Source organism: Acinetobacter sp. FB (genome assembly GCF_056033405.1).
The window spans coordinates 1,613,948-1,671,618 of sequence record NZ_CM148502.1; the positions used below are offsets into that span (position 1 = coordinate 1,613,948).

At 37.1% G+C, this 57,671-nt stretch carries 52 protein-coding genes and 2 pseudogenes (2 of these 54 running past the window's edge); 38 read left to right on the forward strand and 16 right to left on the reverse strand.

The window, feature by feature from the left end; translation table 11 throughout:
• The 5 genes from AC0JIQ_RS07485 to AC0JIQ_RS07505 all read right to left on the reverse strand — a co-directional run.
• Positions 1 to 1,000, reverse strand: partial view of a cytochrome ubiquinol oxidase subunit I gene (locus AC0JIQ_RS07485; protein ID WP_004662309.1) — the 5' portion only. 578 nt of this gene lie to the left of the window's left edge; only the first 1,000 of its 1,578 coding nucleotides appear in the window; its start codon is at positions 998 to 1,000; its stop codon lies beyond the left edge, outside the window.
• Positions 1,000 to 1,191 carry a cytochrome oxidase putative small subunit CydP gene (gene cydP, locus AC0JIQ_RS07490; protein ID WP_004662308.1) on the reverse strand — a complete coding sequence of 64 codons (192 nt, stop codon included), beginning with the start codon at positions 1,189 to 1,191 and terminating at the stop codon, positions 1,000 to 1,002. Before cydP ends, AC0JIQ_RS07485 begins: the two co-directional genes overlap by 1 nt.
• A gap of 547 nt (positions 1,192 to 1,738) precedes the next feature.
• The gene (locus AC0JIQ_RS07495; protein ID WP_161793994.1) at positions 1,739 to 2,350 is read right to left on the reverse strand and encodes an OB-fold-containig protein; all 612 of its coding nucleotides are present in this window, start codon (positions 2,348 to 2,350) and stop codon (positions 1,739 to 1,741) included.
• Positions 2,351 to 2,372: 22 nt separating this feature from the next.
• Positions 2,373 to 2,678 (reverse strand): Rieske (2Fe-2S) protein, encoded by a 306-nt coding sequence (locus AC0JIQ_RS07500; RefSeq protein WP_087545480.1) that lies wholly within the window; start codon positions 2,676 to 2,678, stop codon positions 2,373 to 2,375.
• Positions 2,679 to 2,694: 16 nt separating this feature from the next.
• Positions 2,695 to 3,708 carry an adenosine kinase gene (locus AC0JIQ_RS07505; protein ID WP_046738441.1) on the reverse strand — a complete coding sequence of 338 codons (1,014 nt, stop codon included), beginning with the start codon at positions 3,706 to 3,708 and terminating at the stop codon, positions 2,695 to 2,697.
• Between the two features lie 181 nt (positions 3,709 to 3,889).
• On the opposite strand from AC0JIQ_RS07505, the gene AC0JIQ_RS07510 reads away from it, so the two are divergent.
• The 4 genes from AC0JIQ_RS07510 to AC0JIQ_RS07525 all read left to right on the forward strand — a co-directional run bounded on the left by AC0JIQ_RS07510 (position 3,890) and on the right by AC0JIQ_RS07525 (position 9,490).
• Positions 3,890 to 4,669, forward strand: coding sequence for a COG4705 family protein (locus tag AC0JIQ_RS07510; protein WP_474203139.1), 780 nt, complete (start codon positions 3,890 to 3,892; stop codon positions 4,667 to 4,669).
• A gap of 162 nt (positions 4,670 to 4,831) precedes the next feature.
• Positions 4,832 to 7,771: an insulinase family protein gene (locus AC0JIQ_RS07515; RefSeq protein ID WP_474203140.1), complete on the forward strand. Its 2,940-nt coding sequence runs from the start codon at positions 4,832 to 4,834 to the stop codon at positions 7,769 to 7,771.
• Between the two features lie 21 nt (positions 7,772 to 7,792).
• Positions 7,793 to 8,962 (forward strand): phospholipase A, encoded by a 1,170-nt coding sequence (locus AC0JIQ_RS07520; RefSeq protein WP_474203141.1) that lies wholly within the window; start codon positions 7,793 to 7,795, stop codon positions 8,960 to 8,962.
• Positions 8,963 to 9,490, forward strand: a complete 528-nt coding sequence (locus tag AC0JIQ_RS07525; RefSeq protein WP_474203142.1) for a cysteine peptidase family C39 domain-containing protein — start codon at positions 8,963 to 8,965, stop codon at positions 9,488 to 9,490.
• On the opposite strand, the gene AC0JIQ_RS07530 is transcribed toward AC0JIQ_RS07525, so the two are convergent.
• Both AC0JIQ_RS07530 and AC0JIQ_RS07535 read right to left on the reverse strand, forming a co-directional pair.
• Positions 9,478 to 10,815 carry a TrkH family potassium uptake protein gene (locus AC0JIQ_RS07530; RefSeq protein WP_241306893.1) on the reverse strand — a complete coding sequence of 446 codons (1,338 nt, stop codon included), beginning with the start codon at positions 10,813 to 10,815 and terminating at the stop codon, positions 9,478 to 9,480. The genes AC0JIQ_RS07525 and AC0JIQ_RS07530 overlap by 13 nt on opposite strands.
• 1 nt (position 10,816) lies before the next feature.
• Positions 10,817 to 11,467 carry a potassium channel family protein gene (locus tag AC0JIQ_RS07535; protein WP_004662292.1) on the reverse strand — a complete coding sequence of 217 codons (651 nt, stop codon included), beginning with the start codon at positions 11,465 to 11,467 and terminating at the stop codon, positions 10,817 to 10,819.
• A gap of 381 nt (positions 11,468 to 11,848) precedes the next feature.
• On the opposite strand from AC0JIQ_RS07535, the gene AC0JIQ_RS07540 reads away from it, so the two are divergent.
• Entirely contained in the window at positions 11,849 to 12,721 is an 873-nt protein-coding gene (locus tag AC0JIQ_RS07540) for an Imm49 family immunity protein (RefSeq protein WP_474203143.1), read from the forward strand.
• A gap of 93 nt (positions 12,722 to 12,814) precedes the next feature.
• On the opposite strand, the gene ilvA is transcribed toward AC0JIQ_RS07540, so the two are convergent.
• Positions 12,815 to 14,359: a threonine ammonia-lyase, biosynthetic gene (gene ilvA, locus AC0JIQ_RS07545; protein WP_474203144.1), complete on the reverse strand. Its 1,545-nt coding sequence runs from the start codon at positions 14,357 to 14,359 to the stop codon at positions 12,815 to 12,817.
• A gap of 98 nt (positions 14,360 to 14,457) precedes the next feature.
• Between ilvA and rpiA the strand changes: the two genes are divergently transcribed.
• Together rpiA and AC0JIQ_RS07555 are read left to right on the forward strand one after the other, a co-directional pair.
• The gene (gene rpiA / locus AC0JIQ_RS07550; protein WP_005160051.1) at positions 14,458 to 15,129 is read left to right on the forward strand and encodes a ribose-5-phosphate isomerase RpiA; all 672 of its coding nucleotides are present in this window, start codon (positions 14,458 to 14,460) and stop codon (positions 15,127 to 15,129) included.
• The gene (locus tag AC0JIQ_RS07555) at positions 15,129 to 15,815 is read left to right on the forward strand and encodes a M48 family metallopeptidase (protein WP_474203145.1); all 687 of its coding nucleotides are present in this window, start codon (positions 15,129 to 15,131) and stop codon (positions 15,813 to 15,815) included. Before rpiA ends, AC0JIQ_RS07555 begins: the two co-directional genes overlap by 1 nt.
• A gap of 1 nt (position 15,816) precedes the next feature.
• Here the strand turns inward: AC0JIQ_RS07555 and AC0JIQ_RS07560 are convergent, their stop codons facing one another.
• Positions 15,817 to 17,343 carry a hypothetical protein gene (locus tag AC0JIQ_RS07560; protein WP_474203236.1) on the reverse strand — a complete coding sequence of 509 codons (1,527 nt, stop codon included), beginning with the start codon at positions 17,341 to 17,343 and terminating at the stop codon, positions 15,817 to 15,819.
• 363 nt (positions 17,344 to 17,706) lie between these two features.
• On the opposite strand from AC0JIQ_RS07560, the gene argC reads away from it, so the two are divergent.
• The 6 genes and pseudogenes from argC to AC0JIQ_RS07590 all read left to right on the forward strand — a co-directional run bounded on the left by argC (position 17,707) and on the right by AC0JIQ_RS07590 (position 23,271).
• Complete coding sequence (argC, locus tag AC0JIQ_RS07565; RefSeq protein ID WP_474203146.1) at positions 17,707 to 18,756, forward strand: N-acetyl-gamma-glutamyl-phosphate reductase; 1,050 nt, start codon at positions 17,707 to 17,709, stop codon at positions 18,754 to 18,756.
• An 81-nt stretch (positions 18,757 to 18,837) separates the two neighbouring features.
• On the forward strand, positions 18,838 to 19,587 hold the full coding sequence (locus tag AC0JIQ_RS07570; RefSeq protein WP_474203237.1) for a DUF6776 family protein: 750 nt from the start codon (positions 18,838 to 18,840) through the stop codon (positions 19,585 to 19,587).
• Between the two features lie 19 nt (positions 19,588 to 19,606).
• Positions 19,607 to 20,020, forward strand: a complete 414-nt coding sequence (gene clpS / locus AC0JIQ_RS07575) for an ATP-dependent Clp protease adapter ClpS (RefSeq protein ID WP_004662278.1) — start codon at positions 19,607 to 19,609, stop codon at positions 20,018 to 20,020.
• A 402-nt stretch (positions 20,021 to 20,422) separates the two neighbouring features.
• Positions 20,423 to 20,596 (forward strand): annotated as a pseudogene (locus AC0JIQ_RS07580) (ATP-dependent Clp protease adaptor ClpS); the annotation flags it as partial.
• A gap of 27 nt (positions 20,597 to 20,623) precedes the next feature.
• Entirely contained in the window at positions 20,624 to 22,909 is a 2,286-nt protein-coding gene (gene clpA, locus AC0JIQ_RS07585) for an ATP-dependent Clp protease ATP-binding subunit ClpA (protein WP_005216382.1), read from the forward strand.
• Positions 22,909 to 23,271: a YnfA family protein gene (locus tag AC0JIQ_RS07590; protein WP_005294514.1), complete on the forward strand. Its 363-nt coding sequence runs from the start codon at positions 22,909 to 22,911 to the stop codon at positions 23,269 to 23,271. The genes clpA and AC0JIQ_RS07590 overlap by 1 nt, the downstream gene beginning before the upstream one ends.
• 52 nt (positions 23,272 to 23,323) lie before the next feature.
• Here the strand turns inward: AC0JIQ_RS07590 and AC0JIQ_RS07595 are convergent, their stop codons facing one another.
• Positions 23,324 to 24,898 carry an ATP-binding cassette domain-containing protein gene (locus AC0JIQ_RS07595; protein ID WP_474203147.1) on the reverse strand — a complete coding sequence of 525 codons (1,575 nt, stop codon included), beginning with the start codon at positions 24,896 to 24,898 and terminating at the stop codon, positions 23,324 to 23,326.
• A 618-nt stretch (positions 24,899 to 25,516) separates the two neighbouring features.
• On the opposite strand from AC0JIQ_RS07595, the gene AC0JIQ_RS07600 reads away from it, so the two are divergent.
• Positions 25,517 to 26,551 (forward strand): 3-deoxy-7-phosphoheptulonate synthase, encoded by a 1,035-nt coding sequence (locus tag AC0JIQ_RS07600; protein WP_474203148.1) that lies wholly within the window; start codon positions 25,517 to 25,519, stop codon positions 26,549 to 26,551.
• A gap of 67 nt (positions 26,552 to 26,618) precedes the next feature.
• On the opposite strand, the gene AC0JIQ_RS07605 is transcribed toward AC0JIQ_RS07600, so the two are convergent.
• Both AC0JIQ_RS07605 and AC0JIQ_RS07610 read right to left on the reverse strand, forming a co-directional pair.
• Positions 26,619 to 27,521: an alpha/beta fold hydrolase gene (locus AC0JIQ_RS07605; protein WP_004662267.1), complete on the reverse strand. Its 903-nt coding sequence runs from the start codon at positions 27,519 to 27,521 to the stop codon at positions 26,619 to 26,621.
• Entirely contained in the window at positions 27,521 to 28,081 is a 561-nt protein-coding gene (locus tag AC0JIQ_RS07610; protein ID WP_004662266.1) for a PadR family transcriptional regulator, read from the reverse strand. Before AC0JIQ_RS07610 ends, AC0JIQ_RS07605 begins: the two co-directional genes overlap by 1 nt.
• Before the next feature lie 125 nt (positions 28,082 to 28,206).
• Here AC0JIQ_RS07610 and AC0JIQ_RS07615 point away from each other — a divergent pair, with 125 nt between their 5' ends.
• The 4 genes from AC0JIQ_RS07615 (at position 28,207) to AC0JIQ_RS07630 (ending at position 32,577) form a co-directional block, all read left to right on the forward strand.
• A complete protein-coding gene (locus tag AC0JIQ_RS07615; RefSeq protein WP_474203149.1) occupies positions 28,207 to 30,231 on the forward strand; it encodes a 2,4-dienoyl-CoA reductase FMN-binding domain-containing protein in 2,025 nt (674 codons plus the stop codon).
• A gap of 72 nt (positions 30,232 to 30,303) precedes the next feature.
• A complete protein-coding gene (locus AC0JIQ_RS07620) occupies positions 30,304 to 30,720 on the forward strand; it encodes a nuclear transport factor 2 family protein (RefSeq protein WP_474203150.1) in 417 nt (138 codons plus the stop codon).
• A gap of 29 nt (positions 30,721 to 30,749) precedes the next feature.
• Positions 30,750 to 31,469 carry an SGNH/GDSL hydrolase family protein gene (locus AC0JIQ_RS07625; protein ID WP_474203151.1) on the forward strand — a complete coding sequence of 240 codons (720 nt, stop codon included), beginning with the start codon at positions 30,750 to 30,752 and terminating at the stop codon, positions 31,467 to 31,469.
• Between the two features lie 19 nt (positions 31,470 to 31,488).
• Positions 31,489 to 32,577 carry a YheT family hydrolase gene (locus AC0JIQ_RS07630; RefSeq protein ID WP_474203152.1) on the forward strand — a complete coding sequence of 363 codons (1,089 nt, stop codon included), beginning with the start codon at positions 31,489 to 31,491 and terminating at the stop codon, positions 32,575 to 32,577.
• Positions 32,578 to 32,643: 66 nt separating this feature from the next.
• On the opposite strand, the gene AC0JIQ_RS07635 is transcribed toward AC0JIQ_RS07630, so the two are convergent.
• Positions 32,644 to 33,090, reverse strand: a complete 447-nt coding sequence (locus AC0JIQ_RS07635; protein WP_474203153.1) for an internalin — start codon at positions 33,088 to 33,090, stop codon at positions 32,644 to 32,646.
• 371 nt (positions 33,091 to 33,461) lie between these two features.
• On the opposite strand from AC0JIQ_RS07635, the gene AC0JIQ_RS07640 reads away from it, so the two are divergent.
• The 12 genes and pseudogenes from AC0JIQ_RS07640 to AC0JIQ_RS07695 all read left to right on the forward strand — a co-directional run bounded on the left by AC0JIQ_RS07640 (position 33,462) and on the right by AC0JIQ_RS07695 (position 43,217).
• Positions 33,462 to 35,093: a CTP synthase gene (locus AC0JIQ_RS07640; protein ID WP_005216362.1), complete on the forward strand. Its 1,632-nt coding sequence runs from the start codon at positions 33,462 to 33,464 to the stop codon at positions 35,091 to 35,093.
• 33 nt (positions 35,094 to 35,126) lie between these two features.
• Positions 35,127 to 35,984: a 3-deoxy-8-phosphooctulonate synthase gene (gene kdsA / locus AC0JIQ_RS07645; protein WP_004653722.1), complete on the forward strand. Its 858-nt coding sequence runs from the start codon at positions 35,127 to 35,129 to the stop codon at positions 35,982 to 35,984.
• A 44-nt stretch (positions 35,985 to 36,028) separates the two neighbouring features.
• Positions 36,029 to 37,318 carry a phosphopyruvate hydratase gene (eno, locus tag AC0JIQ_RS07650; RefSeq protein WP_288402006.1) on the forward strand — a complete coding sequence of 430 codons (1,290 nt, stop codon included), beginning with the start codon at positions 36,029 to 36,031 and terminating at the stop codon, positions 37,316 to 37,318.
• A 123-nt stretch (positions 37,319 to 37,441) separates the two neighbouring features.
• Entirely contained in the window at positions 37,442 to 37,813 is a 372-nt protein-coding gene (ftsB, locus tag AC0JIQ_RS07655; RefSeq protein WP_004662248.1) for a cell division protein FtsB, read from the forward strand.
• Positions 37,797 to 38,501, forward strand: coding sequence for a 2-C-methyl-D-erythritol 4-phosphate cytidylyltransferase (gene ispD, locus AC0JIQ_RS07660; RefSeq protein WP_474203154.1), 705 nt, complete (start codon positions 37,797 to 37,799; stop codon positions 38,499 to 38,501). The genes ftsB and ispD overlap by 17 nt, the downstream gene beginning before the upstream one ends.
• A gap of 114 nt (positions 38,502 to 38,615) precedes the next feature.
• Positions 38,616 to 39,092, forward strand: a complete 477-nt coding sequence (locus AC0JIQ_RS07665; protein ID WP_474203238.1) for a DUF6438 domain-containing protein — start codon at positions 38,616 to 38,618, stop codon at positions 39,090 to 39,092.
• 69 nt (positions 39,093 to 39,161) lie between these two features.
• A pseudogene (locus AC0JIQ_RS07670) lies at positions 39,162 to 39,399 on the forward strand (hypothetical protein).
• A gap of 303 nt (positions 39,400 to 39,702) precedes the next feature.
• Positions 39,703 to 40,122 (forward strand): YeeE/YedE family protein, encoded by a 420-nt coding sequence (locus AC0JIQ_RS07675; protein ID WP_050039889.1) that lies wholly within the window; start codon positions 39,703 to 39,705, stop codon positions 40,120 to 40,122.
• Positions 40,119 to 40,529 (forward strand): DUF6691 family protein, encoded by a 411-nt coding sequence (locus tag AC0JIQ_RS07680; protein ID WP_474203155.1) that lies wholly within the window; start codon positions 40,119 to 40,121, stop codon positions 40,527 to 40,529. Before AC0JIQ_RS07675 ends, AC0JIQ_RS07680 begins: the two co-directional genes overlap by 4 nt.
• A 224-nt stretch (positions 40,530 to 40,753) precedes the next feature.
• Complete coding sequence (locus AC0JIQ_RS07685; RefSeq protein ID WP_474203156.1) at positions 40,754 to 41,956, forward strand: alkane 1-monooxygenase; 1,203 nt, start codon at positions 40,754 to 40,756, stop codon at positions 41,954 to 41,956.
• A gap of 3 nt (positions 41,957 to 41,959) precedes the next feature.
• Positions 41,960 to 42,124 (forward strand): rubredoxin, encoded by a 165-nt coding sequence (locus tag AC0JIQ_RS07690; RefSeq protein ID WP_004662235.1) that lies wholly within the window; start codon positions 41,960 to 41,962, stop codon positions 42,122 to 42,124.
• Between the two features lie 58 nt (positions 42,125 to 42,182).
• Entirely contained in the window at positions 42,183 to 43,217 is a 1,035-nt protein-coding gene (locus AC0JIQ_RS07695; protein WP_474203157.1) for an AraC family transcriptional regulator, read from the forward strand.
• A gap of 95 nt (positions 43,218 to 43,312) precedes the next feature.
• Here the strand turns inward: AC0JIQ_RS07695 and AC0JIQ_RS07700 are convergent, their stop codons facing one another.
• On the reverse strand, positions 43,313 to 44,917 hold the full coding sequence (locus AC0JIQ_RS07700; RefSeq protein WP_474203158.1) for a GMC oxidoreductase: 1,605 nt from the start codon (positions 44,915 to 44,917) through the stop codon (positions 43,313 to 43,315).
• 500 nt (positions 44,918 to 45,417) lie between these two features.
• On the opposite strand from AC0JIQ_RS07700, the gene AC0JIQ_RS07705 reads away from it, so the two are divergent.
• From AC0JIQ_RS07705 to AC0JIQ_RS07720, 4 genes are all read left to right on the forward strand, one after another.
• A complete protein-coding gene (locus AC0JIQ_RS07705) occupies positions 45,418 to 46,179 on the forward strand; it encodes a hypothetical protein (protein ID WP_474203159.1) in 762 nt (253 codons plus the stop codon).
• A 335-nt stretch (positions 46,180 to 46,514) separates the two neighbouring features.
• Positions 46,515 to 47,066, forward strand: coding sequence for a cysteine hydrolase family protein (locus AC0JIQ_RS07710; protein WP_474203160.1), 552 nt, complete (start codon positions 46,515 to 46,517; stop codon positions 47,064 to 47,066).
• Positions 47,067 to 47,397: 331 nt separating this feature from the next.
• Positions 47,398 to 47,988 (forward strand): uracil-DNA glycosylase family protein, encoded by a 591-nt coding sequence (locus AC0JIQ_RS07715; RefSeq protein ID WP_474203161.1) that lies wholly within the window; start codon positions 47,398 to 47,400, stop codon positions 47,986 to 47,988.
• Between the two features lie 24 nt (positions 47,989 to 48,012).
• The gene (locus tag AC0JIQ_RS07720) at positions 48,013 to 48,636 is read left to right on the forward strand and encodes a class I SAM-dependent methyltransferase (protein ID WP_474203162.1); all 624 of its coding nucleotides are present in this window, start codon (positions 48,013 to 48,015) and stop codon (positions 48,634 to 48,636) included.
• Positions 48,637 to 48,648: 12 nt separating this feature from the next.
• Here the strand turns inward: AC0JIQ_RS07720 and AC0JIQ_RS07725 are convergent, their stop codons facing one another.
• On the reverse strand, positions 48,649 to 49,137 hold the full coding sequence (locus AC0JIQ_RS07725) for a pyridoxamine 5'-phosphate oxidase family protein (protein ID WP_474203163.1): 489 nt from the start codon (positions 49,135 to 49,137) through the stop codon (positions 48,649 to 48,651).
• A 119-nt stretch (positions 49,138 to 49,256) separates the two neighbouring features.
• Complete coding sequence (locus AC0JIQ_RS07730; protein ID WP_474203164.1) at positions 49,257 to 50,768, reverse strand: phospholipase D family protein; 1,512 nt, start codon at positions 50,766 to 50,768, stop codon at positions 49,257 to 49,259.
• A gap of 166 nt (positions 50,769 to 50,934) precedes the next feature.
• Between AC0JIQ_RS07730 and AC0JIQ_RS07735 the strand changes: the two genes are divergently transcribed.
• The 4 genes from AC0JIQ_RS07735 to uca all read left to right on the forward strand — a co-directional run.
• Positions 50,935 to 52,044, forward strand: a complete 1,110-nt coding sequence (locus tag AC0JIQ_RS07735; RefSeq protein ID WP_474203165.1) for an S-(hydroxymethyl)glutathione dehydrogenase/class III alcohol dehydrogenase — start codon at positions 50,935 to 50,937, stop codon at positions 52,042 to 52,044.
• Between the two features lie 59 nt (positions 52,045 to 52,103).
• Positions 52,104 to 52,460, forward strand: coding sequence for a winged helix-turn-helix domain-containing protein (locus AC0JIQ_RS07740; RefSeq protein ID WP_474203166.1), 357 nt, complete (start codon positions 52,104 to 52,106; stop codon positions 52,458 to 52,460).
• A 236-nt stretch (positions 52,461 to 52,696) separates the two neighbouring features.
• Entirely contained in the window at positions 52,697 to 54,523 is a 1,827-nt protein-coding gene (gene atzF, locus AC0JIQ_RS07745) for an allophanate hydrolase (RefSeq protein ID WP_474203167.1), read from the forward strand.
• A gap of 15 nt (positions 54,524 to 54,538) precedes the next feature.
• A protein-coding gene (uca, locus tag AC0JIQ_RS07750) for an urea carboxylase (protein ID WP_474203168.1) crosses the window boundary here: on the forward strand, positions 54,539 to 57,671 show its 5' portion. The gene runs 473 nt beyond the window's last position; 3,133 of the gene's 3,606 nt are visible here — the first part of the coding sequence; the start codon lies at positions 54,539 to 54,541; its stop codon lies beyond the right edge, outside the window.

Consider the following 57,671-nt stretch of genomic DNA (forward strand, 5'->3'; position numbering starts at 1 on the left):
GAAGCTTTTCTAGCTCACTATAAGCCACCATACCGTTACGTATACGTACTTCGTGTTCTTTCATCAGATCATGTAAGCCAGTGACTTGTTTGTCTGTAGAACGTGTTGCAATGATACCCATAACATATGGAATCTTAATTGCATAATCTGTACGCATCTCATGTTGGTTAGGAATACCAAATAATGTAAATGCAGCAGGTGCAGGTTCAGTGTGCCATTCAGCTTCGATTGCAGCGAGTTTAGTTTTTTGAACATCGCCTAGCTCATAACCTGATTCGTCACCGAGTAAGATTACAGATAAGCTTGATGCTAAACCAAAGATTGCAGCAATCGCAAAAGAACGACGCGCAAACGGCAAGTCACGTTTTTTTAGTAAATAGTAACTTGAGATTGCAAGAACAAAAATCGCGCCTGTTACATAACCAGCAGAAACGGTATGAACGAATTTAACTTGAGCAACAGGGTTGAAAATCAACGCTCCGAAGTCTACAAGTTCCATACGCATGGTTTCATAGTTAAATGCGGCGCCAACAGGGTTTTGCATCCAACCATTTGCGATGAGAATCCACAAGGCTGACATATTAGAGCCAATCGCAACTAGCCAAGTTACACCTAAGTGTTGAACTTTAGAAAGACGATCCCAGCCAAAGAAGAATAGACCAATAAAAGTCGATTCTAGGAAGAAAGCCATTAAGCCTTCAATTGCAAGCGGTGCACCAAAGATGTCGCCTACATAGTGAGAATAATAAGCCCAATTGGTACCGAACTGGAATTCCATCGTTAAACCAGTAGTTACACCTAAGGCAAAGTTAATCCCGAAGAGTTTCCCCCAAAATTTGGTCATGTCTTTGTAAATTTCTTTACCAGAAATCACATAAGTGGTTTCCATGATGGCAAGAATAAAAGCTAGACCTAAAGTTAGAGGGACGAAAAGAAAGTGATACATTGCGGTCATTGCAAATTGGAACCGCGAAAGATCGACCACGCTTTCAGAAATCATCAACGTGTCTCCTGAGTTTTGGACATATCGCCAGCAATACGCTCGGCAACTTCATTGTTAAAATCTTTTGGAATCGTTGGGGCATCAAACCAGATATGTTTAATCACCATGAGAAGCACAACTTTAATAATAAGAATGATTGTGATTTCTCTGATTAATCTTCGATTTGGATCTTGAGAACTCATGTTCATAGAACTTCGCCTCATATTTAAAAAACATGTAAAACATTATTAAATAAAATTCATTAAAAATAAACCTTTAAGGGCTTTAAAATGAATTCATTTAATATTATTTATAAAAATCAATTAATTATATAAATTTGATCAAATTTTGAAAATATTATTATTACCCAACTAAAATAATATGAATTAATTTAAAAAACTGATTAAAACAGTTGTATTTATATTTTTAAATCTGATTAAAAAGGTTTGGTTTATAATTAATTTAAGAAAAATTAAACCAACTAAAATAGTATGAATATAAAAAATATAATATTTACAATCATTTAAGGAATTGATTACACAATTAAATAATTTTTATAATGGATTCTGCACAAAACCTAGTGTATTGGTAGAGTTTGGTTTAAAAAATGTGTGAAATATCATCCTTCATTTTGGTCTGAAAGTTAGATCAATAGATTGATGAAAATGGAAGAGGCGATTGCAATATTTATAAACTTTCTTTTTGTAACATATTGTAATTTTGAATGGGGTGATCAAAATTTTAACGATATAGGTCTTAGTCTGCGGTAAATAACTTATTGGAGATAGAGATTTTTTTTGCAATATAGTGAGAATTTGATTTTTGGCTGATCAGCAGTACTTGTGACTGTAACTCTAATTCGCCGTATTCTGGTTCAACTTGCACGTAATACAGTTGACCAAACTCATTTCGAACGCGTGCTTGAGCTGAGAAGCCTGGACGAGCATTACCGGTAGAAATTGTTGCTAAGCGACCCACTAAATTGATATGCGTATGCGTGACTTTAGGTTTAATCACTTGGTCAAGACAATGAATCATAAACACTGTAAAAAAGATGTCGATAATCAAAGCAGGAACAAAAAGATAGTAAGGCGAGATAAAGTAGTGTTGTAAAGCAAAAAATGAAAGCTCTAGAAAATAACCTGCAAAACTAAAATTGATGAGTAAAAATACAAATATTAAGTATTTAGAAAATTTTACATCTAATAGCGGTGAATTTAATAACCACTCTGGTGTCATTTTCTTTACGAGATGACTTGGACGTAACCCAATAAAAATACCAATTGTTTCTGCAATGCTGAGCAAAATCAAAGCCACTACGCTCATGTGAAATGGCATAAGGTAGTAATTTAAAAAAAACTCAGTCATCGCAGAATTCATGATCTAGGTATTAGTCAATATAAATACCACCATCAGAGTGTACTTCCAAATTTACTTTTTCAAGGAATTCACCTAGACATGGTCCTGAAATACATTCACCAGTTTCTACTGAGAATAATGCTCCATGAGTTGAGCATTGGATATACTCACGATCCTGATCTAAAAATTGATTTTCTAAATACTCAAGTTCAGTTTGCAAATGTGGGCAAACATTTTGATAAGCGTAAAAGCTACCATCTTTCTGAGTAATAAAGATTGTTGTTCCTTTCATGGTGTCATATGCACGAGACTCACGATCTGGAACTTCCTCAGTCATGCAAATCTTTTCCATTTTAAGCATATTCCTGTTGAGAATTTTTAAATTGTTCAAATAATTTGGCATAGTTTTCAACGGCTAAGCGTGGACCAAATTGTGCAACAACTTCACTAGAAATTAAAATAGCCAGTTGAGCCGCAGCTTCTAAAGTTAAACCAGCGTTAATGGCATATAAGAATGCACCAGCAAAAGCATCGCCAGCACCGTTAGTATCAACGGCATGAACTTCGCGACCAGCAACGTGGAATTGTTGTTCAGGGTCAATGATGACTGCGCCATTTGCGCCTTGAGTGATGACAATATGTTGATTCTTTGATTTTAAAACTTCAATAGCTGCATCAAGTGTTTCAGTATTACTGAACATTAGCGCTTCTTGTTCGTTACAGAATAACAAGTCGACGCCGTCATCTAATAATTCTTCTAGGCCTTGACGTGCATATTGCACCATTGCAGGATCAGACAGTGAGAGGGCAATTTTAACGCCATGTGCTTTGGCAAGTTCACGTGCTTGTTTAACAGCGACACGAGCAGTATCACTTGTCGATAAGTATCCTTCGATATAGAGCCATTTTGCAGCTTTTAACGGTTCAAAATCGATTTGTTCAGCAGTTAATTCAGCGGTAATGCCTAAATATGTGTGCATAGTACGTTCTGAATCAGGACTGATCAGAACCATACATGTGCCTGTTACACCTTCACTAATTGATTGTGCAGCGGTTTTAATACCTGCTTCATTTAAACCATTCAAGTAGATTGAACCTAGGTCATCATTACCTACACGGCACCCGTAAAAAGCTGTACCACCTAGAGCACTGAATGCAACAGTTGTGTTTGCAGCCGATCCACCACTTGCTTGACCTTTATAGTTTTGGGTGTCTTGTAATTGTTGATATAAAGCAGCTTGAGTTTCACCATCGGTCAACTGCATTGTGCCTTTTTGCAAAGCTTGCTGTGTTAAAAACTCATTTGAGACTTTAAATTCTTGGTCAATCAGCGCATTACCAATTGCAAAAAGATCAACAGTTGCCATGTTTGTCATCACATTAAAAAATCAAAAAGCAAAGTTTACACTAATGCTCAGGATTACAGTAGTTTGTTGGAAAAATTAGCGTAGCTCTAAATAGTTAATTGTTGCGTTTATCTGTTTTAATTTTTATTTAAGCGGACCAATCAAGAATAAATATATTTAATAAAAAAAGAGCCGAAATTCTATGGCAATACCTCATGCGACAACTTCTAGTTCACATGAACTTTTGTCAAAAGTTCCACAAGTCACAGCTTTATTCTGGGTGACTAAAATTTTTGCCACAACATTTGGAGAGACGGCTGGAGATGCTGTCTCCATGTCACTCAATGTAGGTTATTTGATTAGCACTTTTATTTTTGCTTTCATTTTTATTGCATTGGTTAGTTTCCAGATTCGTGCAAAAACGTACCAACCATTTCTATACTGGTTCACGATCATTGCGAGTACAGCAGTTGGAACGACGTTGGCTGACTTTATGGATCGGTCTTTGGGGATTGGTTATATCGGTGGCAGTTCATTATTATTGTTGTTGGTCTTGTTGTCTTTATGGGTATGGCACACATCTGAAGGTAATATTTCGCCAGATACGATCAATAATGTTTGTACCGAATGGTTTTACTGGATCACAATCACTTTTTCACAAACACTCGGAACAGCTTTGGGTGACTGGTCTGCTGATACTGTCGGTTTGGGTTATACAGGTGGAATTGCTTTATTTTCTGGATTGATTTTATTGCTTGTTGGCCTGCACTTTTTAACAAGAGTATCGAAAACCTTATTATTCTGGGCTGCTCTTGTATTGACTCGTCCATTGGGCGCTGTAGTTAGAGATTTTTTGGATAAGCCACTCAGTTCTGGAGGGCTGGACTTGAGCCGTTTTATAGCTTCTATAGTATTGTTGGTGGTTATCCTTGGGTGTGTATATTGGTCGAAACACAAGCACACTCGCTTAAATCCAACGTAAATATTCTTATATTCGATGAAATCACAGAGAAAAAATGCGTTGAATTTTGGTTGGCGCATTTTTCTACAAAAACATACCAATTTACATGGATATCCATGTGTATTCTTCGGTAGACTCTCTATATTAAATTAGTGTTATTTAAATAGATAAATTGGAGATCACATGACTGTAGATGTTACTGAAAGCATTACTCAAACTATTCATCCCGCGTTTCAGCTATTACGTCAACACCATGTAGAAGCACTCGATATTCAAGTTTCAGAATATAAGCATAAAGTAACTGGTGCTGTTCACTACCATTTGGCCACAAATCATGATGAAAATGTATTTTTGGTGGCATTTAGAACTCAACCTATGGATTCTAAAGGAACAGCTCATATTTTAGAGCATACAGCTTTATGTGGTTCTGAAAAATTTCCTGTACGTGACCCATTCTTTTTAATGATTCGTCGTTCATTAAATACCTTTATGAATGCGTTCACAGCAGCAGATTGGACAGCTTATCCATTTGCGACACAGAATAAAAAAGATTTTCAGAATTTATTGTCAGTGTATTTAGATGCTGCATTTGCTGCAAATTTGAACCCTTTAGATTTTGCTCAAGAAGGGATTCGTATTGAGTTAGAGAATGATCAAGCCGTTTATAAAGGTGTGGTGTTCAATGAAATGAAAGGAGCGATGAGTTCACCTACAGATCAGCTCTATCACCAATTGGCACATCATTTATTCCCTGAAACGACTTATCATTATAATTCAGGTGGTGATCCAAAAGACATTCCTGATTTAACCTACGAACAGCTTGTTGATTTTTATAAAACACATTATCACCCAAGTAATGCAGTTTTTATGACTTTTGGTAATCAAACTGCCTATGATTTACAGGAGCAGTTTGAAAAATTAGCATTAAATAAGTTTTCTCAGGGTACAACATTATATTCAAAACCTGAAAAACGTTTATTAGCACCAATAGAAGTGACTGAAAGCTATGCAGTTGATAGCGAAGACCTAAAAGATAAAACTTATCATGTGATGTCATGGTTACTACCTGAAACAAGCGATATTAAATTGCGTTTAGGCATGCGTCTAGTAGAAGGAATTTTATTAGAAAATTCAGCATCGCCATTGCGCCATTATTTAGAAACTTGTGGTTATGCACAGTCAACGGGTCCATTGATGGGAGTTGATGATAGTAACTTTGAAATGACATTCTATTGTGGCGTACAAGGCTCGAATGAAGAACATGCTGAAACATTTAAAAATGGTGTTTTAGATATTTTGAAAGAGGCTGCTTCAAAACCAATTGACCGTGATTTGGTTGATGCGATTTTACATCAAATTGAATTACATCAACGTGAGATCAATGGTGATGGTACGCCGTATGGTTTAAGCCTTATTTTGAATGGTCTAGGTAGTGCAATTCACCACAATGACCCAATTCATGTATGGGATGTGGATTCTGCAATTGAGCAAGTGAAAGAAGAATTGAAAGACCCAATGTGGTTGTCTAATTTAATTCAAACCCATTTGTTAGATAATCCGCATCGTGTACAAATGACTTTAGTGCCAGATGCGACCAAATCAGTAAAAGAGCAACAGGCTGAACAAGCACGTTTAGCTGAAATTACTGCTAATTTGACAGAAGATCAAAAAATTGAAATTCAGCAAAAAACTGAAGCATTAAAAGAACGTCAAGACACAGCTGATGATCTTGAGTTACTTCCTAAAGTTGGTTTGGAAGATGTACCTGCGGATTTGCATATTGTTCAAGGCCAACTGCGTGAGATTATTAGTAATGGTTTAGACACGCCATTAAATTTATATCATGCAGGCACGAATGGCATTTACTATCAACAAGTTTTGATTCAGATTCCAGACGAAATCGTACAGTCTCCTTATTTCAACTTACTTTCAATCTTGATGGGTGAGGTTGGCGCAGGTGAGCATGATTATTTAGAATTCCAACAAATCCAAACGGCTGTAAGTGGCGGTTTGGGGATGGGAGCATCTTTACGTAGTAAAGTGGATGATAAAGATCGAATTAGTGCTTGGTTAACACTGACGACAAAATCACTTACGCAAAAGTTAGATTCTATCCAGTTATTGAAACTTGCCTTTGAGCAGCTGCGTTTTGACGAAAAAGATCGAATTATTGAATTATTGCAACAACGTAAAACCCGTTGGCAGTCACGCTTGTCTGGTTCTGGACATAGTTATGCAATGCAAATTGCTTCTCGTCAAATGAGTGCATTAGCTCGACGTGACTATCATAATACTGGTTTAGGCGCATTGAATTGGCTTACTAACTTGGTGAATAAGATTGATCAGGATGATACGGCTTATGAAGCTTTAATCGCTGAATTACAAGCAATCCATCGCAAGTTATTACAAGCACCTAAACAGTTTTTATTGGTTTGCGAAGAACATCAATCTGATCGTTTAGTTGAAGAGATTCAAAACGTTTGGGATAAACTGGCTGTCGATAAATCACCTGTAAGCTTAACCGAAGTTGAACAAATCAATACAGAAAATGATGAAGCTTGGCTCATTCAGACGAATGTTCAATTCTGTTGCTCTGCTTATCAAGCCGTCGATGTTGCACATGCAGATGCAGCACCATTGATGGTATTGGCTGCGTATCTGCGTAATGGTTTCTTACATAGTGCCATTCGTGAAAAAGGCGGTGCTTACGGTGGCGGTGCAAGTTATGATGGTAATGCTTGTTCATTCCGTTTTTATAGTTATCGCGATCCACGATTAGTTGAAACATTTAATGATTTTGAAGCAAGTGTGCAATGGTTATTTAACGTTGAACAGCAACCATATCAACTTGAAGAGGCAATTCTTGGATTGGTCGCAGGTATGGACAAACCTGGTTCACCTGCTGGCGAAGCAATTACTGCTTGTTATGCATTATTGCACGCACGTACGCCAAAATTCCGTAGAGTTTTACGTGAGCGCTTATTAAGTGTGAGTTTGGAAGATTTGCAGCGTGTTGCAAAACAATATTTATTGGAACAAAAACCAGTAAAAGCAGTTGTTGCGCCATTTGCTAAACGTGATGAGCTACAAGCACTTGGATTTAATATTCAGCAAGTTAATTAAAATAAAAAGTTGGAGATATCTATGGCGTTCAAATCTTTTGAGCGGGGTCATTTGGAGCTTGGTGTCGTTATGACACTGAGCGCTTTGGCTAGTTCTATGGTCAATGCGCAGACAACTACACCTGCAGCACCAGCAACAGTAGAGGCTTGTGTCGCTTTGGCTTCAAATGCAGATCGTTTAGCTTGTTATGATAGCCTTTTTAAAGCTCCAACAGTTATCGCACCACAAGTTCAAGCAGCCGAACCAATCATTGCGGTAGCTACTCCATCGGTAGAAAACAAAAATGAAAAAGCTGAACCTACGACTTTGCGTGATAAGGTTGTTCAAAAAGTAAGTGATTTGCACATCTTAGGTGCTGCGCCTAAATTTGATCCAAATATTTCATTATTAGATCGCCGTTGGGAACTTTCTGAAGAAAGTAAACTGGGTGTGTGGAATATTCGTGCTTATCAACCCGTTTATTTGCTGCCCGCATTTTGGACCAGTGATAAGAATGAATTTCCTAGTAGCCCCAATCCAAACAATACTGTTAAAGATCAACAGAACTTAACATCTACAGAAGCTAAGTTTCAAATCTCTTTAAAAACTAAAGCCTTAGAAAATATTTTGGGTGATAATGGCGATTTGTGGTTGGGATATACACAATCTTCCCACTGGCAAGTTTATAATTCTGAAGAATCAAGACCTTTTCGTGAGACCAATTACGAGCCTGAAGCAAGTTTGATGTTCAGAACGAATTATGAAGTTTTAGGTTTAAATGCGCGTCTATTGGGTGTGACTTTAAATCATCAATCTAATGGCCGTTCTGATCCCTTATCACGCAGTTGGAATCGTGTAATTTTTAATTTAGGTTTTGAAAAGGATAATTTTGCCTTAATGTTACGTCCTTGGTATCGCGTCGAAGAAAAAGCCAAAGATGACAACAATCCTGATATTAAAGATTATATGGGGCGTGGAGACCTCACGGCATTCTATCGTCACGATGATAACGATTTTTCGTTGATGCTACGCCATTCTTTAAAAGGCGGTGATCGCTCGCATGGTGCTGTTCAGTTTGATTGGGCATTTCCAATTAAAGGTAAATTGAGAGGTCATTTGCAACTATTTGATGGTTATGGTGAAAGCTTGATCGATTATAACCATCGTGCGACCTATGCTGGTTTAGGTGTTTCTTTGATGAATTGGTACTAAATGAGTTTAAATATTCCTGAGTCATTGCTTCGTCTTGAAGCAAATTGTGGTGTATTCGCACTCTGGTTGATCTTGAAGCAATATCATACACATATTGATATTGCTGACTTGATTCAATTATGTGGTCATGACCAAGACGAAGGAACGTTCACTATTGCATTAGCCGTTGCACTGAAAAAATTAGATTTTGCTGTCTCTTTTTATACTGATCCCGATCCAAATATCGATGAAAAAGAGAAACAAAGTTATGTTGATGCACAACGTCTTAATATTCCGATTCACGCTGCTTTAACGTATGCAGAGATTCAAAATGCTTTTGAAAATGGTAAGTTTGTCATCGTTTTTTATGACACTTTACTGGGTATAGGGAATCAATCCTTGATTTATTCAATAGACGAGCAAGAGATTAGTTTCTGTGATCATTTTGAAGTAATGTCAAAAAGTACGTTTGAACAACAACGCCAAGCTGATGGAATATGTAAGCAAGTGATTGTGGTTGACCAATATTCAGAGTTTTATCCGATCTGAATATTGGCGTTTGCATGTTTTAAACGACTTTTCTTTGGTGTAGCAATCAGGTAGGCGAGTGTTAATGGCCCAAGTCGACCGGTGTACATCAGTAAGCTCAAAACAAATAAGCTACCATCATGCAATTCACCTGTAACACCTCGAGATAAACCAACAGTGCATGCAGCCGAAACAACTTCAAACATAAGATCTAAAACATCTAATTTAGGTTCAAGTAAGAAAATTATGAAACAGCCGATAAACACTAACATACCTGTAATTGCTGTCACGGCAAGCGCTTTATAGGTTGTTTCCTGCGAGACTGAATGATTGAAAATACGAATTTCTTCATTACGCCGTAGAAATGAAATCACACACAACAGCAATATTACAAAAGTACCAACTTTAATACCACCTGCAGTACTGAGCGAACCACCACCAATAAACATCAATAACATGGTGAGTAGTGCTGTGCTGTGTTCCATCGAACCTGTATCAATCGTATTGAATCCCGATGAACGAGGTACTGTAGCTTGGAACCAAGCATTCATGGCTTGTTCACCAATATTCATTGAACCTAAAGTAAGTGGATTGTTGGCTTCTAAAAGCCAAATCAAAATAAAAGCCACAATATTTAGTGTCGCGATTGCACTGAGGATTAGCTTGCTATTCGGTGTAAGTTTACTCCAGCGTTTATTTTGTTTAACGTCAATTAAAACAAGAAAACCAATTCCACCCAACGTATATAGCGTACTAATGGTTAAACAGATAAGATAATGACCTTGGAAATTTATTAAGCTGTTATTGAATAGCGAAAAACCCGCATTGTTGAATGCAGAAATACTGTAGAAAATTGAATAATATAATCCACGGTCAAAGCCATAAATAGGTATAAAAGATGTACTTAAGATAATAACGCCAATCAGTTCAAAAAAAAGTGTATAAATCACTACACCTTTTGCCACAAAAGTTACTTTAGATAAGCTGGTTTGACCTAAGCTATCTTGTGCCATCATTTGTTGTTTGAGCCCGAGTTTGGGCGCTAGACTTAAGGCTGCCAAAATAGCAAAAGTCATAAAACCCAAACCACCTGTTTGAATTAATAAAAGAATAATAACTTGCCCGAGATGATTAAAAGACTCATTTAAATTCACTACAGATAAACCTGTAATGGTTACAGCCGATGTTGCTGTGAATAAGGCATCCATCCAGCTCAAATTGCCTTTATTGGCGATGGGGAGTTTGAGTAATAGTGTTCCAATGATAATAAAACTCAGAAACCCAATCGCTAATAAGGAGGGTGGACTTAAGTTAAAAATTTTTTGAGTATTTATTTTTATAGTCATTTTATACAAAACATCCTGAGAGCTTTCGGAGATGGCTGAGCGAGCCTTCTAAAATAAGTACGTCTCCAGCCTGTAGAGTAAAATTCACATCGGTTTCATATAGAATTTGTTGATCACGTTTAAGTAATAAAAGTTTGATATTGGGTTCTTGTTTTAAGATGCCTGATAAATTCACATGATTCAGCTTTTCTTGTACTGGAACTTTGACAATATAATGATCATCATCCAAAGCCATATAACGGCTAACCATCGGATAATTTAAAGCCTGAGCAACCCGCACACCCATGTCTTCTTCAGGGTGAATAATTTTACTGACGTTTAAATGGGAGAGGATAGTGTGGTGGGCTTTAGTTTTGGCTTTAACGAGGATTTTATCCACCCCTAAATTTTTTAGATTTAAAACACAAAGAATACTGGCTTCAATATCTTCACCAATCGCGACCACGACGGCATCACAATTTTGGATATTCAGTTCTTCTAATACATGTTCATCGGTTGCATCTGCAATCACGGCATGGGTAATACGATCAGCTAAGCTCTCAACATTACGTTTGATGGTATCAATCCCAATCACATCATGATTGAGTTTGGTCAGTTCTAAGGCAACAGTTGCTCCAAAACTACCTAAACCAATGACTGCAAACTGTGCCATAATAATCCTTAACTAAATGATAAAAGTATCTTTTTATTTATTCTAAGGTGGATCAATTGATTGGTTTGTAATGATTTTGTTTGAGTTGGAAAAGCTAGATTTGTTATTTTTCTAACAAAATAAAGAATATTTATAATTTTTAGAACTTAATTAGATTGTGCAAATATTTTTTGAATATAAATGTAAGACAAACTGAACTTTATTCGTAAAATTCCAGCCTATAGTGTTGGAATGAGAAAATAGTGAAACAGACAAAGCGATTATAGTTGCGCAAAAAAATGGAACATTAGTAAAGGGTGCAGCCTACGTTGATAAAAGTACAGAAAAGCTGATGCTAGTACGAATTGATCCAACGACGAAAAAATAATTGAGAGATAAATTATGAATAGTGTAACAGTAAATCATTCTGAAGCCTATCAAAAAGCTTTAGCACATGTAATTCAGCATGCAGCATTTAATGAAGATACTATTGAGTTCGTGGATTATGTTACAAATCAAAAGGGTAATGTAGTATTTTGCACTAGAATGTTAGGGAACTATGCTGAAGCGAACGCAATGGTATCTTGGTTTCGGGATAGTGATTTAGTGGCTTTTAAACAGTGGTGTTTTATTGCAGCTAAACTGAATCGTATGGTGTTTCAGTTTGATGTTATAGAATGGTTTCCTGCCTATAAACATTTATATGCTTTATTATCAGATAACGAAGAAATCATTTCTTGGTATAGTCAGCATAAAGTATCTTATGATCGACAAGGCTCAATTAAAGACCGTGATAATCCACGGAAACCAGACTTTCATGGTTATCAATTGATCTTGGCTCTTAATAATGAATGGGAACTTTTACGGGAGCGTTGCGAATTAATTTTAAGCACCGAGCTAAAAAAGGATCGTAAATACTTAATAGACCATCGTTTTTATCTTGCATTGGCAAATGGAGATAAAACAGAAATGGAAAGCGTATTAACAGAATTAACTAGTCCTAAAATTTCAAAGATTCGTAATCATGAATTTGCTTTTACTTTTACTGAGCATTTTATTGCAACGCATGCAGTAATTTATGCCAAATTGGCTTGGAGAAATGGCTATCAATTAAACATTGATACACCATGGATACCGAAAGAATGGTTACCCATTCAACCATTAGACGAATATCCTGAGCCATGGGATTTTATGAAAGAATTTGATCTTTGGACTCCCTTTGATGAGGAATATGCAGATTGGTCACCGCAAAAAGTAATTGATAGTTATATATAGCGAGTTCATGTGAATACTTTTTGTATATCAATATTTAATTGTGTTTGATAAAAATAAAGCCGATATGATGTCGGCTTTAAATGATGAGGTGATTTATTTAAGGAAACGTTTGTAACCAGTATTTTCACTGATTTCAGCATAAGGATAAGTAATTTTCTCTAAAGTTTCGATCAACCCATCTGGATTCTGTTTTGCATCAGTTGCTTGTAAACCGACTAAAACACGACCTTCGGCTGCACCATGATTTCGATAATGAAATAACGTAATGTTATGTGTTGGACCTAGGCGTTCCAAGAAAGTCAGTAGGGCACCTGGACGCTCTGGAAATTCAACACGGAATAAGCGTTCATTTTCCAAATTGGCATGACCACCAATTAAGTAACGAATATGCAGTTTTGCAACTTCATCATCGGATAAATCATCGACATCATATTGTTGTTTCAGCAACTCATGGATTTCGTGGCGTTCAACTTCGCCACCTTTTAAGCTAATTCCAACGAAAACCTGAGCTTGGCTATCGTCACTGGCACGATAGTTAAATTCAGTAATGTTACGACCTTGTAGGGCGCGGCAGAAATTAAGAAATGCGCCTTTTTGCTCAGGAATCGTGACTGCATAAATTGCCTCTTTGCGTTCACCCAATTCAGTGCGTTCGGCAATATAGCGAAGACGGTCAAAGTTCATGTTTGCGCCGCAAACAATAGAAACCATATTTTTGTCTGTTAACTGATGTTCTGAGATATATTTTTTGATCCCTGCTAATGCCATCGCACCAGAAGGCTCGACAATACTACGATTTTCATCATAGGTATCTTTGATTGCGGCACAGATTTCGTCTGTATTTACGGTAACAATATTAGGATCGACGATTGGGCCTGATTGATCGGACTTCTGTAAGCGAACCATTTCAAATGGTAATTCACCAATTTGTGCAACTGCTGTGCCATCAGCAAATAAACCCACATGAGGTAAAACCACACGTTCATTGGTTTCGAGTGCAGCTTTTAAGCACGCAGATTCTTCATATTCAACTCCAATGACTTTGACATGCGGTGCAACTTCACCTAGATAGGCTGCAACACCAGCAATGAGCCCGCCACCACCGACAGCAACGAAAACATATTCAACATCACGCCATTGGCGCAATAATTCATTGGCAATCGTTCCTTGACCAGCAATGACCAGTTCATCGTCATAAGGTGGGATAAAAACTAAACCTTCATCTTCTGCACGTTGTTTTGCGTATTTATTGGCAACATCGAAACTATCGCCATGTAACACAACTTGACCACCTAAGCGTTTAACTGCTTGAACTTTAATATCAGGGGTCGTGCTTGGCATGACAATAATGGCAGGAATGCCTAATTTTTTTCCAGATAGTGCAACACCTTGCGCATGGTTACCTGCTGATGCACAAATCACACCTCGATCGAGTTGATCTTTAGGAAGTTGGCTAATCCGGTTGTAGGCACCGCGTAGCTTGAAAGAGAATACAGGTTGTAAATCTTCACGTTTAAATCGAATATTATTATTAATTTTTTGACTAATTCGTGGAGCTGCTTCAAGCGGTGTTTCAATCGCAACGTCATAAACCGTTGCTTGTAAAATTTGTCGTACCACACGAGACAGCATGTTCATCTTCCCTATAACAGTTTAAAATAGGCAATCATTGTAGCAAACCCCTGTGCATTTGCGCTGTTTTCTTGCAGCAAATGTCAAAATAGTTGAGTGAAGTCATGAGTCTATATGCAACCCAAGATGAAAAAAAACAAGCTGCTGCTAAAGCAGCTTTGAAACATTTGCCTAAAGGCGGCATTTTGGGCGTAGGAACTGGAAGTACTGTTAATTTTTTAATTGATCTATTACCAGAGTTGCAATTGGAAGCAGCCGTAGCAAGTTCTAATGCAACAGCTGAACGTCTTAAAAAATTAGGTATTGAAGTGGTTGATATGAACTCGGTAGGTGGTTTGGATGCATATGTTGATGGTGCAGATGAAATTGACCGTCATATGCATATGATTAAAGGTGGCGGTGCTGCATTAACTCGTGAAAAAATCGTTGCTTCAATTGCTAAGAAGTTTGTATGCATCGTTGATGATTCTAAATGGGTGGATCAATTAGGACGTGATTTTCCACTTCCTATCGAAGTAATTCCAATGGCGCGTTCTGCTGTTGCACGTAAAATCGTAGCTTTAGGTGGTGATCCTGTTTATCGCGAAGGTGTTGTAACTGATAATGGTAACGTTATCTTAGATGTTTTTAATTTAAATATTTTGAATGCACTCGATTTAGAGAAAACGATCAACAATATTCCAGGCGTAGTAACCAATGGGATTTTTGCTTTGAATGCAGCTAGCATTGCGATTGTTGCAACCAATAATGGTATTGAAGAACGTACGGCACAGTAATGCAATCAGTTTCACTTGAAACACAATTGCCTGAAATTAAAGTAGTTCGACATGCAAGGGCGAGAAATTTGCGTTTGCGTGTTGAACCTACAGGTATTCGTTTAACAGTCCCTATCTTTTGTACAAAGCGGCAGATTCAGCAATTTCTGCAACAGTCTGAACAATGGTTATTAGAGACATGGAGCAAGCAACAAAAAGAATTTAAACAGACTATCAATTTTCCTGAACAACTTGTTTTATTTTATCATTTGCAACCATTTCAAATTATTCAGCAACAGCAACGTCATATTTTTAAATTTAACTGGGAACAACATATTTTATTTATTCGAAATGAAAGCCCTGAAATAGCTTTAAAAGCTGCTGTATTAGCATATGCGAAACAGTTTTTACCAGAATATTTAAACTTAATAAGTGAGCAGACGGGCTTGCAATATGGCGAATGCTCAGTGAGAAAGCCAAAGACACGTTGGGGAAGTTGTAGTTCAAAACATGACATTATGCTTAACGCAGGATTAGTATTAATGCCTATGCATAATGTACGATCAGTGTGTATACATGAATTAGCACATACTAAGTATTTTGATCATAGTGCTGGATTTTGGGCTGAAGTAGCAAAATATGATGAAAGCTATATCGAAAATCGCAGGCAATTAAAAAGTATTCAATTGCCTGCGTGGTGGTACTAAATCAAATAAAACTACATTCAAGTTGGGTTGTTTGTAGTTGATCCGGTGCCTTGCGAGTATCAAGACCTGCACTAGCAGTTAATACTTTGTTTGCTTTTATTTTAACTTGGACAAAACTATATTGTAGAGCGGTATTATTAGGTTCGGTTGAGCTCGAATTTAATAAATATTCACTACTATCCTTGTTAACTTGTAATAGATTATCTGTGCTATCTGCATCAAGTACAGATCTGAATACTTGAGTATTTTTAATTAGTTCGATCACACCGTTAGCACGGATATTGAGCTGACAATTATTAGTAGTATCTTCATAGTGTCCAATAAGATAATCAATCGATGGCAAGTTTGGATTGATCACATTGATACCTGTTAATCCTTGTTTACATGGGTATGCAGATCCGTTACAGGTTGCGATGGTATCAATAAAACCCACAGCGCGACGATAATCACCAGCACCAGCTGTACGAATATTTAAATTTGTGTTGTATAGCGGTTCTTCTCCCATATAAGTATATTGTTGTAATAGTTTATAACCTTGAGAATTATATATCTGTTGTTTGGCGTCAGTAGCGAGTTGAAGAACAGCAAGTTTTAGAGAGTCTCCGAATTGAGTTCGTATTAATTTTTGATTTTCGCCTATATCTTTTGCATTATTTTTTGCTGGATCAATGTTATCTGGAGCAGGGCTTAACAATGAATTCAGAGGTGATTTTTCACCATGAATTTTTTTCCCATCTAGATATCCATCTTTTAGGTCTACAGCAAGATTTTTCGTGAATTCAGCAAATGAATTATTGGGGTAATTATTTGCCCATTGTTGGATGTAGCCAAAACTAAAAAAAGAATTGAGATAGGTATTCGGTTGTAATTTAATATCTTGCTCATTTAATAGATTTAATTGATAAGATGGCTCTAGATTTTGAATATCTAATTTATTAAATGCATTCAATAAAGCAGCGTTTACATCTTGGTTTGCTAGTTTTAAGTGTAATTGACTAATGTTTATAGCATTTTCGGTTTCATTTGGAAGTTGACCAGAGCGTACCAATGCGCGTTGATAGCTCGCCTCAGTATTAGGGTTAATAAAAACAGTTTGTGTTAGATTGCTTACATCAACCTCAACTAAGCTATGCAAGGTCATTGATACATTTTCATATTGACCGTTAAGAAAATTATAAATAAGAGAGTTGGGTGTAGTTGAAATTTCAACTCTATATAAGTGACTCGTATTTAATATGATAGGCAAAGTAAGACTTGATAAATTTGTCGTTGTGCTTACTTTTTGCTCCAAAATTAAGGTGTTATCAAAATTGTCAAAAATTTTGATAACCACATCTCTCATTTCAGTTGGCACTTTAATATTAAAATTTTTCGGCTTGGGAACAGTCACTGGCGTAGTGATATTAGTACGTGCCTCGCTTTCACCGCTTCCACAGCCTACTAGAAAAGCTGGACTAAGCAAAAAAATACTGCTTACGCCTAAACTGATGTATTGGTTTAATCTTTGTTTTGATCTCAAAGAAGGCATTCCAGCTCTCCAAAATTTAGCATCCATGAAATTTATTATTACCGCATAGTTTTTATTCTATGCGAATACTTAGATGATTCAATAGTATTTCTTGACCAGTGGTAAAATTGAATTTATATAAAACAATTTGACAGAACTTTTACACTGTTTTTAATGTTATAGCGACCAGTTAAGTGAAAATAAGTTGTTAAATTTACATTTTTGTTTTTAGAAATTTTATATTTTTACTATCTTTATCTAGATACTAAATTAATTCCCCAAGTTGTAACTTAGAAATGCTATATAACTTATAGGGTTATGGATTGTAGAAATGGCGTCAAACTGCCATACTACAACCACTATTTATAGTTTGAGGTAGAGCACGTGATTTCTGTTGGCATCGTCGGTGGAACTGGATATACAGGCGTCGAATTATTACGTCTTTTATTAAGGCATCCACAAGCCCAAGTACGTGTTTTAACATCTCGAACTGAAGCAGGAAAACGTGTTGCAGATATGTTTCCGAGCTTAAGAGGACATACCGATTTAGCGTTCTCCGATCTTGATTTAGATGCATTAAAGCAGTGTGATGTTGTTTTTTTTGCAACGCCGCACGGAGTTGCAATGCAACATGCGGAAGAACTGATAGCTTCTGATGTTAAAGTGATTGATCTTGCTGCAGATTTTCGATTGCAAAATCTATCTGAATTTGAAAAATGGTACGGCATGCAACATAGCTGCCCAGGCGTATTAGTCGATTCAGTATATGGTTTAACTGAACTAAATCGTGAAAAAATTAGAACAGCTCAAGTGATTGGTAATCCCGGTTGCTATCCAACAACAGTACAGTTGGGTTTAGCTCCTTTACTAAAAGCTTCAGAAAAATTGATCAATCCGCAAAGTATTATCATTGATGCAAAGTCTGGTGTTTCGGGCGCAGGTCGCAAAGCTAGTTTGGGCATGATTTACAGTGAAAATGCTGACAATTTTAAAGCTTATGGTGTCGCTGGACATCGTCATCATCCAGAAATTGTTGAAGCTTTAGAAAACATTTCAGGTGAAAAGGGGCAATTTAATCATCTTATTTTTGTTCCACATCTTGTACCTATGATTCGTGGTATGTTGAGTACAATTTATGTCGATTTAACTGAGCAAGCTCAGAATATAGATCTACAAGCATTGTATGAGCGTTTCTATGAGAATGAACGTTTTGTTGATGTAATGCCAGCAAATAGTTCGCCTGAAACACGTAGTGTGCGCGGTGCAAATGAGCTACGTATTGCTTTATATCAACCTCAACCAAATAAATTAATTATATTAGTTGCGCAAGATAATTTAGTGAAAGGTGCAGCCGGTCAAGCGATTCAAAATATGAATTTAATGTTCAATTTTGATGAGGCTGCGGCTTTAGAAGGTATTGGTTTATTACCATAAAAAACGCTTTTTTACTTCCCACACATTTAAATTTGGATTTAAATGTGTGCTTTGATGTAAATCATAACGATAGAGATGATGATGGAAAACGCTGAACCGACTACTTCACCAGAAAGTTCCGTTAAAAAAAATAAATTCCTCAAGACGAATTTGCCTTTAGTGATTGCTGCTACATTACTGATTGGTAGTAGTTTTATGTTGGGATATACTGTTGGGCATCGTCAAGGTTTGACTGTTGTTGGTTATGATGCCGATGCTGAACAACTTGTCGGTGTTGTACAAAAGCAAAAGTCCGCCTTGGACTCAGTTAGTAAAAGCTTAAATGCTGCTGTTCAAGAACGTGATATGGCAGTTAGTAATGCCGATGAGTTATTTAAAGGTATTAATCAAGCTAATGCTGATAAAACTCAGTTTGAAAGTATGAATGCCATTTATCGTGAAATTTTAAGACAACGTGGTGGTGTTAGCTTAACCGTACAAAATTTAGCGATCAAATCTTTACCCGAAAATGCTTTTGAATATCAACTGGACTTGGTTCAAGTGAACCCAAATAAACGCCGAGCTGTTGGTAGTGTTGAGTTACGGTTAATTAAAGATACTGAAGTTCTGGTCGTGCCATTAGAAGATGCCAATTTTAATTTCGATGATTTTGAGCGGTTAACTGGACGCTGGACCATGCCAAAAGGTTTCACACCTCAGTTTATTGAAGTTCGTTTATCTGGTTCACCTACACCAGTGATTAAACGCTTTAGTTGGCAACGTGGTCAACCTGTTGATGTGAGTTCTGCTTTTGTATCAGAAATTCCTCAAGCTGAAGCAAATGCCCAATAAAATTTAGTAAGAACTGGATATGCGAAGATATAAACGTCAAATGAATTTAAGTGAAGTGAAAAATGCCTTTCATCAATCTGGATATGTCGATTGGCACTTAAATCCACGTTTAAGTGACTCGCAAGAGGATCATGATGGCGAAGTGATTGTTCAGACAGCACCACCTGAATTAAAAAAACCGCCACTATACGCTGTTGTTTTACTGAATGATGATTACACACCGATGGATTTTGTTATTGAGGTACTACAAAGTTATTTTGGAATGAATCTTGATCAAGCAAGTCAGGTGATGTTGACAGTTCATTATGAAGGCAAAGGAACAGCAGGTATTTATCCACGTGATATTGCAGAAACAAAAGCGAATCAAGTGAATAACTTTGCCCGATCTCAAGGTCATCCTTTGCTGTGCCAGATCGAACCTGAGCGAGGATAAAAACAAAGCGAAGCTTTGTTCCGAGCGCAAGACGAGCTACTCTGTTACGAGTAACAGCGTTAAAAAAGTAACGTACTTGCGTCATATATGGCTCATAAGCTAAGAGTGAAAGCGTAAGAAAAGCTGCTGAATATCACTTTGGGCAATCATATCTTGCGAATGAGTCCTTAGAAAACAAAGCTTTCTTTCTTTTTGTGATTTAAGTGCTAAATCAACATATATATTGTTTTGTGCTAAAAATATGAATCAATATATTGACTATCTTTATATTCAACCTATACATGATTTGTTAGGCTTTAACTAAGATCATAGCATATTAAAATTTTTCATAGGTTTAATACGCTTTCATAAATAAAGAACAGATTTGCTGTCTTTTTGAGCGATTAGACGAGTCTTATTCTCTTTGTAATCGAAATTTTACAACAATACTTTGTTTTGAATCTTGACCAAGATACTCAAGTAATGCTAACTGTAGATTATGAAGTAAAGTGTTATTGTAAACGTATACTAGATAACGCTTTAAAGCCTCAGACAAACCAAGTTAATACCAGCTTTATTCTAATATTATCCTTTTAGATGAAGCACAAAATATAAGGGGGTTACATGCTCAGTCGTCAATTAGAAGTATCGTTACGTTTGGCTGTTAGCATGGCTCGTCAAAAGAGACATGAGTTTCTTACAGTTGAACACTTGTTGCTTGCTTTACTTGATAATGATTCAGCAGTTAATGCGTTAAAAGCATGTGGTGCTGATATCGTTACCTTGCGTAAAGAATTAGAGGAATATGTAGAGCAACATACCCCAAAACTTGGTGATAATAGTGAACAGGCACCTCATCCAACCGAGAGCTTTGACCGAATTTTACAACGTGCAATTTTCCATGTTCAATCGAGTGGTGGTGATCGTACTGTTGAAGGTGCGGATGTTTTAGTTGCGATGTATTCGGAACGAGATTCGTTCGCGGTTTATTTACTTAAACGTCATCAAATCAACCGTTTAACTTTGACACAATATTTATCTCATGGCACACGTAAAGATGAGATTCAAGTTGAAGAAGAAGTTGAAGATATTGAAGGTGAAAGTGCAGCTTCAGCAAATGCTGGGCCACTTGAGCAATACACGCTTAACTTAAACATCGAAGCACAAAAGGGTAAAACTGATCCTTTAATTGGTCGTGAAAAAGAAATTGAGCGTGCGGCTCAGATTTTATGTCGTCGCCGTAAAAATAATCCGTTGCTTGTTGGTGATCCGGGTGTAGGTAAAACCTCAATTGCGGAAGGTTTAGCTTGGCTGATTGTAAATGGCAAGGCACCGAAACCACTTGCGAATGCTGAAGTTTATAGCTTAGACATTGGTGCTTTGGTTGCAGGGACTAAATATCGTGGTGACTTTGAAAAACGTTTAAAACAATTGTTGAATGCTTTGAAAAAGAATCCAAATGCGATTTTATTCATTGACGAAATTCATATGATCATTGGTGCAGGCTCAAGTATGGGCAGCACTATGGATGCATCGAATTTAATTAAGCCTGCATTAGCGAATGGTACTTTGCGTTGTATTGGTTCAACAACTTTCCAAGAGTATCGTCAGGTATTCGAGAAAGACCATGCCTTGTCTCGTCGTTTCCAAAAAATCGATGTGAATGAACCAAGTATAGGCGAAACGATTGAAATTTTACGTGGCTTGAAAAGTAAGTTCGAAGATTTCCATCATGTTGAATACGATGATAAAGCTCTTGTCGCTGCTGTTGAGTTGTCAGCTAAATTTATCAATGATCGTTTTTTACCAGATAAAGCGATCGATGTGATTGATGAGGCTGGTGCACAACGCCGTTTGAAAGCTGAAGTTGATGGCACAACCATCTCGGTTGAAAATATCGAAGACATCGTTTCTAAGATTGCACGTATTCCACCTAAAACAGTATCTAAAGATGACAAGTCTGTACTTGAGAACTTGGAACGTGATCTTAAACGTGTTGTATTTGGTCAAGATGAGGCGATTACAGCACTTGCATCCGCGATCAAATTATCTCGTGCAGGCTTGAAGGCACCAGATAAACCAGTGGGAAGTTTTGTATTTGCAGGTCCAACAGGTGTGGGTAAAACCGAGGTTACGAAACAACTGGCGAAATTGCTCGGTGTCGAGTTGGTTCGTTTCGATATGTCTGAATATATGGAACGCCATGCGGTTTCTCGTTTGATCGGTGCACCTCCAGGCTATGTTGGATATGATCAAGGTGGTTTGCTGACAGATGCGATTCATAAAAATCCGCATTGCGTACTGTTGCTTGATGAAATTGAAAAAGCACATCCTGATGTATTCAACTTGTTGTTACAAGTCATGGATCATGGTGCTTTAACAGACAACAATGGTCGTAAGTCTGATTTTAGAAATGTGATCATTGTTCTTACGACCAACATCGGTGCAGAAAGTATTGTTCGCGCAAGTATTGGTTTCACTGAACAAGATCATAGTGCAGACAATCAGGATGCTATGAAACGTGCATTCTCGCCTGAATTCCGTAACCGTTTGGATGGTGTGATTCAGTTTAAAGCACTTCCGACTACGATTATCGATTCAGTTGTAGATAAATTCTTGACTGAGTTGCAAGCGCAACTTGATGAGAAACAAGTGGTACTTGATGTTGATCAAAGCGCTCGCGATTGGTTGTCAGCTAATGGTTATGACCGTCTGATGGGTGCTCGTCCAATGCAACGTCTGATTCAAGAGCATTTGAAAAAGCCGCTTGCTGAGATGATTTTATTTGGTGAGCTTGCTGAGCATGGTGGTAACGTTGCGGTTTCTGTGAAAACAGAAAATGGCAAAGACGTTGGTTTAAAATTGGAAGTATTTGAAGATCATATCAACCCGAGTGCTGAACCTGCTTAATGTTTGAACTCTCTTTCTCGATAACCCAAGTACTTAAAGTATTTGGGTTATTTTTCGTCACAGCAATAGCTGAAATCTTAGGTTGTTATTTTCCTTATTTAATTTTGAATCAAGGAAAATCACATTGGTTGTGGGTTCCTACGGCTTTAAGCTTAGCAGTCTTTGTTTGGTTACTTACTTTGCATCCAGCGGCATCAGGTCGTATTTATGCAGCTTATGGCGGAATTTATATTTTTACGGCCCTGATGTGGTTGCGCTATGTCGATCAAGTCATGCTAACGCGTTGGGATATTTTAGGCGGGATCGTTGTTCTTTGCGGCGCTTGCCTAATTATTTTGCAGCCGCAAGGTTTGGTTCGTTAAACGTAAATCAGCATGGTGTGCCTTGTTACCATGCTGATCTATAGCAACGAGCTTAACTTAATAAATAACTTTCATTGATTCCGCATTCTTTAACAAAATTTTCATCATGCGACACCAATATCACTGCACCATGAAAAGAATGAATGGCTTGGGCGAGTAACTCACGCGATTCAATATCGAGATGGTTTTCTGGTTCATCCAAAAGTAATAGCTCAACAGTCTGTTGTTTCAAGGTAAGTAAAGCGACTTTTAAACGTTCGCCACCACTTAAATTTCTTAAAGAGCTCAGCGCCTTATCTCTACGGATTTGTAGGTTTCCTAAGCGTGTACGTGCTTGTTGCTCAGTCAGATTTGGATCAATAGCACATAAATATTCAACGGCAGATATATTTTCATCGAGTAATGAAAGATTCTGATCCAGATAAATAGAACTTACTTTGCAATAACTCTCTCCTGCAATCGGAGAAATTAAACCTTGAATGGTTTTCAGTAAAGTGGATTTACCCGTACCATTTGCACCGCTTAAATGTAATTTATCTCCCGCAGTCATCGCTAGATCAATAGGTTTTGTTGCGACATAAGCAAGTTTTAATTGTTGGCAACGTAAGATTTCTCCTGACTTTCTGGCTGTATGTGCAAATTCGAAAGATTGTGATTTGAGATGCTCCAGTTGGGTTTGCTTCTGCTGTAATTCATCTTTTGCATCTGAAAGCTGTTTACTCTGTTGTTTGCGTAGGTGGGAAAGAGATTGCTCAGATTGTTCTTTCTTTGCATCCAATAAGATAGGAGCTTGAGATCCTGAAGCTCTTAACTTTTCACCCGTTTTTTTGCGCTTTTGTGCTTTCATCTGGCTTTGAAGCTGCTGCTCTTTAAGCTGTTTTAGCTCGCGTTTTTCTTGTTGAACAGTTTGTGATAATGCTTCGACTTGTGTTTGATGCTGTTGCTTATACAGCGCGTAGTTACCACCGTAATAATGTATGCCAAACTGATTGAGCATAAAAATTCCCTGTACATGAGCCAAAAGCTGTCGGTCGTGGCTAATGATAAGCCCACCTGTAGGATGTTGACCCATTTGATCGATTAACCATTGTCGTCCTTGGACATCCAGATGATTGCTTGGTTCATCCAAAAGCAGATAATGATCTTTCAATAGGAATAAACGACAAAGGGCAAGTTTGGTTTTTTGACCCTCACTCAAATTTTGAGTTGGGGTATCTAGTGCTGTAGGTAAACCTGCACTTTCTAAAAGTTGCTGCCATTCTGTTGGTAAGTGCCAAAGATGTTCGACTAGATCGTAATCCGTAAATGATGCGGTTCCTTGTTGAATACGTTCAAAGCATAGATATAAATCGCCAATATCGAGGGCTTGAGCGATGGTATTGGCTTTGACTCGCTGGAGTTGAGCAAGATGTTGATGTGGGCATTGCCAAGAGATTTGGCCTGAATAGGGTAGTTGCGATGCTGTTTGTTCGTGCAAAAGAGACATCAATAGCGATTTCCCTTGACCATTACGTCCGATCAGTCCTGTAAACTGATGTAAAGGAAGTTGGAATGTAAGATGATCAAACAGTTTCTGCTGGGCTAATTCGAGTGATAAGTGTGAAACAATACATGCCTGTTGAGTCATAAGAAACCTCATAAACAGGATATGCAAAATAGCGAGATCGAGATAAATTTTAGAATGACAATCGCTAAACGATAGATAAGTCTATTTTGCACATCAAAAAGAAAAAAGAACTTTGATGATGGAAATAGAACTTACTTCATTGGCGTAATCTCGAATTGGTTTATTTTTCAACTATTCTATGGATGAAAACACGAAAGGTCAAATTTTACTATTTTGAAGTTTTGATTAAAAAAGTTAAAAAGTGCTTGTCAAATGCTGAAATAGTGCGTAATTTAAAGGTTAGGAACAGTTTTTTAGATATTTGAAATAAACATGTTAAAGCATACTGTAAACACAAACGCATACTTTTATTTTTGGCAATATATGTAGTTGCCTGATGCGTTTCGGGCAGCAAAAAAGGGTTGCCCAACCAGTTAATACCTGATCGGCAACACCGATCAGGTTTTTTTATGCTTTAACAATCATAATTTTAGGAGAAATACCATGCATACATTCAATTATTCATATTTTAGCAAGATTTCTTGGTTTTACTTTGCAAAAAAATCAACATCACTTAGATCACACTTGCTCAAATAAATGATAGGACTGCGAAGAAGGTCAGTCCAAAGGAATTGAAAAATGAATGCTTTAAATACTGCTTTGACACAATCAACACATACAAAAGAATCAATGCTTAGCTTGCCATCACAACTCAAAGCACAGTATCCCTTGTCTGCAACTTTAGCGCAGCAAATTTCAAAACATCGTCAAACGATTCAGAATATCTTATCAGGACATGATCATCGCTTAATGGTGATTACGGGTCCTTGCTCGATTCATGATCCTATCGCAGTACTCGAATATGCTGATCGCCTCCAACAACTACAAGAACAAGTAAAAGATCAAATATTCTTGGTGATGCGTGCATATATTGAAAAACCACGTACTACTGTGGGCTGGAAAGGTTTCTTATATGATCCAAATTTAGATGGATCATCAGATTTACAACTTGGTTTAGAAAAGTCTCGTGCACTTTACTTACAACTCATCGAAAAAGGCTTGCCGATTGCCAGCGAAATTTTAAGCCCAATGGCAACAGGTTATTTTGATGACCTATTGGCTTGGGGTGCAATTGGTGCGCGTACTAGCGAGTCTCAAATTCATCGTGAAATCGCTAGCCATATGCCATACAGCATTGGCTTTAAAAACGGTACTGATGGTTCGATTCAAATTGCTTTGGATGCGATTCAATCAGCACTGCATGGTCATCAATTCTTGGGGATGACTCAGCAAGGTCTTCCTGCAATTTTACATAGTGAAGGTAATCCATTACCGCATTTAATTTTACGTGGCTCAAATCAGGGTACCAACTATGATTTGGCTTCGATTCAAGCGATGCATTTCAAACATAAGCATTTACCTGCATTGGTAATTGATTGTAGTCATGGGAATAGTGGTAAAGATCCATTACAGCAGCCGAATATTTTAAAGCAAATCATTGCAGAACGTACTGAGTCGAAAGTTCGTGGTGTGATGATTGAAAGTCATTTGGTTGATGGCAATCAAAAGATTTCTTGCGATATGACATATGGACAATCAGTAACCGATGGTTGTTTAGGTTGGGATAAAACGGCGCAAGTGTTGTTGGATGTTGCTGAGCAGATGCGAAAGTAAAATTTATTTAAAAAAGCCAATCAGTGATGATTGGCTTTTTGCTATTCTGGCTTAACTATTCTACAGATTATAGATTAAGAAATTGGCTAATCTCTTGGGTAAATTTTCTTGGCTCAGTAATTAGAGGCGTATGTCCAGAACGTTCGAAATAAACAGTTTTTGCATTTGCTAAACTGTTGGCTACTATAGTTTGTCCTGTTTCTGAGTACAATGAAGATTCACGACCGATGAAGAAGGTAGTCGGGCAAGTGATATGGCTAATTGCTTCTCGATAATCTTCGTCATGATTTAAATAATTTTCAACATACCAAAGTAAGTAATCAAGACGTTGAATAGGCAATAAGTATTTTTGTAATAATGGACGATTTAAAGCAATTTTAAAAATTTTAGGACTATATGTATTGCTGCTTTGTAGCTCAATAAACGCTCCCCATAAACTGACTAGCTTAAAGCGTATTTCTTTGGGTAAATCTTCCAGTATTACAGCGTCTTTGTATTCCAATAATAAAGTCTGAATATCAAGGAGTAAGTTTTTAAATTGCGAATGTTTCTGACCAAATAACCCATATTGCCAAGTTTCATCGACCGAAATCTTGGGTGTTTGGTCGATATGTAAATAGGCTTTGAGCTTTGACCCTAAATCGCCATGTTTCATACCATGCATTGCAGTTGTTGCCCCCATGGAATAACCCATCAGGATAAATTGATCTAATTTTAGTTGTTTAATGAGTGCATCTATATCATTCCAATGACTCGAAATGGCATCGGTATTTGGTATAGCACAATCTTTTGAACCACCAAAACCACGCCAATCTGGAATAATAAATTCGTATTTTTTGCGACTCGCAAATAAAAAAGGAAGCCATTGCCAACTTTGCATACCTAGTCCTGAGAGTACGAGTACAGGTTCACCTTCACCCACACGACGTACAAATAATTTTTCTTGGTCAGGCATGGTATAAAACGGCATTATTTTTCTCCAATTTCGTTTGTTTGTTCGAACTTTTTAAGCTGAGGAATCATTTGTTCTAACCATCTTATCCATTCGATTTCTTTAATGATACCGAGTTCCAGAATCATTTTATGAATAAATAAGACACGATTAGTAGGTTCATTATTTTTAAAGTCTTTGTCATGGATTGTTTGATAAAGACTAAGTTTTTCTTTATGAAGTTCTAGATGTCGTTCAAGTTCAGGCAAAATATTATTGCCGCCAAGTTGTGCTTCTGCTCTTAATCTGACCATGAGGTCATCACGGAGTTGAGCAGGTTCGCTTTGTTGTTCAATCCATGACGCAAGTTGTATTCTTCCAAGTTGTTCAACTTGATAAGTTTTTTTACGGCTATTTGCAGCTTGTTCTTCTAATGTAGAAATCCAACCTTTTTTCAGCATTCCATTGAGTTCGCGGTAAATTTGCTGATGAGTCGCGTTCCAAAAGAAGCCCATTGAACGGTCAAAACGACGAGCTAAATCAAAACCTGTACTTGGTTTCTCTAATAAGCTCGTCAATAAAACATGGGCAAGTGACATGATGATCCGTAATAAAAAAATGACTCATCAGAATTATGCAATATGTTGCATAAAAATCAAATCTTGTTTATAACTTTATGCAACAAGTTGCATTAGCAAGCAGATTGCTAGCCAAAGGAGAAAACATGTCAGCTTATCCACATTTATTACAACCACTTGACTTGGGTTTTACTACATTAAAGAACCGTGTGCTTATGGGCTCTATGCATATTGGTTTAGAGGAAGCACCTCAAGGCTATGAACGTATGGCTGCATTTTATGCGGAACGTGCCAAAGGTGGTGTAAGTCTGATTGTAACTGGCGGTGTTTCTCCAAATGATGATGGTGTTGTATTTGCGCATGGTACAAAATTAGATACAGTCGAAGAAGCTGAAAAGCATAAAGTTGTTACTCAAGCTGTACATGAGGCTGGTGGAAAGATCGCAATGCAAATTTTGCATACAGGGCGTTATTCTTATCAAGCAAACAATGTTGCGCCATCAGCGATTCAAGCACCAATCAACCCAATTAAGCCAAAAGCTCTCAGTTCGGCAGAAGTTCAGCAAACCATTGATGATTTTGCAAATTGTGCCAAGCTCGCACAATACGCAGGTTACGATGGTGTTGAAATCATGGGTTCAGAAGGTTACTTAATCAATGAATTTATTGCTGCTCGTACCAATCACCGTGATGACGAATGGGGTGGTAGTTATGAAAATCGTATCCGCTTTCCTATTGAAATCGTTAAACGTACTCGTGACTTAGTTGGCGAAAACTTTATTATTATTTATCGTTTATCGATGCTTGATTTAGTCGAAGGTGGTTCAAGTTTAGAAGAAGTTGTACAACTTGCTAAAGAAATTGAAAAAGCAGGTGCAACAATTATCAATACAGGGATTGGTTGGCACGAAGCACGTATTCCAACGATTGCAACGAAAGTACCACGTGCTGCATTTACATGGGTAACTGAAAAGCTAAAAGGCTCAGTTTCGATTCCGTTAATCACATCGAACCGTATCAACACACCTGAAATGGCGGAACATATATTGGCTTCAGGTCATGCAGATATGATTTCGATGGCTCGCCCAATGTTGGCTGATGCAGATTTTGTATTAAAAGCGAGTGAAGGTCGTAGTGATGAAATCAATACGTGTATTGGTTGTAACCAAGCATGCTTAGATCATATTTTCTCGATGAAAATTGCTACATGCTTAGTCAATCCACGCGCATGTTATGAAACTGAGCTGATTTTTAAAGAAACAAATGCAATAAAAAATATTGCAGTAATTGGCGCAGGTCCAGCTGGTCTAAGTTTTGCAACATATGCAGCAAGTCGTGGCCATAAAGTTAAAGTGTTTGATTCAAATAATCAGATTGGTGGTCAATTTAATATTGCTAAGACTATTCCTGGTAAAGAAGAATTTTACGAAACTTTACGCTATTTCAAACGTCAGATTGAGTTACAACCGAATATTGAGCTGGTACTTAATCATACCGTGACTTATGAAGAACTCAGCCAAGCTAATTATGATGAGATTGTTGTTGCAACAGGGGTAACACCGCGTCAATTACAATTTGAAGGTATTGATCATCCAAAAGTATTGAGCTACATCCAAGTATTAAAAGAGCGTGTTCCAGTTGGTAAGCGTGTTGCGATTATTGGTGCTGGTGGTATTGGCTTTGATACAGCGGAGTATTTAACCCATGAAGGTGATAGTGGTAGTTTGAATCCTGAAAAATTCTATGCAGAGTGGGGTATTGATACGAGCTATGCCCATGTAGGTGGTTTAAAGCAACCTGAGCTAGAGAAATCTGAACGTGAGATTTACTTATTACAACGTAAAACAGCAGCTGTTGGTGCTGGATTAGGTAAAACGACTGGTTGGATTCATCGTACAGGCTTAAAACATCGAGATGTGAAAATGATTGCTGGTGCAAGTTACGACAAAGTGGATGATCAAGGTTTACATATTACCGTAGATGGTCAGACCACAGTTTTAGACGTTGATAATGTTGTGATTTGTGCTGGTCAAGAATCATATACAGCAATGTTCGATCAACTAAAAGCAGATGGTAAGAATGTTCACTTGATCGGTGGTGCGAAGGAAGCTGGTGAATTAGACGCTAAACGTGCGATTCGTCAAGGTGCTGAGTTAGCAGCAGTTCTATAAGTAAAAGATGAGACATTCTCTATGTTAGGAGAATGTCTCAAACTTCATTAGCTAAAATATAAGGAAATTACAATGACAATCGAAACAACCAAGCAAGCGCTAGAAAAATGGCATCAGATGATCAAAACAGGTGACCTTTCAAATTTAAATGAGTTATTAGCTGACGATGTGGTATTTCGTTCACCTGTTGCTTTTAAGCCTTATGAGGGAAAACATGTGGTTTTCTTCATTTTGACTAATGTGATTCAGGTGTTTGAAAACTTTACTTATCACCGTGAGTTTTACACTGAAGATGGTGAAAATGTAGTATTAGAGTTCAGTGCTAATGTAAGTGGAAAATCACTTAAAGGTATTGATATGGTTCGTTTTAATGCGCAGGGAAAAATTATTGATTTTGAAGTGATGATTCGCCCAATGAGTGGTTTGGCTGCTTTAGCAGAAAAAATGGGTGCGCGATTTGCTCAATATCAACCAAACTCAACTGAGTAAATAGCCTAAGTAATATTGAGATCATTAATATGTGGTTAAAACTTTCAACTTTTGCATTATTACCTGTACTTGTAATACAGGGTGTGAAAGTTCGTAAAAACACACCACGACTTTTAGAAGCGAGTGGTGATCGTGATGGTCTTATTGGACAAGGACAGCCACTCTCTTTACTAATTTTAGGTGATTCAGCAGCAGCTGGGGTTGGTGTTGAGACGCAGCAAGATGCTTTATCTGGTGCGATTATTTCAGAATTAAAAACAGAATATACGTTGAACTGGAAACTGCATGCAAAAACTGGTGATACAACAAAACAAGTTTATCAAGCGATCCAGCAATTAGAACCCAAAAAATATGATGTCGTCGTTACGTCAGTTGGTGTTAATGATGTGACTAAATTAATTTCTGCTAAAACTTGGATAAAACAACAAAAACAATTATTTACTCAAATACAAAATCATTTTCAGCCAAAATTGATTATTGTGTCTGGAGTCCCGCCAATGCAGCATTTTCCTGCATTACCCAATCCATTAGCATGGTTATTTGGGCAATATGCAGAACAAATGAATCAATCATTAAAACAGTGGTTAGCCCCACAGTCAGAATTTAGATTTATTGAATACGATATTAAAAATTTTCAGGCGATGAATTTATCTATGGCAAGTGATGGCTTTCATCCAAGTAAAGAAATCTATGCTATTTGGGGGCGACAGGTCGCGACATTGGTGCGACAAACATTTACTCGTGGTTAGATAGAGGTTTTTATTGAATATGGGTATATCTGCTTTAGATAAAATTAAAGTGTTAGGCTCTGAGCTGCTTGATTCTGTACTTGGTGCTGAGCAACCCAAAATGTACTATGATCCGAAAGGGAAAATAAAAGAAGTTTTGGAAAAATTACCTCAGTTAAAGAAAAAGTATCGCCCAACACCTTGGCTTAGTAATACTCATATACATCTTTTATATTTTGATATCATTAGAAAAAAAACAATTAAGCTTGAATACGACCGTATTGACCAACTTATCATGCAAGATGGTGGCGTTACTGCAGTTGCATGGTATGGCTATAATCTTCCTGTCGAAACGCCTACAATCGTAATTATGCATACGATTACAGGTACGCCAGAAAGTATGCGTGAACTTGTTAAAGACTTACATGCATATACGGGTTGGCGGATTGCACTTTGTTTACGCCGTGGACATGCAGGTTTACCTCTGCCAGTACCTCGTATTTCTCTTTTTGGTTTGACTGACGATTTACGAGAGCAACTGAACCATATTCAAACTCTTTTTCCAGAATCCGATTTATATGCAGTAGGTTCATCAGCAGGAACAGGACTTTTAGTGCGTTATCTTGGCGAGCAAGGCCTCGACACACCATTTAAAGCAGCTTTTGCAATGTGTCCTGGCTATAACACTGAAATTGGCTTTAAAAATGTACATCCTTTTTATAGCAAAATGATGACTAAAAAATTATTCAAATACTTTATTTACCCTTATGAAAATACATGGAATCAGGTTGCTTCACTAAAAAAGGTATTAGCAACAACAAACTTAGAAGCCTTTGAGAAAGAATATTTCGAGATGGCAGGTTTTGAAGATTATCAAAGTTACTGTAAAGCAATTAATCCAATTTATGTATTGGAGAATATTAAAATTCCATTGATGGTGCTGAATGCAGAAGATGATCCTGTTTGTTCAATTAAAAATTTAGAGCCTTATAAAGAGGTTATTCAGCAAATGGAAAATATTGCTGTAGTTACAACAAAGAAAGGAAGCCACTGTGGTTTTTACGAAAGTTTAGAAGTGAAATCGTGGGCATCACGACTGATGGCAGACTTTTTTAAACACTACTCCTAAGTTCTAGGCTATAAAAAACCACGAGTCGCTTTACAACGGCTCATGGCTTTTTGAGAGTTAAATAAATTAATTATTTAATGCAGGTGTTGCAGCCGCAATTGCTGCCGCAACTGCATCGTCTTCAGTTTGTGCTGGAGCTGGTTTAACAGCTTTAGGTTGTTCAACTTTCGCTGGTTTCTGTTCAGTTTGCGCAGGTTTTGGTTGTTCAGCTTGTGCTGTTGTTGTCTCTTCTGCTGTTTGAGCTGGGCGAGCTTCACGACGAATTTCTGTAGTTGTATTTGGCGTTTCTTCTCTACTCATCTCAATCACTGGAGCTGGCGTTGCTGGTTTATCTACGCTTTCCAAAGGCTGAAATTCTTGGTTTTGTTTCGGTTGAGATGCTGCTTGAGTCGTTTGTGCTTCAGAAGTTTGTTCTGATTGTTCTTCATTTTTTGGCTCTTCTTTTTTGACACAAGCAGTAAGTAATAGACCAGTTGCAAGCGCAGCACAAATTAAAAGTTTTTTATTCGCCATTGTTAAAGCTACATATTGAATGAAAGATGCCAGTGATTATACCAGTAAAATTAAATGAAAAAATCCCTAGGATTTATTGAGTTTGTTGATATTTTATAAATGCTTGCATCCGCGAATCTACTGAAATTGCAATATCCTCAAAATCTTCGAGTGAATTTATTTCAGATCTAAAGTTGTTTTTATACATTAAACGTAATTTATGGATGAAATATCCACAAATCCCATAAATTTTTATCGAAAATGCTGATAGAATAGTCAGTTGTTTATAGTTCTTTGAATTGATGCGGTTTGACTTTGCTTTATAGGGGCAGAGTACAGTAAAATTGCCCAACATTGTAGGCCGATTTCGGCTCGATTGTACGAGAAACTCAATGACCCATTTTATTTTTGTCACTGGTGGTGTGGTTTCATCACTAGGTAAAGGTATTTCTGCTGCTTCTGTTGCTGCACTTTTGGAAGCTCGTGGCTTGAAAGTCACTATGGTAAAAATGGATCCATACATTAATGTAGATCCTGGTACCATGAGCCCATTTCAGCACGGTGAAGTTTTCGTCACAGAGGATGGTGCTGAAACTGACTTAGATTTGGGATATTACGAACGTTTCTTACGTCGTGCGAAAATGACCAAACTGAATAACTTTACCAGCGGTCGTGTCTATCAAGACGTTTTGAATAAAGAACGTCGTGGTGATTACTTAGGTGGTACGGTTCAAGTTATTCCACATATTACAGATAATATTAAAGAACGTGTACTTCGCGCAGGTGAAGGTTACGACGTTGCGATCGTTGAGATTGGTGGTACAGTTGGTGATATCGAATCACTTCCTTTCATGGAATCAGTACGTCAGTTGATGGTAGAACTTGGTCATAAACGTACCATGTTGATGCACTTGACGTTATTGCCATATATCAAATCTGCTGCTGAACTTAAAACTAAGCCAACTCAACATTCAGTTAAAGAACTTCTTTCGATTGGTATTCAGCCAGATATCTTAATCTGCCGTACTGAATATGATGTCGATGTTGATACTAAACGTAAAATTGCATTGTTCACCAATGTTGAAGCGCGTGCCGTTGTCGTCTGTAAAGATGCAAAAACAATTTATCAAATTCCGCGTACATTCTACGAACAAAATGTTGACGATTTGATCTGTGAACGTTTTGGTTACAACGATCTTCCAGAAGCAAATCTTGAAGATTGGGATAATGTGGTAGAAGCATTATTGAACCCTGAATACACGGTTCGTGTTGCGATGGTCGGTAAATATGTTGAATTACCAGATGCTTATAAATCTGTAAATGAAGCACTTTTACATGCAGGTATTCAAAATCGCGTTAAAGTTCAGATTGACTATGTCAATGCGGAAGACCTTGAACAGCAAGATATGAGTATTTTGAGTACTGCTGATGCGATTTTAGTACCAGGTGGTTTCGGTGAGCGTGGTACTGAAGGCAAAATGAAAGCCATTCAATATGCACGTGAAAACAAGATTCCATTCCTTGGTATTTGTTTAGGTATGCAGTTGGCTGTGATTGAGTATGCACGCAATGTTGCAGGTATGCCTGAAGCGAGTTCAACTGAATTTAATCGTTCAACTAAGTACCCATTGATTGGTTTAATTACTGAATGGTTAGACGAACGTGGTGAATTACAACAACGCAGTCTTGAATCGGATCTTGGCGGAACGATGCGTTTGGGCGCACAAAAGTCTGAACTGGTTGAAGGAACAAAAACACGTGCAGTCTATGGTAAAGCTGAAATTACAGAGCGTCACCGTCATCGCTATGAAATGAATGATCGTTTCATTCCTACACTTGAACAAGCGGGCATGAAAATTTCAGGTTATTCATCAGTACAACATTTAGTTGAAACTGTAGAAATTCCTGAACATCCTTGGTTTATTGCTGTACAATTCCACCCAGAATTTACAAGCTCGCCACGTGATGGTCATCCATTATTTGCTGGTTTCATTGAAGCTGCAAAAAAACAGCATCAAAAGTAAGTACTAAGTTTTAAATAAACTGGGAAAGTTTGAATGTCACAATTAAAACCACAAGAAGTTGTACGTTTAGGCGATATACAAATGGCAAATCATTTGCCATTTGTATTATTTGGCGGAATGAACGTACTAGAGTCAAAAGATTTAGCATTTGAAATTGCTGAAACTTATGTTGATATTTGCAAACGCTTAGATATTCCTTATGTATTTAAGGCAAGCTTTGATAAAGCAAACCGTTCAAGCCTGAACTCTTATCGAGGACCAGGTTTGGAAAAAGGGATTGAATGGCTTGCAGACATTAAAAAACATTTTAATGTGCCCATTATCACTGACGTTCATGAACCTTACCAAGCAGCGCCTGTTGCTGAAGTTGCGGACATTATCCAACTCCCAGCTTTCTTAAGTCGCCAGACTGATCTTGTTGAAGCAATGGCAAAAACTCAAGCCATTATCAATATCAAAAAAGCACAATTCTTAGCACCACACGAAATGCGCCATATTTTGCATAAGTGTTTGGAAGCTGGAAACGATAAACTCATTCTTTGTGAACGTGGTTCAGCATTTGGCTATAACAACTTAGTTGTAGATATGCTTGGCTTCGACATCATGAAAGAAATGAACGTACCCGTATTCTTTGATGTAACGCATGCATTACAAACGCCTGGTGGACGTGCTGACTCTGCTGGTGGTCGCCGTGCTCAAATCACGACTTTAGCGCGTGCAGGTATGGCAACAGGTTTAGCGGGTCTGTTCTTGGAAGCACATCCAGAACCTGAAATCGCAAAATGTGATGGACCATGTGCTTTGCGTTTATCTCAGCTTGAGCCATTCTTGGCGCAATTAAAAGAATTGGATACTTTAGTTAAAGGATTCAAAAAGTTAGATACCCATTGATGTAATTGTTTACATCTTATTTTCATTCAACAGAGGAATTGTTCATGAGCCAAATCGTTGACATCCGCGCACGTGAAATTTTGGACTCTCGTGGTAACCCAACCATCGAAGCAGACGTTATTTTAGAATCTGGGGTTGTGGGTCGTGCATGTGCACCATCTGGTGCTTCGACTGGTTCTCGTGAAGCTTTAGAACTTCGTGATGGCGACAAAGCACGCTATTTAGGTAAAGGTGTTAAAAATGCGGTTAATAACGTAAACACTTTAATCCGTGATGCTTTAGTGGGTAAATCAGTATTTGAACAAAAAGACATCGATAACACGATGATCGAGCTTGATGGTACTGAAAACAAAGAAAAACTAGGTGCTAACGCAACTCTAGCTGTTTCTTTGGCTGCTGCTCGCGCTGCTGCTACTGAAAAGAAAACCCCTCTTTTCCAATACATCGCAGACTTGCGTGGTCAAACAACTTTGAGCATGCCAGTGCCAATGATGAACATCATCAATGGTGGTTCACATGCAGATAATAACGTCGATATTCAAGAGTTCATGATTGAGCCAGTTGGTTTCACTTCATTCTCTGAAGCATTACGTGCAGGTGCTGAAATCTTCCATTCTCTAAAATCAGTTTTAAACAAAAAAGGTTTAAACACTGCTGTAGGTGATGAAGGTGGTTTTGCTCCGAACTTACGTTCAAATGAAGAAGCTATCACTGTTATTCTTGAAGCGATTGGTCAAACGGGTTACAAAGCGGGTTCTGACATTATGTTAGCACTTGACTGTGCATCTTCAGAATTTTACAAAAATGGTCAATATATTCTTGCAGGTGAAGGTAATAAAGCATTCACAAGCAATCAATTCTCTGATTATTTAGCTGGTCTTGTAAATCAATATCCAATTATTTCGATCGAAGATGGTCTTGATGAGTCTGACTGGGAAGGTTGGAGCTACTTAACATCAATCCTTGGTGACAAAATCCAATTGGTTGGTGACGATTTATTCGTAACTAATCCTAAGATTTTACAACGTGGTATTAATGAGAAAGTCGGTAACTCGATTTTGATCAAATATAACCAGATTGGTACATTGACTGAGACTTTAGATGCAATCTATCTTGCGAAAGCAAATGGTTATAGTACTGTAATCTCACACCGTTCTGGTGAAACTGAAGATTCAACGATTGCTGATTTAGCAGTAGGTACAGCAGCAGGTCAAATCAAGACAGGTTCACTATGCCGTTCTGACCGCGTAGCGAAATATAACCAATTACTTCGTATTGAAGAATTAACGAAAGCGGTTTACCGCGGTAAAGCTGAATTCAAAGGTCTAAACTAAGGTCATTTATCTATGTTGAATACTTCTGATCATCGTTCTTTACAAAAGAGAGAAACTCTGCAAATTCATAATCCTATAGAATTTGCAGATAATCTTCTTTTAAGAAGGATGTAGGAGTTTTTCATGATAGAAATGTTTCGATCGACCTCGAGTAAATTGATTCTAGTGCTTGTCATCGCTTTGGTGACAAGTTTACAGTATCAATTTTGGCTAGGTGAGGGAGGGTATTTTCCTCATCAAGCCTTGACTCAACAGATTAAACAACAAGCAGAAGTGAATACGGAACTTAAAGAGCGCAATCGTATTTTAGCAGCCGAAGTTTTCGACTTAAAAAATGGAACGGAAGCGATTGAAGAACATGCACGTTTGGATTTAGGTTTGGTTAAACCTAATGAAACTTTTGTTCAGATGAGCACAATTAGTACCCATTACAAACCGATTTATATTGATCCAAATGCAAAAATAGATGCAGCAACAAATGAAAACCCAGACTAAGCTGTGGGCTGTTGTTCCAGCCGCAGGTTCGGGCAGTCGTTTTTCAAAAACTGAATTAAAACAATATCAATATATTCAAAATCGTACTGTGCTTGAGCATACAGTTAATCGATTAAATACACTGGATTTAGCTGGTTGTGTACTTGCAATCGGTGAGAATGATAATTTTGCTAGAACACTTTCTTTTGATCATAAAGAGAAATTACATTTTTGTTTAGGTGGAGTCGAACGAGTAAATTCTGTGCTCAACGCATTAATTTACTTATCTGATATTGCGGATGCAAACGATTGGGTATTAGTGCATGATGCAGCTCGTCCTTGTGTTACGCCCGCTAATTTAGAGCAATTGGTTAATTCTGCAATGCAATATAATCAAAGTGCAATTTTGGCTATTCCAGTACGTGATACTTTAAAACAAGTGCGTGTTGAACACCAGATTGAAAAAACTGTAAGTCGTGAGTTGTTGTGGCAAGCACAAACGCCACAGATCGCAAAATTAAAAATATTAAAAAATGCGCTTGAAAAAGCATTGATAGATCATAAGACGATTACTGATGAAGCAAGTGCTTTAGAATACGCTGATTTTCCTGTACATGTAGTACAAGGTCGTTCAGACAATATTAAAATTACTTATCCTGATGATTTAGAACTTGCGCAGTTAATTCTTCAATCACAGATTCGTCTTTAATTTTAGATTTAAATAGCCTAAGTAAATTTTATTTTATACTTTTACATCATTCTGAATGACAATAAAATGATGATTTGTTAGATTAAAAAAACATAATTTATAATGGGTTAACAAATAAAAAAATTATTAATCTTAAGTCTTTTTACTTTTTCTTTAATAGGATGTGCATCTACACCATCAGAAACTTCAAACACTGTACAGGAAACGATACGTTATTCATCAAGTCCTTGTTTCGGTGCTTGTCCAATTTATTCGGTAGAAATCTCACCTTCTGGAACAGTGAATTTCAATGGTAAGCAATATACTAAAGTGACGGGTTCTCAGACTTTAGCAATAGATCCTTCGGTATATAAAAAATTACAACAGGAGTTGAAAACTTATCGTCCAGAAACAGGTGCAAACGTTAAAACAACTGGCTGTCAGCAAACGGCAACTGATCAACCGAGTGCATATTTTGTTTGGATTCGACCAGATGGAACAACAACGAAATTAAGTCACTATACTGGTTGTATTTCACCAGCAAATATAGAATTAAATAAACTGATTGATAAGCTTCCTAAATTGATTGGTATCGAAGATTTAGTACGCTAATGTCCATGAGAGTCTAAAATAGATAAATTTGTCTCAAGTATAAGAATGAACCATGCGGAGGAGTCATAAATGACAGCTTTTACAATCATGAAAATGAGTATGCAAGAAGAAGATTATCCTCCTAATCTTGCTGTAGAAGCATTCCGCAATGCGTTCAAGGAATCCAGTCTTCGACTGTGGTATTGCGAAAAATTATCTTTTATTGGAAACATCGCTGAGAAGTGAGATTGGTATTATTAAAAATAGATCAACATGTCCTAAAACCCAAGAAAAACAGGCTATCGTATGTTTTAATGCGACAAATTAAGTCTAGAATTTGAATGGTCTGAGAAAAGCAAAATAAAAGATGATTTGTTACTCTGGCTTATCGAGGCATATTTCAATGCAGATTTCAGTTTTAAATCTTCAAATTGTAAAAAAATCAGCATTTTTTCTGAAATTTAAAAGCAGAAAATTACGCAAGCTAAATTATATTGTAAATGATTTTTCTATTTGATTTGTTGAGAGGGTATTGGCTGAATTTGAATGGAAATTCTGTAACAATAAAGAGCTTTAATTATTATATTTAATAATATAATATAAAAATATATAATGTTTTTGCGGATCAATTATGTCTAGCATTATTTCTGCTTTAATCGGTGGTGGAATTTTAGGGCTTGCAGTCGTTGGCTATTTATATGTGAATGGTCGCATTACAGGTATTAGTGGGCTACTGTCTCAATTATTACAACCCAAGCTATTAGTTCGAAGCTCGGCTATGTGGTTCTTATTGGGGCTACTGATCACGCCATTTATCTATCAGATCTTTGTAACACCAGAGATTGTTATTAAATCATCTCCAATTGGATTGATTATTGCTGGTTTATTGGTTGGTTTTGGTACTCGTTTGGGTTCAGGTTGTACAAGTGGGCATGGGATTTGCGGGATCAGTCGCCTATCTATACGCTCCATGATTGCTACAGTTACATTCATGTTAGCTGGAATAATAACTGTATATGTTATTCGTCATATCTTTGGAGCTGCGCTATGAAAAATGTACTTGCTTTCATTTTTGGTAGCTTATTTGCATTAGGCTTGTTGATTTCAGGGATGTCTAATCCTGAGAAAGTTTTGGGTTTCTTAGATATTTTTGGGCAATGGGATATCAGTTTAATGTTCGTGATGATGGGCGCAATCATTGTGGCAATTATTCCATTTCAAAAAGCGATTCGAAATCCGAAAACAATTTTTGGTGAAGAAATATCATTACCAATCAGTACTCAAATTGATAAAAAATTAATAGTTGGGTCGACTCTTTTTGGAGTTGGTTGGGGCATTGCCGGAATCTGTCCTGCACCTGCAATTACATTAATCGGATTAGGTTATTTTCAAGTATGGTATTTTATTATCGCGATGTTGTTCGGTATGTTTGTACATCGTTTATGGTCCGAACGATAGGCCGCATGATTTAATATGGCATCATTCATCAAGTCGCATCTAAGAGATGTGGCTTGATCATTAAAATTAGATAGAATTTTTTAGCCTCAAAAATTTATTGCGTAAAAGTATTACAAAAACCATTTTGTCTTTTTAAGAATAGCCATTGTCCTAAATTGGAAATTCAGCTTCTAAAGAATATTGAATCATAGTACCAACCAAAGATAAATTTGTGAGGTTGCTATATGAATGCTATTCATCAGATCGAAACTAATGCTTCAAAGTTTAAAGATAAAAAAAGAAAGTTATGGATGTTAGGTCTTGTTATTCCAAATATTGCAAATGCTGCGATGTTAGGTTACCAATTTGGACCGAAGCGTACCAAGAAGTTTTTTGCAGCCGCAGGACCAATTGCATTACATGGTCTGATTCCACTTATTGATAAATTTCTAGGTGAAGACTCGGAGAACCCTCCTGAGGAGGCAATAGCTGAATTAGAAGCTGACTCTTATTATGCAAAAATTCTGAATCTTTATATTCCATTACAATATATTGCAAATATTTATGGCAATTATATTGCCAGTCGGGATTCGACACCACTCTCTGATCGTATTTTGATTGGAACAACACTGGGTTTAGTGAATGGCGTCGCAATTAATACAGCACATGAGTTAAGTCATAAATCTGGAAAGTTACAACACTACTTATCGCATTTGTGTTTAGCGCCCACAGGTTACAATCACTTTCGCATCGAACATCCTTATGGGCATCATTTGCGTGTTGCAACACCAGAAGACCCAGCTTCATCACAATTTGGTGAGTCTTTTTGGAAGTTTTGGCCGAGAACAGTCAGTGGTAGTTTTAAATCAGCAATTGAAATTGAAACCAGACGGTTAGAGAGAAAAGGCTTATCTTTTTGGTCAATCCACAATGAACTGCTACAAGGTTGGGCAATGTCTGCTGCTTATCATGGATTAATGCTCAAAGTGTTTGGCAAAAATATTATTCCTACTCAGATCACGCAATCGCTCTATGGGATCACGCTATTTGAAGCGGTCAATTATATGGAGCATTATGGTTTAAAACGACAAAAGCTAGAAAATGGCCGTTATGAAAGAACCATGCCTGTCCATAGTTGGAATAATAACAGCTTATTCAGCAATATCTTGTTGTATCAATTACAGCGTCATTCAGATCATCATGCTTATCCAACACGTAGTTATCAGGCATTACGTCATTATGAAAATGTACCGCAATTGCCAGCAGGCTACACAAGCTTATTTTTACAAGTGTTTATACCCTCATATTGGTTTAGTATTATGGATAAGCAGGTGATTAATTATTACCAAGGGGATATTGATAAGATCAATGTCTATGAGCCAGCGAAAGAAGCCGTTTTGCAAAAATATAATCAATATTTTCAAGCTCAAGCAACAGAGGTGCTCTAAAACATGAAAAAATATCAATGTATCGTGTGTGGATGGATTTATGATCAATCTCTAGGTCTACCAGAAGATGGCATCAATGCAGGCACTGCGTGGGAAGATATTCCTGAGAGTTGGACTTGTCCAGACTGTGGGGTATCTAAAGCAGATTTTGAGATGGTTGAAATCTAAAGTAGAAAGAAGCGGCAAGAACAAAACCTTGCCGTTGATCTATAAAGAAATTACAAAAATGAATAATCAAATCCCGTATATCCCAGCAAGATATTATTTCAAGATACTTGATATATTAGAATCGAGAAATATCACGACTGAAGAAATATTATCTGAAATAAATATTGATCTAAAAAAATATTTAAGTTCACCTGACATGAAAATTAACCAAGAACAAGTCAGTAAATTCATTTCATTTTGTTTAAAATTTCCTCGTAATTATGATTTAGCATTTGAACTAGGACACTCTTTAAAAGTGAGTTCGCATAATTTGGTTGGCTACGCGATTCTAACCAGTGAAAACTTAGAACAAGCGCTGATTTATATTTCTAAATATTTTTCTTTGATTATCCCTAGTTTTAAACTTTCATATTTTTATCATACTGATCAGTCAATGGAATTGATTTGTGAACCTGTGATTCAAATAGATACCTTATCTCTGAACTTTCATCTGGAAGCTATTGCAGTCGCTTTGCATTGTACGATTTATGAATTGGTTGAGAATAGGTTATTGCCATATCATATTTTTATGTCAATCAATGAACCCTTACATGGCTATCGCTATGCACATCTAAGCAAAGTGAAATTTCATTTTAATACCTTGAAAAAGCCGAGTTTTCGAGTGCAATTGAGTGAAAAACTGATTAAACAAAAGCTACGTCTAGCTGATGAGGGAACGCGTAAAGCGATTGAACTAAAGTGTCAGGAACAAGTATATGAAATTAAGAATAATATTGATCTGGTCGTTTGGCTCAAACAACTATTTTTAAACTCCTCTGAAATTCCGAGCCTAGAAGACTGTGCAAAATTATTGAATATTTCAAGTAAAACACTGCAACGGAATTTAAAAGAGAAGGAGACCTCATATCAGGAATTAAAAAACACGGTCATTATTGATAAAGCCAAACAGATGCTGATTTCTTCTAATAAAAGTATGATTGAAATAGCTGAGGAGTTAGGTTACGCATCTGCTTCTAATTTTTCTCGATCATTTAAGTTTTTTGTCGGTATTGCGCCCACGATTTATCAAAAAAATATCAAAACTTATAACTGAGATTTCTATTTTAATTTTTCTATAAGTCTGTTTTTAAATGGTGCAACTTATATTGCACCATGTCTATATTGATAATATCTGAGAGAAGAATAATCTTAATTTTTAGGTGGTATAAACGACATTGCACGTTCTGCTAAGGCGGTAATGGTTAAACTAGGGTTCACGCCTAAATTTGCGCCTAGCATTGCACCATCAATGATGTACATATTTTTATAATTAAACACGCGATTTTGTGCATCGATCACACCTTCTTCAGCCGAAGTTGCCATTGCACAGCCACCCATGCAATGTGCGGTAAAGGGAATATTAAATAGTATTTCAGTTTTGGTTGTCATAGGATGCCCATTAAACATTTTGGCAACTTTTTCAGTAAAGGCATTTGCCTGTGGGATATAAACAGGTAAGGGCTGACCGTGTGAAGACAATGTTTTGCTAAAAGGCCACCACCAATTTCTTTTTAATTTCATTTGAATTGATGCATCAACCGTTTGCATGACTAAAAAGATGAGTGTCTGCTTTGCAAAGCCAAAAGGATTATTCATTTTCAAGAAGATTAGCGGATGGCAGATCAATGCCCATAACCATAACAAAATGCGTGAAAAACCTGGTTTTCCACCAACGAGGTGAGTTGTAAGCAAACTCATTCCATCCGAACCTCGTTGATAGCGAGTTGCTTCGATATGAGTATTATGATCCAGATAAATACTTGAACCAATCGCCACACCTTGACTCATATCGACATGCTGATCAAAGAAACGAACGCCTAAAATGGACTCAGCATTGGTACGTACTTGCGTACCTAATAGCTTGGAAATATTAGGTAAAGTTTTATTATCTTTGAGACGTAGCAACAATTCTTGTGTTCCAAGCGATGAAGCTGAAAAAATGACGTTTCTAACCCGCCAAACTCGCTTATTTCGATGTCCCCATTGAGTTGAATTAATCGTGGTCACGATATACCCATCACTTCCATCAACTTTATTGTTTAAAGGGCGAATATCAATGACCTTTGTTTCAGCAAAAACTTTCGCGCCTTGTTTTTCAGCAAAATATAAATAGTTTTTATCTAGGGTATTTTTAGCATTATGTTTACAGCCTGTCATACAGCCGCCACAAGCAGTACAGGTTGCGCGATCTGGACCTTTTCCATCGAAATAAGGATCGGGATAGGTTTTACCGCCTTGTTCACCTTGAGGAGGGAAGAAAGTTGCAACTCGTGTTGGCTTAAAGGTATGCCCAACACCGACAGCATCTCCCATTTTCTTGAGCATATGATCAGCAGGCCCAAATATTTTATTGTCCGTTACCCCCAACATTCTTTCTGCTTCAGCAAAATATTGGGGCATATCTTCTTTTAAGTGTGGGATTTTTCCCCAAGTACCTTCACTCCATACACTACTAGGAGGAACTAATAATGTATTGGCATAGGTGATGGAACCACCGCCAACGGCATTGCCACAGATAATTGCAACATGCCTAAAAATACGTAAATTAAAAAATCCAAAGAAATTTATAGCAGGGCGCCAAATCCATTTTGGGGTATTCCAATTGGTTTTAGGAAAATCTTTCGCTTCCCAACGTTTTCCCATTTCCATCACTGCGACAGAATATCCTTTTTCTGAAAGTCGATGTGCTGAGACACTTCCTCCAAATCCTGAACCAATAATGAGATAGTCAAAGTCATAATCATCTTTAATCATTTGGGAAAACTCCTATATTTCAGCGATTTAAAATCTATCTGTGAGTTTGAATAATGACCATTTTTAAAGACTTTTTTGAAAAATGGAGTCGTATTAAAAGTGAGATAGATGAAGAAGCTGAAAATTTCCATTGAATAGTTTTAAAAGTTCATGCTGATTTATTATTTTGTTGTTTGCATAGCAGGAAAAGACAATCAATATTCATAAAGCGACATAAAATATTTTAGTGAAATTCAAATAGCCTAAGTAAGTTTTGATAATTTTAAATAAAAAAAAGCAAACAAAGAAAAACAAAAAATCTAAAATAAGAATAAGCTAAGCTAAAACTACATTTCATTTTAGAACTTGTTGAAAATAAGATTATTCAATGACTATCATTTAGCAATTAAAGTTAATAGATTATTTATCTTAATTTAAATAATATTAAATAAATATCTGAAATATATTGCTTATTTTTTTATTTTATATAAGTCTTAATAAAAATACTGAGGACTATTAAATTGGCATATTTAACTAAAGCATTAATCCGACAAGATATCGCTGGGGATTTAAAGGAAGAGTGTAATGCACATTTGGATGCTTTGATTGCTCTCGCAGATGCAAAAGCTGAATATTACGCAGAAAAGATAAAAAGTGATTTACTTTCGGCTGGTTTTGGGACCGATAAAACGTTTCCTATATATTGCATACAATCATTCACTTATCACACTAAGGCTTATAAAGCTGAGGATATAAAATCTATTCGTAATGTCGTCAAAGACTCAATTAAAGGATTTATTCATGAGAGCAAGTCAGAAACGGTAACTACCATCCTATCGGGGTACGTAAAAACCTTATTCGAATCATATGGTCAAGCAGAACATAAAATTCAAAGAAATTTTGTAATTTTGGAAGGTGTTTCAATCATTCGATTAGATTTTGTAGGCTGGTCTCGTGTGGTGAGTCCATCATTAATACAAACTAAATGCGAAAAGATTGGTACGTTTGTTCTCTATAGATCTATAGTTGATATGAGCAAAGTATCGTTAAATGACTTCATTTCTGTATATCAAGAAACAATTAGGGCTGAGAATGAAGGTATTAGCGATAAAGAGATAATCCAAAAATGCAAAGAGTTGTACTCTGCCTTTAATTCTTCAAATAAACCTAGAAATTTGTATACGTCTGCGGTAGTTCCACCTATTGATGAAAATGAATCTTTAGAAACAACCAAAGGTTATGAAGATACTGAGGTTTTTAGGAAAAACCTAACATTACTCTAAATATAATACTTAAGATAGCATCGTAATTGTTAAATTGTGGAACAGATTACGGCAGATTAAATTAATCTAAAGTTTATCAAAAGTTAAAATTTACAAAGATAAAATGCTTTATTTATTAGATAAAGCTATGATAGGTTAAATGTGTCGAAATTATGATTGAGTTGAATTTAATGAACAGTTTGTTAAATAAAACAAATACGACCACCACAACCTCAAAAAAGGCTGTGTGGGATTTTTTATTAATTTGACTTAACTTAATAAGATAACCAAACCCAGTCAATAATGGCTGGGTTAATTTTTTCTCGGCTGATTATTGCATTTTTAAGAGAAAGAAAATGGATAAAGCAAGTTTTAAATCAAAGTCCGCTTTACTTGTAATTGATATGCAAAATGGTCTATTTAAGGGAAATCTGAGTCCGCACAACGCTCAACTCATCCTTTCAAACATCAATAGGCTTATTGAATATCAGCGCTTAAATGAAATGCCTATTATATTCATTCGCCATGTTGGCGAGAGAGGTACACCGTTAGATCCAGAATGTCTGAATACTCAATTAATTGATGATTTACAATTTGATCCGCTTAAAGATTTAGTCATTGAGAAGAAGTATCCAAGTTGTTTTAAAAATACTTTTTTAAAAGAATTATTAGACAAACTGTTTGTTGATGAAGTCTTAATTACAGGAATGAAAACAGAGTATTGTATTGACACAACTGTTAGAATAGCTTCTGAGTATGGCTATAAAGTCGTTTTAGCCTCTGATGCACACACTACATTTGATTCCGCACTTTTAAATGCTGGAGAAATGATCAGCTATCATAACCAAATATTAAATAATGTATTTGCTAAGGTGCAAACTTCAGAGGAATACATAACTTTAATTTGAACAAAAAATTAAATTGGGAAGCCCAGCCAATACAGTAGTTATTGGTGGTGCTTTTTACTTTGACCTATCAAACTGATCTTTATAATTTTATGGATTGTTAATAAAAAATGTATTTAATTTTTTAATTATAACTGCATTGACTTCAAATCTAGTTCTGTAAAGCAGTTTTCCTTCCTATCAAAACTCAATCAAAGAAAAGATATTGAGAATATTTTGCGGAAATTTTGTGAAGATTGTTTTTTGAGCACAAAAAGAGCTAAGGAGGAAACTTGAAAATTCTATAAAATAATGAAAAATTTGTACTCAATTTTAAAATTGGTTCTGTATATAAATGACTGATATAGAAATAGAAACTCACCCATTACAACCATTTTCACCACATAATGCCAAACTACTGATGTTAGGGAGTTTTCCACCACCACAGAGTCGATGGAAGATGGATTTTTACTATCCAAACTACCAAAATGATATGTGGCGTATATTTGGGCTCATTTTTTTCGAAGATAAAGATCACTTCTTAGATTTACCAAATAAGCGTTTTAAAGAACAACAAATTCGTGATTTTCTCACAGAGATTGGAATAGCAATATTCGATACTGCTTATCAAGTGAAACGACTGCAAGGCAATGCTTCTGATAAATTTTTAGAAATTGTTACGGCAACTGATTTATCACAATTGCTTGGGCAAATTCCGATGTGTCATACGATTATGACCACAGGAGATAAAGCAACTGATACTTTGATGCAGCATTTTCCTGAACAAATAAATAAACCAATGATTGGGCAATCAGTACAAGTGAATTATGGCAATCGTGAGCTGAATTTATACCGCTTACCATCATCTTCACGGGCATATCCGTTGGCATTAGACAAAAAAGCGGATGCTTATAAACAATTTTTTCAAGCGATTGGGTTGCTTTAAATATATAAAAAATAGGGGAATGACATGAATGATGTATCTAGTCCAATTGATTTAAGAAACTATGCAGATGCTTTGGAATGGCAAGAAACGGCGAATATAAAACGCCCATGGCGAAAAGATTTTTTTGATTATTATGTAGAGTTAATGAAAACTAATCGTTCTGATCCATGCCATATATTAGAATTAGGTTCTGGTCCAGGTTTTCTAGCTCAACATTTGTTGTCGCAATTAGATCATATCGAATATACGGCGTTTGATTTTTCTGAAGTGATGCATCAGCTCGCACAAGAAAAATTGAATAGCTCAGAACAATCACGAATAAAATATTTTGTTGGAAATTTTAAAGAACCTAATTGGCAAAATGCCTTAGATCGAAAATATGATTTTATTATCATCCATCAAGCCCTACATGAACTTCGTCATAAACAATATGCAGCTAATTTTCATAAGATCATCAGAACGTTGTTGAATCCTAATGGCATCTATCTAGTTTGTGATCATTTGTGCGCGCCCTATGCAATGCAAAATAATCAACTCTATATGAATAAACAAGAGCACTTGGATGCGTTTAGTCAGGCATCTTTTCAAGAGATCAAGATGCCATTGGAAATAGAAGGGCTATGTTTATTCGAAATGAGTTTAAATTAAATTAAAATTAAATTAAATTAAATGCTCCATCATTTTTGGATATTTAATCCAGCGGAATTCATTGATTTTGATGTCACGAACATGTGTAAACTCAGACCAGATAAGTTGACTTCCTTTTGTCCACTGTAATGGTTGAATACGGCGAGCTATAGCGATTCTTTCTTCTCTATTTGCTGGGCGTAAGTCTCCGATCTCTACATATAAGCGCACACCAGGATAATCTGTGAAGCTACCTTGAATGAGTGAGCTTAACCAAAACCACTTACTGCTATTGATTGCTTGAATACATGCTTTTGAGTTTTGACCTAAATTAGTACTTAATTTTTCTGTGAAAGTATCAAAAAAGTAACCTGTTTGATCTTCATTTAAAAAAACTGTGCCGATAGGTGTAATTGAAGGTTGACCAAATTGATCGACTGTTGCAATCGAGGAATGTAGGGAAGCCTTTTGTGCTGCTTTGAATACTTGTTGGATGTTTTTCCAATTTTTTTCTGAAATCATCTTTTTATCCTTGTTATTGTTTATTCATATAATAATTAGCATATATACGCTTAAAGAAAATAGTCTTTAGTTGAGAATAACTTGTCAATTTAGTCAATCAGAATTGATCGATCAGTATCTTACATCATCCACTCAATTGGAAAATAGGAAACAAACTTGGTGCTAAATCTTTGAAAATTTGTACTTTCAGGATCATGGTAATGTTTTACGATTTCGCCATTTTGTTTATGTTCATACCAAACGATATTGCCATTTGAGTCAAGTTTAAGTTGATAAGCAACTTGAAGTAAGTGTTGATCAAGTAATGCTGTAATTTGATTTTGTAGCTGATCAGATTCAACCACTAAACCGACTTCGGTGTTTAAGTAAGCTGATCTTGGGTCAAAATTAAATGAACCAATAAAAACCTTACCATCTACATCAAAAAACTTGGCATGTAAACTCGAACGATTTTTACCTTTTACAGGAATCACACTACCAGTCGCGATTTCGTACCATGTTCGCTTTGTTCGTTCAATATTGGGTTTAAATTCGTAAAGTTGAACTCCGTTTTGCAAGAGTGGTTTACGATATTTACTATAAAACGAATGAACAACGGCCACATCATTCGCAACTAAACTATTGGTTAGTACACGAACTTTAATTCCATTCTTCGAAAGTTGGCTTAAATATTCTGTTCCACGTTGGGTCGGAACAAAATAAGCAGAAACCAGTTCCATATGCTGTTCGGGTTTACCTAAGATTTTGAGCATTTGAAATGAAATCAGTTCTTGATCTTTTGCCTGACCTAAAATTTTATTGGGATGATCGGCAACAAAATGTGCCTTAGCCCATTGAATAGGATAATGTTGAAGCCGTTCTTTTAAAAAGTCCTGTGCAGATTCAAGTTTATTTTCTGTCCAAGTATTGGTCTGATCAAGTTGTTCAAATTTTTGTCTAAGTTGCTCAAGCTGTTGAGGTTGCCCAGTACCGATCAATTGTGTGGTTGAATAACTTAAATCATTCTCCCAAAATTCTTTAAAACTTTGTTCTGCATGATCAACCGCACTGCCATAGAATAAAATATCCATATCACTAAATTGAAAATAATTACTGGCTTCAAAGTACTCACTACTGATATTGCGTCCACCTGTAATGGCAATTCCATCATCGGCGATCAGGAGTTTATTGTGCATACGATGATTAATTTTGTTTAGTCTGAATAAATAATCTATCACTCTAAGATGTCTAAATTTATAGGGATTAAAAATCCTAATTTCAAAGTTTGGATGCTGTGAGAGTGCCCTCAAAGTTTTATCTAGTTTTATTCCATTCTGATCATCAATGAGTAATCGAATTTTTACTCCTCTGTCAGCAGCATCTAATAGTTCATGCAGCATAAGATTGCCAATCGCATCATCTTTCCAAATATAATATTGTAAATCAATTTGATATTTAGCATTTCGAATCAAGTGGATACGAGAAGCAATGCTGAGAAAAGCATCATCAAGCGCTAAAAAGGCAGTCAAACCCTGTTTAATATTGAGGTCAGCTTGAGGATCATTCATCCACTTTGTTTTCACTGGCAAAGCATCGCTCCGTTTAGGATTTTGATTAGGCGGCAAAGCACAGGCACTTAAACTCAATACCATAACAATCGATATCGTTTTAAGGTGGTATAGATTCTTTATCATTTTTATCGTGAAATGTTGTCTACTTATGTAAAGATAGCACTACATCTACTTGAAGATGTTGAATATCAGCATAAAATCAGTTAACTGTTACACAAACATAAAACATGACTATAAGGATGAAGGTATGAAATCTCGTGCAGCCGTTGCTTTTGCCGCAGGTGAACCATTACAGATCGTAGAGCTTGATGTTGAACCACCAAAAGCTGGTGAAGTCCTGATTAAAATTACCCATACAGGTGTATGCCATACAGACGCATTTACTTTATCTGGTGATGATCCTGAAGGTGTTTTCCCCTCAGTTCTTGGACATGAAGGGGCTGGTATCGTTGTTCAAGTAGGTGAAGGCGTTACCAGTGTTGCAGTGGGTGATCATGTGATCCCGCTATATACTGCAGAATGTAAAGAATGTTTATTTTGTAAATCGGGTAAAACCAATTTGTGTGTTGCAGTTCGTGCAACTCAGGGCAAAGGCGTAATGCCAGATGGTACAACGCGCTTCTCTTATAATGGTCAACCTGTTTATCACTACATGGGCTGTTCAACTTTTAGTGAATATACCGTTGTTGCTGAAGTATCTTTAGCAAAAATCAATCCCGAAGCAAATCCTGAACAAGTCTGTTTGCTTGGTTGTGGTGTAACGACTGGTATTGGTGCAGTACATAACACTGCTAAAGTTCAAGAAGGTGATAGTGTTGCGGTATTTGGTTTGGGGGGGATTGGTCTTGCCGTTGTGCAAGGCGCACGCCAAGCTAAAGCTGGACGTATTATTGTGATTGATACCAATCCTGAAAAATTTGAATTGGCCAAACAATTTGGTGCAACTGACTTTTTAAATCCAAAAGATTATGAGCAACCGATTCAGCAAGTAATTGTTGAAATGACAGGTTGGGGTGTAGACCATTCTTTTGAATGTATTGGAAATACCAATGTCATGCGCTCAGCATTAGAATGTGCTCATCGTGGTTGGGGACAATCAGTGATTATTGGCGTTGCTGGTGCAGGACAGGAAATTTCAACTCGCCCATTCCAATTGGTGACAGGTCGTAAATGGATGGGAACTGCTTTTGGTGGGGTAAAAGGGCGTTCACAATTACCAAAAATGGTTGAAGATGCAATGAAAGGTGAAATTCAACTTGCGCCATTTGTGACTCATACCATGCCGCTAGAGGACATTAATGACGCTTTTGATCTAATGCACGAAGGTAAGTCGATCCGTACAGTGATTCATTTTTAATTGTGAATGTTTAGATTTGATGATGTGTAGCGCATCATCAAATCTTTGAGTATAAGTTGATGTCCAAACCACGTTTAAAATTACATGTTCGAATCTTAGCTGAGGAGCAAATTGCTTTTGGTCCGGGTAAAGCTGAATTACTCGAAGCAATTCAACGTACAGGCTCAATTTCTCAAGCCGCAAAATCTATGAATATGAGTTATCGTCGAGCTTGGCAACTTGTAGATACCATGAATCAGTGCTTTCATTCTCATGTTGTTGAAACGCAAACTGGTGGTACGCATGGTGGCGGTGCATTAGTGACAGAACTAGGGCAAGTGGTCTTGAAAAAATATAGAGCAATGGAGCAACAAGCTATTCAAACTTTAGAATCAGAGTTTGAGGCGTTATCTAACTATCTAAAAATAAAGGAATAAATTATAAGAATGATAGATTGAATATGGATTTGTGCAAATTTTGATAAACAAAAAATGCTCTTTGTTAAATTATGGAGCATTTGCATTAAAACAAAGCCTTTTAAGCACCAAGATGAAAATTAGAAAAAATAGTATATCAATAAAATAATATAAATATATGATTTAAAAAATAAAATAAATTGGCATGGATTCTGCATTTTAAAATTCAAACTTGTATACAAGATGGGATTCATAAAATGCATGAAATAAAAACTTTAGGTTGGACAATTTCAGAGTGGCAAACAGCTTATTCAAAAAATGAAATCCAACTTAGTACTTTAAAAGATTTAGTTGCATCAATTGGTCCTCAAGATAATGCGTGGATTTCAATTGCGACGGTAGAACAGATTGAACAGCAAATTCAAGTTCTCGATGAATTAACTAAAGAAGCTGAAAGTTTAGAAAAACAATTTCCACTCTACGGTGTTCCATTCGCAGTAAAAGATAATATTGATGTTGCAGGGTTTGTAACTAGCGCAGCTTGTAAAGCTTTAACGACAGTTGCAGTACAAGATGCTGAAACAGTACGTTTGTTGAAGCAAGCGGGTGCAATCGTAATTGGCAAAACTAATCTTGATCAGTTTGCGACAGGTTTAGTGGGAACGCGTTCACCTTTTGGTATTGTTGCAAATACCTTTAATTCTGAATATATCAGTGGCGGTTCAAGTTCAGGTTCAGCAAGTGTGGTTGCTCGTGGATTTGTTCCATTTGCTTTAGGTACAGACACCGCAGGTTCAGGGCGTGTACCAGCAATTTTTAACAATATTGTTGGGCTAAAACCAACTAAAGGGCGGTTTTCAAATCGTGGTTTATTGCCTGCTTGTAAAAGTCTAGATTGTATTTCGATCTTTGCCTTAACCGTTGTAGATGCAGACTTGGTTGCAAATGTTTTAGAAGCATATGATCCGTTGGATAGTTATTCACGTAAGCATCCAAAGAATGTTCCAGCGCATTTCTCTAGCAAATTAAAATTTGCCATTCCAGAAAAGCTAAATTTCTTTGGTGATGAGCAATCAGAAAAAGTATTCCAGCAAACAATCCAATTACTTGAGTCATTAAACGCTGAGATCACTAAAATTGATTTTTCAGATTTTGAGCAACTTGCAGCGCAACTATATCAAGGTTCATGGGTGGCAGAACGTACCGCAGCCGTTGACGATTTACTCAACAGCAATACTGAGGATTTTGATCCAACGGTATTAGAAATTATTAAAAACGGCGAAAAATATTCAGCGGTGGATGCTTACAATGCAGAATATTTAAAACAAGATTTAGCTCGAAAAATCCAACAAAAATTGGCTGACTTTGATGCCTTAATTGTTCCAACCGCACCCACAATTTATACCATTGAGCAGCTTCAACAAAATCCGATTGAATATAACGCTCATTTGGGAACATATACCAATTTTACTAATTTAGCCGATCTGAGTGCTTTGGCATTGCCAGCAGGATTTAGAGCAGATCATTTACCATTTGGTATCACTTTAATTGCGCCAGCTTGGCATGATGCAGCATTGGTTCATTTTGGTAAAGCTTGGCAAAACTATCTTGCACTGAAATTAGGGGCATTGGATAAAACGCTACCTTTAAGTTCTGCTGTGCCTATTTCGCAACATCATATTCGCGTTGCAGTCGTTGGTGCTCATCTAACTGGTATGCCGTTGAATTTTCAGCTTACCACACGTGATGCCGTGCATATCGAAACCACCAAAACCTCTAAAAATTATGCACTTTATGCATTGAACGGTACTGTTCCACCTAAACCCGGCTTAGCACGTCAGCAAGATGGTCAAAGCATTATTGTAGAACTTTGGGATGTCCCAACTGCTCGATTTGGTGAATTTGTGGCTGAAATTCCGACACCTTTAGGCATGGGTAATGTCGAACTAGAAGATGGGCGTTGGGTGAAAGGTTTTATCTGTGAGCCTTATGGCATAGATGATGCAGAGAATATTAGTCATTTTGGTGGATGGAGAGCCTATATTCAGCATCGTAACAGCCAAGCAGCAAACACAGCGAATTAATTGGGGGAAATCATCATGTTTAAAACTGTACTTATTGCAAACCGTGGTGAAATTGCTGTTCGAGCGATTCGCACACTTAAAAAATTAGGCGTAACCAGTGTTGCTGTGTATTCGGATAGTGATCGTTATGCGCAACATGTTGAAGATGCTGATATTGCAATTGCATTAGAAGGTTTAAAACCAGCCGATACTTATTTGAGTATCGAAAAATTAATTCAGGCAGCTAAACAAACTGGCGCAGAGGCAATCTTTCCGGGGTATGGCTTTCTTTCTGAAAGTGCCGATTTTGCTCGTGCTTGCGAAGAAAATAATATTGCTTTTATGGGGCCAACGGCAGAGCAAATTCTAGAATTTGGTTTAAAACACCGTGCTCGTGAATTAGCTGCTGCTGCCAATGTGCCGATGACACCAGGAACAGGGTTGTTGGATAGCTTAGAAGAAGCACTGACTGCCGCAGATCGTATTGGCTATCCAATTATGCTGAAAAGCACCGCTGGTGGTGGTGGTATTGGTTTGACCCGTTGTGATACGCCACAAGCGTTAACCGATGCATATGAAAGTGTAAAACGTTTGGGCGAACAATTCTTTAAGGATGCAGGTGTATTTATTGAATGCTTTATTGATAAAGCACGTCATGTTGAAGTGCAAATTTTTGGTGATGGAAAGGGACAAGTCGTTGCCTTTGGTGAGCGTGATTGCTCTTTGCAACGTCGTAACCAGAAAGTGGTAGAGGAAACGCCTGCGGCAAATTTACCTGAAGCGACACGAAAAAAACTACATCAAGCAGCGGTAGAACTGGGTAAATCCGTTAATTATCGTAGTGCAGGAACAGTAGAGTTTATTTACGATGCCAATCGAGATGAGTTTTATTTTTTAGAAGTGAATACACGCTTACAGGTTGAGCATCCAGTCACTGAGATGGTTACAGGTTTAGACTTAATTGAATGTATGCTCAAAGTGGCTGCGGGTGATGAACTTGATTGGGCATATCTCAGCAATATTCAGCCTAAAGGTGCAGCGATTGAGGTTCGTGTTTATGCCGAAGATCCTGTAAAAAATTTCCAACCAAGTCCCGGTGTGTTGACTGAAGTCACCTTTCCAGAGGGAGCACGTGTTGATACTTGGGTCAAAACGGGCACAGAGATTTCTCAATACTTTGACCCAATGATTGCCAAGATTATTGTGCATGCTGATGATCGTGCCAGTGCTATTGAAGAATTAAAGAATGTATTGGCTGAAACTCGATTGAATGGCATTAATACAAACTTGGATTACGCACGTGCCATCGTTTCAGATCAGCGCTTTGAGTCTATGCAAATTTGGACAAGAATGTTGGATGATTTCAATTACACGCCAAATGTAATTGAAGTAGTTCAAGCAGGAACGTTGAGTTCAATTCAAGATTATCCGGGTCGTACAGGCTATTGGGATATTGGTGTACCACCATCGGGTCCAATGGATGATTATGCATTTCAGCTTGCCAATCGTATAGTTGGAAATGATGCTAAAGCCGCAGGTTTCGAGTTTACCTTAGTTGGACCAACATTAAAGTTCCATACAGATACGATTATTGCTTTGGCGGGCGCAAGCTGTACTGCGTTGTTAGATGATCAGGAAATTGATTTTTGGAAACCTGTTGAAGTTAAAGCAGGACAAATTCTAAAAATCGGTCAAGTAGAATCAGGTTGCCGTACATATTTAGCGGTACGAAATGGTTTGGATGTTCCTGTTTATTTAGGCAGTCGTTCTACTTTTGTGCTTGGTAATTTTGGTGGTCATGCAGGTCGTACCTTACGTGTCGGTGACATGATTAAAATGGTTGATTCAGCATTTGCTAGTGCAGAATTGCCACTTGCACATGATGAACCTCAATCGTTATCGGCTGAATTGATTCCTGAATATAGTAATGAATGGGAAATTGCGGTGTTATATGGCCCGCACGGCGCACCAGATTTCTTTAAACCTGAATATGTGGAAGAGTTTTTTGCATCAGAGTGGACAGTTCACTTTAACTCAAATCGTTTAGGTGTGCGTTTATCAGGACCAACGCCAAGCTGGGCACGAGAAAATGGTGGTGAAGCTGGTTTACATCCATCAAATGTACATGACTGTGAATATGCGATCGGTGCAATTAACTTCACAGGCGATTTCCCTGTGATTTTGGCAAAAGATGGTCCAAGTTTAGGCGGTTTCGTTTGTCCTGTGACGATTGCCAAAGCAGAACTTTGGAAAGTGGGACAACTTAAAGCCGATGATAAAATTCGCTTTTATCCTATTAGTGTTGAACAAGCCAATGAACTTGAACGTCAGCAAATTGAAAATATCCAAAATTTTGCGGAAGCAAACAAAATTGTAGAAACAATTGAGCCAATTCAAGAGGTTGTCAGTACGATTTTGGCACAACGTGAACCAACTGAATTGTCGCCAAAAACAGTGTATCGCCAAGCAGGTGATAGTTATATTCTCTTAGAATACGGCGAAAATGTTTTAGATTTAGCTTTACGTTTACGAGTGCATCAACTTATTCAAATGATTCGTGATGCAAAAATTGCAGGCGTATTGGAACTGTCACCGGGTGTTCGTTCACTACAGATTAAATACGATGGCTTAGTAATTCCACAATCACAATTGATTGCTCAATTACTTCAACTCGAAAAAGAGATGGGTGATTTGAGCCAATTAAAAATCCCATCTCGTATCGTACATTTGCCGATGGCATTTGAAGACAGTGCGACTTTAGGAGCTGTAGAACGCTATCAAGAAAGTGTTTGCTCTAAAGCACCGTGGTTGCCAAATAACGTTGATTTTATCCAACGCATTAATGGCTTGGCAGATCGAAATGAAGTTAAAGATATTATTTTTGATGCGAACTATTTAATTCTTGGCTTGGGTGATGTGTATTTAACAGCACCTTGTGCCGTACCGATTGACCCACGCCATCGTTTACTCAGTTCTAAATATAATCCAGCTCGTACCTTTACCGCAGAGGGAACGGTTGGGATTGGTGGTATGTACATGTGTATCTACGGCATGGATTCACCAGGCGGATATCAATTGATTGGGCGTACTCTGCCAATTTGGAATAAGTTTAAGAAAAACAAACAATTTGGTGATAAACAATGGTTCTTACAATTCTTCGATCAAATTA

What these genes read in the sequence shown, in the direction of transcription:
- AC0JIQ_RS07600 (WP_474203148.1), top strand. Translation starts at nt 25,517, where the DNA reads ATGAATGCTTTAAATACTGCTTTGACACAATCAACACATACAAAAGAA.
- AC0JIQ_RS07710 (WP_474203160.1), top strand. Translation starts at nt 46,515, where the DNA reads ATGGATAAAGCAAGTTTTAAATCAAAGTCCGCTTTACTTGTAATTGAT.
- AC0JIQ_RS07620 (WP_474203150.1), top strand. Translation starts at nt 30,304, where the DNA reads ATGACAATCGAAACAACCAAGCAAGCGCTAGAAAAATGGCATCAGATG.
- AC0JIQ_RS07525 (WP_474203142.1), top strand. Translation starts at nt 8,963, where the DNA reads ATGAGTTTAAATATTCCTGAGTCATTGCTTCGTCTTGAAGCAAATTGT.
- kdsA (WP_004653722.1), top strand. Translation starts at nt 35,127, where the DNA reads ATGTCACAATTAAAACCACAAGAAGTTGTACGTTTAGGCGATATACAA.
- AC0JIQ_RS07640 (WP_005216362.1), top strand. Translation starts at nt 33,462, where the DNA reads ATGACCCATTTTATTTTTGTCACTGGTGGTGTGGTTTCATCACTAGGT.
- AC0JIQ_RS07740 (WP_474203166.1), top strand. Translation starts at nt 52,104, where the DNA reads ATGTCCAAACCACGTTTAAAATTACATGTTCGAATCTTAGCTGAGGAG.
- AC0JIQ_RS07675 (WP_050039889.1), top strand. Translation starts at nt 39,703, where the DNA reads ATGTCTAGCATTATTTCTGCTTTAATCGGTGGTGGAATTTTAGGGCTT.
- AC0JIQ_RS07610 (WP_004662266.1), bottom strand. Translation starts at nt 28,081, where the DNA reads ATGTCACTTGCCCATGTTTTATTGACGAGCTTATTAGAGAAACCAAGT.
- AC0JIQ_RS07685 (WP_474203156.1), top strand. Translation starts at nt 40,754, where the DNA reads ATGAATGCTATTCATCAGATCGAAACTAATGCTTCAAAGTTTAAAGAT.
- AC0JIQ_RS07735 (WP_474203165.1), top strand. Translation starts at nt 50,935, where the DNA reads ATGAAATCTCGTGCAGCCGTTGCTTTTGCCGCAGGTGAACCATTACAG.
- AC0JIQ_RS07595 (WP_474203147.1), bottom strand. Translation starts at nt 24,898, where the DNA reads ATGACTCAACAGGCATGTATTGTTTCACACTTATCACTCGAATTAGCC.
- AC0JIQ_RS07515 (WP_474203140.1), top strand. Translation starts at nt 4,832, where the DNA reads ATGACTGTAGATGTTACTGAAAGCATTACTCAAACTATTCATCCCGCG.
- AC0JIQ_RS07720 (WP_474203162.1), top strand. Translation starts at nt 48,013, where the DNA reads ATGAATGATGTATCTAGTCCAATTGATTTAAGAAACTATGCAGATGCT.
- AC0JIQ_RS07625 (WP_474203151.1), top strand. Translation starts at nt 30,750, where the DNA reads ATGTGGTTAAAACTTTCAACTTTTGCATTATTACCTGTACTTGTAATA.
- AC0JIQ_RS07510 (WP_474203139.1), top strand. Translation starts at nt 3,890, where the DNA reads ATGGCAATACCTCATGCGACAACTTCTAGTTCACATGAACTTTTGTCA.
- AC0JIQ_RS07555 (WP_474203145.1), top strand. Translation starts at nt 15,129, where the DNA reads ATGCAATCAGTTTCACTTGAAACACAATTGCCTGAAATTAAAGTAGTT.
- AC0JIQ_RS07590 (WP_005294514.1), top strand. Translation starts at nt 22,909, where the DNA reads ATGTTTGAACTCTCTTTCTCGATAACCCAAGTACTTAAAGTATTTGGG.
- AC0JIQ_RS07500 (WP_087545480.1), bottom strand. Translation starts at nt 2,678, where the DNA reads ATGACTGAGGAAGTTCCAGATCGTGAGTCTCGTGCATATGACACCATG.
- AC0JIQ_RS07615 (WP_474203149.1), top strand. Translation starts at nt 28,207, where the DNA reads ATGTCAGCTTATCCACATTTATTACAACCACTTGACTTGGGTTTTACT.
- AC0JIQ_RS07560 (WP_474203236.1), bottom strand. Translation starts at nt 17,343, where the DNA reads ATGCCTTCTTTGAGATCAAAACAAAGATTAAACCAATACATCAGTTTA.
- AC0JIQ_RS07635 (WP_474203153.1), bottom strand. Translation starts at nt 33,090, where the DNA reads ATGGCGAATAAAAAACTTTTAATTTGTGCTGCGCTTGCAACTGGTCTA.
- eno (WP_288402006.1), top strand. Translation starts at nt 36,029, where the DNA reads ATGAGCCAAATCGTTGACATCCGCGCACGTGAAATTTTGGACTCTCGT.
- cydP (WP_004662308.1), bottom strand. Translation starts at nt 1,191, where the DNA reads ATGAACATGAGTTCTCAAGATCCAAATCGAAGATTAATCAGAGAAATC.
- AC0JIQ_RS07630 (WP_474203152.1), top strand. Translation starts at nt 31,489, where the DNA reads ATGGGTATATCTGCTTTAGATAAAATTAAAGTGTTAGGCTCTGAGCTG.
- AC0JIQ_RS07605 (WP_004662267.1), bottom strand. Translation starts at nt 27,521, where the DNA reads ATGCCGTTTTATACCATGCCTGACCAAGAAAAATTATTTGTACGTCGT.
- AC0JIQ_RS07725 (WP_474203163.1), bottom strand. Translation starts at nt 49,137, where the DNA reads ATGATTTCAGAAAAAAATTGGAAAAACATCCAACAAGTATTCAAAGCA.
- AC0JIQ_RS07570 (WP_474203237.1), top strand. Translation starts at nt 18,838, where the DNA reads ATGGAAAACGCTGAACCGACTACTTCACCAGAAAGTTCCGTTAAAAAA.
- AC0JIQ_RS07505 (WP_046738441.1), bottom strand. Translation starts at nt 3,708, where the DNA reads ATGGCAACTGTTGATCTTTTTGCAATTGGTAATGCGCTGATTGACCAA.
- clpS (WP_004662278.1), top strand. Translation starts at nt 19,607, where the DNA reads ATGCGAAGATATAAACGTCAAATGAATTTAAGTGAAGTGAAAAATGCC.
- AC0JIQ_RS07680 (WP_474203155.1), top strand. Translation starts at nt 40,119, where the DNA reads ATGAAAAATGTACTTGCTTTCATTTTTGGTAGCTTATTTGCATTAGGC.
- clpA (WP_005216382.1), top strand. Translation starts at nt 20,624, where the DNA reads ATGCTCAGTCGTCAATTAGAAGTATCGTTACGTTTGGCTGTTAGCATG.
- AC0JIQ_RS07495 (WP_161793994.1), bottom strand. Translation starts at nt 2,350, where the DNA reads ATGACTGAGTTTTTTTTAAATTACTACCTTATGCCATTTCACATGAGC.
- ispD (WP_474203154.1), top strand. Translation starts at nt 37,797, where the DNA reads ATGAAAACCCAGACTAAGCTGTGGGCTGTTGTTCCAGCCGCAGGTTCG.
- AC0JIQ_RS07690 (WP_004662235.1), top strand. Translation starts at nt 41,960, where the DNA reads ATGAAAAAATATCAATGTATCGTGTGTGGATGGATTTATGATCAATCT.
- atzF (WP_474203167.1), top strand. Translation starts at nt 52,697, where the DNA reads ATGCATGAAATAAAAACTTTAGGTTGGACAATTTCAGAGTGGCAAACA.
- AC0JIQ_RS07530 (WP_241306893.1), bottom strand. Translation starts at nt 10,815, where the DNA reads ATGACTATAAAAATAAATACTCAAAAAATTTTTAACTTAAGTCCACCC.
- AC0JIQ_RS07535 (WP_004662292.1), bottom strand. Translation starts at nt 11,467, where the DNA reads ATGGCACAGTTTGCAGTCATTGGTTTAGGTAGTTTTGGAGCAACTGTT.
- AC0JIQ_RS07695 (WP_474203157.1), top strand. Translation starts at nt 42,183, where the DNA reads ATGAATAATCAAATCCCGTATATCCCAGCAAGATATTATTTCAAGATA.
- rpiA (WP_005160051.1), top strand. Translation starts at nt 14,458, where the DNA reads ATGAGTCTATATGCAACCCAAGATGAAAAAAAACAAGCTGCTGCTAAA.
- AC0JIQ_RS07730 (WP_474203164.1), bottom strand. Translation starts at nt 50,768, where the DNA reads ATGGTATTGAGTTTAAGTGCCTGTGCTTTGCCGCCTAATCAAAATCCT.
- ftsB (WP_004662248.1), top strand. Translation starts at nt 37,442, where the DNA reads ATGATAGAAATGTTTCGATCGACCTCGAGTAAATTGATTCTAGTGCTT.
- AC0JIQ_RS07540 (WP_474203143.1), top strand. Translation starts at nt 11,849, where the DNA reads ATGAATAGTGTAACAGTAAATCATTCTGAAGCCTATCAAAAAGCTTTA.
- AC0JIQ_RS07700 (WP_474203158.1), bottom strand. Translation starts at nt 44,917, where the DNA reads ATGATTAAAGATGATTATGACTTTGACTATCTCATTATTGGTTCAGGA.
- AC0JIQ_RS07715 (WP_474203161.1), top strand. Translation starts at nt 47,398, where the DNA reads ATGACTGATATAGAAATAGAAACTCACCCATTACAACCATTTTCACCA.
- ilvA (WP_474203144.1), bottom strand. Translation starts at nt 14,359, where the DNA reads ATGAACATGCTGTCTCGTGTGGTACGACAAATTTTACAAGCAACGGTT.
- AC0JIQ_RS07520 (WP_474203141.1), top strand. Translation starts at nt 7,793, where the DNA reads ATGGCGTTCAAATCTTTTGAGCGGGGTCATTTGGAGCTTGGTGTCGTT.